General features: G+C 30.9%; 53 protein-coding genes (1 of these 53 running past the window's edge). 17 read left to right on the forward strand and 36 right to left on the reverse strand.

Features of this window, described 5'->3' with window-relative positions; translation table 11 throughout:
- Positions 1-92: 92 nt before the first annotated feature.
- From HXZ74_RS10215 to HXZ74_RS10250, 8 genes are all read right to left on the reverse strand, one after another.
- On the reverse strand, positions 93-2,504 hold the full coding sequence (locus HXZ74_RS10215; RefSeq protein WP_286475196.1) for a DUF5686 family protein: 2,412 nt from the start codon (positions 2,502-2,504) through the stop codon (positions 93-95).
- A gap of 76 nt (positions 2,505-2,580) precedes the next feature.
- A complete protein-coding gene (gene frr, locus HXZ74_RS10220) occupies positions 2,581-3,135 on the reverse strand; it encodes a ribosome recycling factor (RefSeq protein ID WP_115000990.1) in 555 nt (184 codons plus the stop codon).
- Positions 3,136-3,143: 8 nt separating this feature from the next.
- Positions 3,144-3,854 (reverse strand): UMP kinase, encoded by a 711-nt coding sequence (gene pyrH, locus HXZ74_RS10225; protein WP_115000992.1) that lies wholly within the window; start codon positions 3,852-3,854, stop codon positions 3,144-3,146.
- Positions 3,855-3,904: 50 nt separating this feature from the next.
- Positions 3,905-4,672: a TatD family hydrolase gene (locus HXZ74_RS10230; protein ID WP_115000994.1), complete on the reverse strand. Its 768-nt coding sequence runs from the start codon at positions 4,670-4,672 to the stop codon at positions 3,905-3,907.
- Positions 4,662-5,651, reverse strand: a complete 990-nt coding sequence (locus HXZ74_RS10235; RefSeq protein ID WP_115000996.1) for a GSCFA domain-containing protein — start codon at positions 5,649-5,651, stop codon at positions 4,662-4,664. Before HXZ74_RS10235 ends, HXZ74_RS10230 begins: the two co-directional genes overlap by 11 nt.
- 3 nt (positions 5,652-5,654) lie before the next feature.
- On the reverse strand, positions 5,655-6,626 hold the full coding sequence (locus tag HXZ74_RS10240) for a polyprenyl synthetase family protein (RefSeq protein WP_286475198.1): 972 nt from the start codon (positions 6,624-6,626) through the stop codon (positions 5,655-5,657).
- A gap of 39 nt (positions 6,627-6,665) precedes the next feature.
- Positions 6,666-7,163, reverse strand: a complete 498-nt coding sequence (locus tag HXZ74_RS10245) for a hypothetical protein (RefSeq protein ID WP_286475200.1) — start codon at positions 7,161-7,163, stop codon at positions 6,666-6,668.
- A complete protein-coding gene (locus HXZ74_RS10250; protein ID WP_286475202.1) occupies positions 7,164-8,153 on the reverse strand; it encodes an LLM class flavin-dependent oxidoreductase in 990 nt (329 codons plus the stop codon).
- Positions 8,154-8,510: 357 nt separating this feature from the next.
- Here HXZ74_RS10250 and HXZ74_RS10255 point away from each other — a divergent pair, with 357 nt between their 5' ends.
- Entirely contained in the window at positions 8,511-10,235 is a 1,725-nt protein-coding gene (locus HXZ74_RS10255) for a tetratricopeptide repeat protein (RefSeq protein WP_286475205.1), read from the forward strand.
- Positions 10,236-10,242: 7 nt separating this feature from the next.
- Here the strand turns inward: HXZ74_RS10255 and HXZ74_RS10260 are convergent, their stop codons facing one another.
- Positions 10,243-12,051 carry a chloride channel protein gene (locus HXZ74_RS10260; protein ID WP_286475208.1) on the reverse strand — a complete coding sequence of 603 codons (1,809 nt, stop codon included), beginning with the start codon at positions 12,049-12,051 and terminating at the stop codon, positions 10,243-10,245.
- Positions 12,052-12,421: 370 nt separating this feature from the next.
- Here HXZ74_RS10260 and HXZ74_RS10265 point away from each other — a divergent pair, with 370 nt between their 5' ends.
- The 4 genes from HXZ74_RS10265 (at position 12,422) to HXZ74_RS10280 (ending at position 15,401) form a co-directional block, all read left to right on the forward strand.
- Positions 12,422-12,946, forward strand: a complete 525-nt coding sequence (locus tag HXZ74_RS10265; protein ID WP_286475211.1) for a hypothetical protein — start codon at positions 12,422-12,424, stop codon at positions 12,944-12,946.
- A gap of 50 nt (positions 12,947-12,996) precedes the next feature.
- Entirely contained in the window at positions 12,997-13,329 is a 333-nt protein-coding gene (locus tag HXZ74_RS10270; protein WP_280063441.1) for a T9SS type A sorting domain-containing protein, read from the forward strand.
- A gap of 262 nt (positions 13,330-13,591) precedes the next feature.
- Positions 13,592-14,878 (forward strand): T9SS type A sorting domain-containing protein, encoded by a 1,287-nt coding sequence (locus HXZ74_RS10275; RefSeq protein WP_280063440.1) that lies wholly within the window; start codon positions 13,592-13,594, stop codon positions 14,876-14,878.
- A 91-nt stretch (positions 14,879-14,969) separates the two neighbouring features.
- Positions 14,970-15,401, forward strand: a complete 432-nt coding sequence (locus HXZ74_RS10280; protein WP_286475380.1) for an acyltransferase family protein — start codon at positions 14,970-14,972, stop codon at positions 15,399-15,401.
- 249 nt (positions 15,402-15,650) lie between these two features.
- On the opposite strand, the gene HXZ74_RS10285 is transcribed toward HXZ74_RS10280, so the two are convergent.
- Both HXZ74_RS10285 and HXZ74_RS10290 read right to left on the reverse strand, forming a co-directional pair.
- Positions 15,651-16,148 (reverse strand): hypothetical protein, encoded by a 498-nt coding sequence (locus HXZ74_RS10285; RefSeq protein WP_286475213.1) that lies wholly within the window; start codon positions 16,146-16,148, stop codon positions 15,651-15,653.
- 29 nt (positions 16,149-16,177) lie between these two features.
- Positions 16,178-16,705, reverse strand: a complete 528-nt coding sequence (locus tag HXZ74_RS10290) for a hypothetical protein (RefSeq protein WP_280051840.1) — start codon at positions 16,703-16,705, stop codon at positions 16,178-16,180.
- 174 nt (positions 16,706-16,879) lie between these two features.
- On the opposite strand from HXZ74_RS10290, the gene HXZ74_RS10295 reads away from it, so the two are divergent.
- Positions 16,880-17,395 (forward strand): hypothetical protein, encoded by a 516-nt coding sequence (locus HXZ74_RS10295; protein WP_286475216.1) that lies wholly within the window; start codon positions 16,880-16,882, stop codon positions 17,393-17,395.
- Positions 17,383-18,096 (forward strand): helix-turn-helix transcriptional regulator, encoded by a 714-nt coding sequence (locus tag HXZ74_RS10300; protein ID WP_286475218.1) that lies wholly within the window; start codon positions 17,383-17,385, stop codon positions 18,094-18,096. Before HXZ74_RS10295 ends, HXZ74_RS10300 begins: the two co-directional genes overlap by 13 nt.
- 63 nt (positions 18,097-18,159) lie before the next feature.
- Here the strand turns inward: HXZ74_RS10300 and HXZ74_RS10305 are convergent, their stop codons facing one another.
- Positions 18,160-20,664, reverse strand: coding sequence for a pectate lyase family protein (locus tag HXZ74_RS10305; protein ID WP_286475220.1), 2,505 nt, complete (start codon positions 20,662-20,664; stop codon positions 18,160-18,162).
- A gap of 285 nt (positions 20,665-20,949) precedes the next feature.
- Here HXZ74_RS10305 and HXZ74_RS10310 point away from each other — a divergent pair, with 285 nt between their 5' ends.
- Positions 20,950-21,750 (forward strand): T9SS type A sorting domain-containing protein, encoded by an 801-nt coding sequence (locus HXZ74_RS10310; RefSeq protein ID WP_286475222.1) that lies wholly within the window; start codon positions 20,950-20,952, stop codon positions 21,748-21,750.
- A gap of 34 nt (positions 21,751-21,784) precedes the next feature.
- Here HXZ74_RS10310 and HXZ74_RS10315 read toward each other — a convergent pair whose 3' ends face one another.
- A complete protein-coding gene (locus HXZ74_RS10315) occupies positions 21,785-22,255 on the reverse strand; it encodes a DUF1810 family protein (protein ID WP_135835150.1) in 471 nt (156 codons plus the stop codon).
- A 63-nt stretch (positions 22,256-22,318) separates the two neighbouring features.
- Positions 22,319-24,091 carry an arginine--tRNA ligase gene (gene argS / locus HXZ74_RS10320; RefSeq protein WP_286475224.1) on the reverse strand — a complete coding sequence of 591 codons (1,773 nt, stop codon included), beginning with the start codon at positions 24,089-24,091 and terminating at the stop codon, positions 22,319-22,321.
- Positions 24,092-24,201: 110 nt separating this feature from the next.
- Here argS and HXZ74_RS10325 point away from each other — a divergent pair, with 110 nt between their 5' ends.
- Entirely contained in the window at positions 24,202-25,557 is a 1,356-nt protein-coding gene (locus tag HXZ74_RS10325; protein ID WP_286475227.1) for a DEAD/DEAH box helicase, read from the forward strand.
- 28 nt (positions 25,558-25,585) lie between these two features.
- On the opposite strand, the gene msrA is transcribed toward HXZ74_RS10325, so the two are convergent.
- On the reverse strand, positions 25,586-26,119 hold the full coding sequence (gene msrA, locus HXZ74_RS10330; RefSeq protein ID WP_286475230.1) for a peptide-methionine (S)-S-oxide reductase MsrA: 534 nt from the start codon (positions 26,117-26,119) through the stop codon (positions 25,586-25,588).
- A gap of 65 nt (positions 26,120-26,184) precedes the next feature.
- Complete coding sequence (locus tag HXZ74_RS10335) at positions 26,185-26,646, reverse strand: Lrp/AsnC family transcriptional regulator (protein WP_115001022.1); 462 nt, start codon at positions 26,644-26,646, stop codon at positions 26,185-26,187.
- 327 nt (positions 26,647-26,973) lie between these two features.
- Here HXZ74_RS10335 and metK point away from each other — a divergent pair, with 327 nt between their 5' ends.
- A complete protein-coding gene (metK, locus tag HXZ74_RS10340; RefSeq protein ID WP_286475233.1) occupies positions 26,974-28,233 on the forward strand; it encodes a methionine adenosyltransferase in 1,260 nt (419 codons plus the stop codon).
- A gap of 57 nt (positions 28,234-28,290) precedes the next feature.
- On the opposite strand, the gene HXZ74_RS10345 is transcribed toward metK, so the two are convergent.
- Together HXZ74_RS10345 and HXZ74_RS10350 are read right to left on the reverse strand one after the other, a co-directional pair.
- Entirely contained in the window at positions 28,291-28,668 is a 378-nt protein-coding gene (locus tag HXZ74_RS10345) for a hypothetical protein (RefSeq protein ID WP_286475236.1), read from the reverse strand.
- A gap of 97 nt (positions 28,669-28,765) precedes the next feature.
- Positions 28,766-29,149 carry a hypothetical protein gene (locus HXZ74_RS10350; protein WP_115001026.1) on the reverse strand — a complete coding sequence of 128 codons (384 nt, stop codon included), beginning with the start codon at positions 29,147-29,149 and terminating at the stop codon, positions 28,766-28,768.
- A gap of 145 nt (positions 29,150-29,294) precedes the next feature.
- Here HXZ74_RS10350 and fabG point away from each other — a divergent pair, with 145 nt between their 5' ends.
- Both fabG and menD read left to right on the forward strand, forming a co-directional pair.
- The gene (fabG, locus tag HXZ74_RS10355; RefSeq protein WP_038336119.1) at positions 29,295-30,038 is read left to right on the forward strand and encodes a 3-oxoacyl-[acyl-carrier-protein] reductase; all 744 of its coding nucleotides are present in this window, start codon (positions 29,295-29,297) and stop codon (positions 30,036-30,038) included.
- Between the two features lie 82 nt (positions 30,039-30,120).
- Positions 30,121-31,791, forward strand: a complete 1,671-nt coding sequence (gene menD / locus HXZ74_RS10360) for a 2-succinyl-5-enolpyruvyl-6-hydroxy-3-cyclohexene-1-carboxylic-acid synthase (RefSeq protein ID WP_286475239.1) — start codon at positions 30,121-30,123, stop codon at positions 31,789-31,791.
- Between the two features lie 20 nt (positions 31,792-31,811).
- Here menD and HXZ74_RS10365 read toward each other — a convergent pair whose 3' ends face one another.
- The 4 genes from HXZ74_RS10365 to HXZ74_RS10380 are packed head-to-tail and all read right to left on the reverse strand — an operon-like array spanning position 31,812 to position 33,781.
- On the reverse strand, positions 31,812-32,258 hold the full coding sequence (locus tag HXZ74_RS10365) for a hypothetical protein (RefSeq protein ID WP_286475240.1): 447 nt from the start codon (positions 32,256-32,258) through the stop codon (positions 31,812-31,814).
- A 7-nt stretch (positions 32,259-32,265) separates the two neighbouring features.
- Positions 32,266-32,748 (reverse strand): hypothetical protein, encoded by a 483-nt coding sequence (locus tag HXZ74_RS10370; RefSeq protein ID WP_286475242.1) that lies wholly within the window; start codon positions 32,746-32,748, stop codon positions 32,266-32,268.
- 13 nt (positions 32,749-32,761) lie between these two features.
- On the reverse strand, positions 32,762-33,070 hold the full coding sequence (locus HXZ74_RS10375) for a hypothetical protein (protein WP_286475245.1): 309 nt from the start codon (positions 33,068-33,070) through the stop codon (positions 32,762-32,764).
- 54 nt (positions 33,071-33,124) lie between these two features.
- Entirely contained in the window at positions 33,125-33,781 is a 657-nt protein-coding gene (locus HXZ74_RS10380; protein ID WP_286475249.1) for a SanA/YdcF family protein, read from the reverse strand.
- Between the two features lie 157 nt (positions 33,782-33,938).
- On the opposite strand from HXZ74_RS10380, the gene HXZ74_RS10385 reads away from it, so the two are divergent.
- The gene (locus HXZ74_RS10385; RefSeq protein ID WP_286475252.1) at positions 33,939-35,630 is read left to right on the forward strand and encodes a M64 family metallopeptidase; all 1,692 of its coding nucleotides are present in this window, start codon (positions 33,939-33,941) and stop codon (positions 35,628-35,630) included.
- A 50-nt stretch (positions 35,631-35,680) separates the two neighbouring features.
- Here the strand turns inward: HXZ74_RS10385 and efp are convergent, their stop codons facing one another.
- From efp to HXZ74_RS10410, 5 genes are all read right to left on the reverse strand, one after another.
- On the reverse strand, positions 35,681-36,247 hold the full coding sequence (gene efp, locus HXZ74_RS10390; protein ID WP_038336113.1) for an elongation factor P: 567 nt from the start codon (positions 36,245-36,247) through the stop codon (positions 35,681-35,683).
- Positions 36,248-36,266: 19 nt separating this feature from the next.
- The gene (gene lpxA, locus HXZ74_RS10395) at positions 36,267-37,052 is read right to left on the reverse strand and encodes an acyl-ACP--UDP-N-acetylglucosamine O-acyltransferase (protein WP_115002092.1); all 786 of its coding nucleotides are present in this window, start codon (positions 37,050-37,052) and stop codon (positions 36,267-36,269) included.
- 17 nt (positions 37,053-37,069) lie between these two features.
- Complete coding sequence (locus tag HXZ74_RS10400) at positions 37,070-38,458, reverse strand: bifunctional UDP-3-O-[3-hydroxymyristoyl] N-acetylglucosamine deacetylase/3-hydroxyacyl-ACP dehydratase (RefSeq protein WP_135835139.1); 1,389 nt, start codon at positions 38,456-38,458, stop codon at positions 37,070-37,072.
- Positions 38,459-38,464: 6 nt separating this feature from the next.
- Entirely contained in the window at positions 38,465-39,490 is a 1,026-nt protein-coding gene (lpxD, locus tag HXZ74_RS10405; RefSeq protein ID WP_286475254.1) for a UDP-3-O-(3-hydroxymyristoyl)glucosamine N-acyltransferase, read from the reverse strand.
- Positions 39,491-39,577: 87 nt separating this feature from the next.
- Entirely contained in the window at positions 39,578-40,768 is a 1,191-nt protein-coding gene (locus tag HXZ74_RS10410) for an HD domain-containing protein (protein ID WP_244957948.1), read from the reverse strand.
- Between the two features lie 277 nt (positions 40,769-41,045).
- Here HXZ74_RS10410 and porX point away from each other — a divergent pair, with 277 nt between their 5' ends.
- The 4 genes from porX to HXZ74_RS10430 are packed head-to-tail and all read left to right on the forward strand — an operon-like array spanning position 41,046 to position 44,593.
- Positions 41,046-42,599, forward strand: coding sequence for a T9SS response regulator signal transducer PorX (porX, locus tag HXZ74_RS10415; RefSeq protein ID WP_115001042.1), 1,554 nt, complete (start codon positions 41,046-41,048; stop codon positions 42,597-42,599).
- Complete coding sequence (gene tsaE, locus HXZ74_RS10420; protein WP_115001044.1) at positions 42,600-43,004, forward strand: tRNA (adenosine(37)-N6)-threonylcarbamoyltransferase complex ATPase subunit type 1 TsaE; 405 nt, start codon at positions 42,600-42,602, stop codon at positions 43,002-43,004.
- 6 nt (positions 43,005-43,010) lie between these two features.
- Positions 43,011-44,216: an alanine dehydrogenase gene (locus HXZ74_RS10425; RefSeq protein ID WP_286475257.1), complete on the forward strand. Its 1,206-nt coding sequence runs from the start codon at positions 43,011-43,013 to the stop codon at positions 44,214-44,216.
- 17 nt (positions 44,217-44,233) lie between these two features.
- Positions 44,234-44,593 (forward strand): hypothetical protein, encoded by a 360-nt coding sequence (locus tag HXZ74_RS10430; RefSeq protein ID WP_147280013.1) that lies wholly within the window; start codon positions 44,234-44,236, stop codon positions 44,591-44,593.
- 269 nt (positions 44,594-44,862) lie between these two features.
- Here the strand turns inward: HXZ74_RS10430 and HXZ74_RS10435 are convergent, their stop codons facing one another.
- From HXZ74_RS10435 to pglX, 9 genes are all read right to left on the reverse strand, one after another.
- Entirely contained in the window at positions 44,863-46,098 is a 1,236-nt protein-coding gene (locus tag HXZ74_RS10435) for a porin (RefSeq protein WP_280062146.1), read from the reverse strand.
- Between the two features lie 67 nt (positions 46,099-46,165).
- Positions 46,166-46,696: a YqiA/YcfP family alpha/beta fold hydrolase gene (locus HXZ74_RS10440; protein ID WP_219035345.1), complete on the reverse strand. Its 531-nt coding sequence runs from the start codon at positions 46,694-46,696 to the stop codon at positions 46,166-46,168.
- A gap of 558 nt (positions 46,697-47,254) precedes the next feature.
- A complete protein-coding gene (locus tag HXZ74_RS10445) occupies positions 47,255-47,968 on the reverse strand; it encodes a hypothetical protein (protein ID WP_284583774.1) in 714 nt (237 codons plus the stop codon).
- 360 nt (positions 47,969-48,328) lie between these two features.
- Positions 48,329-50,362, reverse strand: coding sequence for a BREX system Lon protease-like protein BrxL (gene brxL, locus HXZ74_RS10450; protein ID WP_286475260.1), 2,034 nt, complete (start codon positions 50,360-50,362; stop codon positions 48,329-48,331).
- Positions 50,362-52,914: a BREX-1 system phosphatase PglZ type A gene (gene pglZ / locus HXZ74_RS10455; protein WP_286475262.1), complete on the reverse strand. Its 2,553-nt coding sequence runs from the start codon at positions 52,912-52,914 to the stop codon at positions 50,362-50,364. Before pglZ ends, brxL begins: the two co-directional genes overlap by 1 nt.
- A complete protein-coding gene (locus HXZ74_RS10460; protein ID WP_286475264.1) occupies positions 52,911-54,197 on the reverse strand; it encodes a type II toxin-antitoxin system HipA family toxin in 1,287 nt (428 codons plus the stop codon). Before HXZ74_RS10460 ends, pglZ begins: the two co-directional genes overlap by 4 nt.
- A complete protein-coding gene (locus tag HXZ74_RS10465) occupies positions 54,191-54,538 on the reverse strand; it encodes a helix-turn-helix transcriptional regulator (protein WP_286475266.1) in 348 nt (115 codons plus the stop codon). The genes HXZ74_RS10460 and HXZ74_RS10465 overlap by 7 nt, the downstream gene beginning before the upstream one ends.
- Positions 54,539-54,677: 139 nt before the next feature.
- Positions 54,678-56,486 (reverse strand): DUF262 domain-containing protein, encoded by a 1,809-nt coding sequence (locus HXZ74_RS10470; protein WP_286475268.1) that lies wholly within the window; start codon positions 56,484-56,486, stop codon positions 54,678-54,680.
- 36 nt (positions 56,487-56,522) lie between these two features.
- On the reverse strand, positions 56,523-57,671 hold the 3' portion of the coding sequence (pglX, locus tag HXZ74_RS10475; protein ID WP_286475271.1) for a BREX-1 system adenine-specific DNA-methyltransferase PglX. It continues 2,511 nt past the right edge of the window; only the last 1,149 of its 3,660 coding nucleotides appear in the window; its start codon lies beyond the right edge, outside the window; its stop codon occupies positions 56,523-56,525.

The raw sequence follows: 57,671 nt of genomic DNA on the forward strand, positions 1-57,671 counted from the left end.
AATTCACAGAATTTATGCACTAATTAAAAATCAAAATATTTATAAAAATAACTTGGTTTTGTCATAGAAATCAGAATGACAGCATCCTTATCCTACAAGAAATTCAAATTAACAGTTAATTTTAAGTAGAAATTATCTTGGAATTTTTCTTCTGAATAAGCGCCTAAACGATAGAATGCTCCCAATCCAAATGTTTTGAAAATTAAATTGTTTACCTCAACACCTGTTTCGTGATAATAATGATTTAAGGTTTTGAACTCTAAATTTTGATGATCAGCTCTATCTTTCATATCACCCAAAACTCCACGGTAAACGAATTGTGGAAAAATAATTTTGTTTCCAACTTTAACACCAGCAAAAATATGTTTCAACTGAAATGACACAAATCGATCCGAATAAAATTCACCTGGACGCATGGTTTCGAAATTCGTTAAACCTCCTACTCCAAAATTCAAAAAGTCATTTCGTTTTGCATTCCCTTGTCCTTCGAACAAATTCATCAACGGCATTTTTCCTTCAACCCAACCCGCATTTACATTGAAATTTGTTTTACCAACTCGCGTATCAAACACATCAAAATAAGATACATTGAAACGAAGTGGATCATAATCAGAATTGAAAATATCCCAATATTTCGTTAGCGTTGCATAGAAAACAGATTTCCCGCTATTCACCGTCACTTTTCCGTAAGGCGTGCGGATAAACTTGTCTTTTGGCGCAAAACGAATCGCTAATTGCGTGTTATACAAATCGTACCAACCAATATTATTCAGGAAAGAATAATCAAATTCTGCTTGTTGTCTTTCGTAATTCGCAGAAATATTAAAGGTTACATTTTTGAAAATATCTTGCTCATATCCAAACGAATAACGTTTATAAGAAAAATATTCGTGGTTATAAATATTACTAAAAGCTCCAGAAATTAGACGTGTATAATTCGATTGTAATAAAATTGGCGTTTTCCCAGAAGCCGAAACATCTTGCGAGTATTTTGCAAAAATTCGACCCGAATAAGGTTTATTTACATAATAATCTCCACCAAATCCAAACTTGAATGTTTCATCTTTGAAACCATAAGCCGAATAAGCATTCAACGAATATTTATCGCTCCAATTTTCGTTTGTATTAAACGCAGCACCAAGTCTAAAACCTTCGTAATCGTTAAACGCTAAGATTTTTGTTAAATCTAAATCAACTTTTCCTAACGATAATTTTCCACCAGAATTGATGATTCGCGTCAATTTCATTTGACGTTCTAACTTATATTTATCGCCAATACTATCGATTGTCGTGTATGTATTTCGCTCTTTGTTCGATAATGACGAATCACGATAATCTTCCATCACATTGTCCCATTTCTTTTCGTTCATATTTTGAAAAGAAATTTCGTCTTCGTAACCTAAAAATTCGTTGCGTTTGAAATGAGCTGGATTCTGAATATCCTTGAAAGTTGTTTCGAGATTAATCCAAATTTTTTCTTTTTTATCAATAAAATCATCATCAGCTAGTTTCTCTGTAATCTTGAAATTACCAGCTTCCATGCGATATTTTTGTTGATTTGGAATCCAAGTTCCATTATTCAATTTCCAATCTGCTTCTAATTCGGCAACATAATTTGAAATCGTATTTTCTGCTTCAATTTTGATTAAAGCATACGTTCTATCATCAATCCAAAGTGTTCCTTTAATTTGTCTTTTATCTGTTTTGATTGATGGAAAAAAGCTAATAACAGCCGTTTTTCGTCCATCAATAAAAATATCTTCTTTGAAACCATAACGGTAATGCGAAAGACCTTCGCGACTTACTGGATTAATAATTCCTTTGAAGAAAAAATTGATTTTATCTTGATCAAAATTGAACGCAATTGGTTGCATCGCCAAATATTCGTACAAAGGCGAACGCATTCCAGAAATACGAGAAGATTGAACGATATTTTTTAGTCCAAAACGCTTCGAAACTTTGTGATCCATTGCACGTTCTCCCAAAAATAAATGACTATTGTCTAACAATTTTTTCCATTGATTATTGACAGAATCTTTGTGATTTTGAGGTTGAATGATAAACGGAATTGAATCGTTATTTACTGTACTCCAGAATTTTGTGTATGATTTTAGGAAAATATTTCCGCCATTTCTGATTGTATTTTTGGACTGATTGCGAATTGCTTTGATAATCAAATTACGACCAACGGAATCATTTGTCGTAAAACTAACCTCATCCAAACTAATGAAAGAAGGTTTCATCATAATTTCGACCAACTTTTTACCGTCAGTCTGAATACTTTCCGAGAAATATCCGTTTTTGATTACATCAATAAAATGAACAGAATCATTGATATCCAATTCTCCTAATTCGTCTGTTTGACCTAGGAATTGTTTGGTATCACTGTAAACATTGGCACCTGTTAAACGAAATTCGTCTTGAGCATCGAATACTCTTACTTTAATTTGAGCAAATGTGGCAATTGAGATACAGAAATTTAGCAGGAATATATAATTCTTCATCGTTTGAAATTGATTATGCAAATAAATAAAAAAAGCAGCGAAACGCTGCCTTAAAATATTTTTTTTTCAAGAAAGATTAAACTTTCATGATTTCAGCTTCTTTTTTCGTTAAAGCTTCTTCTAATTTCTTAGAAAACTTGTCTGTTAATCCTTGTACACGTGTTTCGTAATCTTTCACCATGTCTTCAGAAGCTTCTTTTACAGCTTTCAATGCTTTATTGGCATCTTGGCGTGCATTACGAAGTGAAATTTTTGCAGTTTCCATGTCCGATTTGGCCATTTTCACTAACTCTTTACGACGTTCTTCTGTTACTGGAGGAATACTGATAATGATTGTATCTCCATTGTTAGAAGGTGCAAAACCTAAATTAGCATTAATGATTGCTTTTTCGATTTCGTGAATTAAATTTCTCTCGTATGGTTGAATGCTCAATGTCATTGCATCTGGTGTATTAACATTTGCAATTTGAGTTAACGGAGATAAACTTCCGTAGTAATCAACACGAACTGAACTTAACATTGCAGGAGTAGCTTTACCTGCTCTTAATTTGTCGAATGCAACCTCTAAGTGACTTACAGTTCCCTGCATTTGCTCCTTAGCCGTTTCTAAAATAATATCTAATTCTTCCATTTCGGGATTTATTTATTTGTTACTAGAGTACCTACGTTATCTCCTAAAATTAATTTTTTCAAGTTACCATCTGTATTCATATCAAATACAATAATAGGTAAATTATTTTCTTCACTCAAAGTAAAAGCTGTCATATCCATTACTTTTAAGTTTTTATCATAAACTTCTTGATAAGAAATTGTTTCGAATTTCTCTGCTGTTGGATCTTTTTCTGGATCTGCAGTATAAATTCCATCAACACGAGTTCCTTTCAAAATAACATCAGCTTGCGTTTCAATTGCTCTCAAAACGGCTGCTGTATCTGTTGTAAAATATGGATTTCCTGTTCCTGCACCAAAAATTACGACACGACCTTTTTCTAGATGACGCGTTGCTCTTCTTTTGATAAATGGTTCTGCGATTTGCTCCATACGAATAGCCGTTTGTAAACGCGTATTAACGCCAGCATCTTCCAAAGCTCCTTGCAATGCCATACTGTTAATCACAGTTGCTAACATTCCCATATAATCTCCTTGTACACGATCCATACCAGAAGCAACACCTTGTACACCTCTAAAAATATTACCACCTCCGATTACGATTGCCACTTCGCAACCAAGTTCTGCAACTTCTCTAATTTGTTGCGCATATTGTTTCAGCATATTTGGATCAATACCATATTGTAAATCTCCCATTAATGCTTCACCACTCAATTTAAGTAATATTCTTTTGTATTTCATCTTGTCAAAGGTTTTCTTTTGCAAATATAATTTTTCTATTCTGATTTATCCTAACGTTCGAAAATGTCAAACGCATTTTTTGTTGTAATTGCTGCAATTTCAGCTGGTGTTTGATGATAAATATCGACCAACTTATCGCAAACATGTGTCAAATAACTACTTTCATTTCGTTTTCCACGAAACGGAACTGGAGCTAAATAAGGTGAATCTGTTTCGAGAACGATATGTTTGATATCAAAATCTCCTAAAAATTGATCTATTTTTCCATTTTTGAAGGTTACAACTCCACCAATTCCTAATTTCAAATTAAAATCAATTGCGCGTTGTGCATCTTCTTTTGTTCCAGAAAAACAATGAAAAATTCCAAATAATTTTTCATCTTTCACTTCTTCTAATACTTCAAAAACTTCGTTGAAAGCATCACGGCAATGAATCACAATTGGTAAATTCTTTTCTTTTGCCCATTCAATTTGCGTTTTGAAAGCATCTTGTTGCGTTTGTAAAAAATCTTTTTCCCAATACAAATCAATTCCGATTTCGCCAATCGCTTTAAATGGACGTTTATCAATCCATTCGCGTACATGAGCCAACTCCTCCTCTATTGTATCTGGATGAACCGAACACGGATGCAAACCCATCATTGCAAACATCGAATCTTGATGTTGACTTTCTAATGTCAACATTCTCTCCGTGTAACTTTTATCAATTGCTGGTAAATAAAATCGCTCTACTCCATTTTGCTTTGCTCGCGCAATTACCTCATCTATATCATTCTCAAATTGCTCCGAATATAAATGTGTATGTGTATCAATTAACATGTTTTATTTTTGATTTCAAAAGTTCTTTTTCAGCAGAAAAATCAAGTTGATTTCCTTTTTCTAATTCATTCATCAATGCAATCGTTTTTACTAAAAATTGTTGATGATTGTCTGATTCTTCATTAAAAGGACGATGATTAATCGCTGAAATAACTTTGTTTATTTTTTGAATAATTGTTTGCGTTGATTGTTCGAAATAAGTTTCCGAAAACTTTTCCCAAATATAATCAACGGCTTGTTTTGATGGATGAATCAAATCTTCTTTGAAAAAACGATAATCTCTCAAATCATCTAAAACCAATTCATACGATGGAAAATATTCAACTTGATTATTTTGAAGACTCAATTGATATAAAGCGTCTAACAATCTCGCTTTACTTACATTATTTTCGATCATTCCATCTTTTGTGTGACGAACTGGACTAACTGTTGTAATAATGCGAATAGTTGGATTAATATTCTTCAAATCTGAAACAATTAATTCCAATGATTTTAGATTTTCTTCTGTTGTTAATAATCGTTTTTCAAATTGTTTTGCGTCAACTTTATGACAATTCGCAACAACTTGATTAGATGTTTTCCATTCATAAATCCACGATGTTCCCAATGTAATCATTAACACATCACAAGAAAGAATGTAATCATGAACTTGATCTAAAGTCAAATTTAATTCCTCTAAAACAGCTTCTTTCGTCAACGCATTAAACGAAGAATGTACATCGAAACAGAAAAATTCTTCTCCGTTTTGATGTACATCTGCTGTTGTAAAATATTTTTTTTGAATGCTTCTTTCGATTAAATTTTGAATAGAATGTGAATTAAAAATTACTCCAAAAGGATTAATTAATCCATCAAACTTTAAATCTGTCAAACGTTTTCCAATTTCATCTGAAAAACAAGAGCCTATCGTCAATATTTTATGTTGATGATTGAGCTTAAAATCAGAAGATTGAATTTGAAAAGTCGTTCGAAATTGCATTTTTTATCCTTGTCGATCAATTAAAACCTCGCTTAATTCTCTCAAATAAGATTTACGTTCTTCTGGAACATCAATTTGATCCAAATAGCTGTGCGCTTTATTTGTATATTCTCTAATTAATGTAGAAAGTTTACGGTTAACATTCAGTTTTCTGAATAATTTTTCTACCGCATATACTTTATCGATATTATCTGTATTTGAACTATACCAATATAATAATTCCTCTTTTTCTTCTTCATTTGCCGCTTCTAAAGCAGAAATGTAAAGAATCGTTTTCTTATTCTCGAAAATATCTCCAGCATGTTTTTTACCTAAATGTTCAAGGCTACCAAAAACATCCAAATAATCATCTTTCAATTGATACGCGATTCCTAAATTCAAACCATATTGGTACAATTTATCCGAATCCTCTTCCGAAGCGTTTCCAATCATTGCACCTAATTTCAAAGCACAACCAAGTAAAACACTCGTTTTTAAAGAAATCATATTGATGTAATCATCGTACGAAACATTCAATTTTGTTTCATAATTCACGTCCAATTGTTGTCCTTCACAGACTTCTAAAGCAGTTTTAGAAAATAATTTTGTCGAACTTTTAAATAATTCTGGTTCTAAATCTTCTAAATATTGATACGCTTTTACCAACATTGCATCACCAGAAAGAATCGCTGTATTTAATCCAAATTTTTCGTGAACTGTTGGTTTACTTCTTCTTAATGAAGCATTATCCATAATATCATCGTGCATCAACGAAAAATTATGAAAAAACTCAATCGCTAACGAAGGTTTCAATGCTTTTTCAACTTCACCATCAAACAAATCAGTTCCCAATAAAGTCAAAATTGGACGAATTCTTTTACCACCAATATTCAAAATGTAATCCATCGGTTCGTATAATTCTTCTGGATTTTTAGAAAATGGATTTTTATCAATTGTTTCGGCAATTAATTCGTGTAATTTATCAAATGAGTACATAGTTTGATTTTTGTAAAAATTAAGTTTTGGCAAATATAACTAAGAATGATTGATTTTGGGTTGTTTTCTTTTATTTTTGATTGAACCTAAAAATTCGATTCCGACAATCAAATACAAAAGAATTTGACCAATAATCGCCGCAATAAAATAAGGATGACCTTTTTGTAAAACAATCTCAGCACTTTGCAACGAAGGTATTGTCCAAAAATAAGTAGAAACAATTACTAAAAGCAACGCATTAAGCCTAAAAATCCAAATTTTATTCATTTTATATGTTCCGAAATGGATAAATAAAGCGCCCAAAAAAGTATAAGCCAACACCTCGAAAAATTCGTTCAACACAAATTGTTCTCTAAATAAGCCAAAAATATCTTTGTGACTTACAAACAAAAATTCTTCTGGAACAAGGTAACTCCAATGGTTTGCAATAAAAAATAAAACAAGATTTAGCATCAAAACAATCGTCAATTGATCTTTGAATTGATCAACAAACATTGAATAATACTTGAACTTTGAGATTGATTTCTTTGATTTCATTTAACGAAACAATTCACTTACAATTTGATACGATTTTCGTTTTGCTTTTTGATCAAAAACATTTGTTGAAACCATGATTTCATCAATTTTAGATTCAAAAATAAATTCATCAAAACTCTGCGCCAAAGCACCTTTACTTCCAATAAAAGACAAAGCAGTCATTCCTTTTAGCATATATTTTTGCTCAGGCGAAGCCAATTCTAACTGTGTTTTTTCTGGAGGAACAATTGGCTGACGTTTATCGGTAATAATATTCAAAAAACCTTGGTACATCGACATCGATAAATAATGTGCTTCTTCGTCTGTATTCGCCGCAATTACATTGACACAAGCAATCGTATATGGTTCTTGCAAAAATTCAGAAGGTTGAAATTGAGAGCGATAAATCTCTACCGCATTATAGAATTGTTGTGGCGCAAAATGACCTGCAAACGCATAAGGCAAACCTAATTTAGCCGCCAAAAAAGCCGAATCTGTACTTGATCCTAGAATATAAATCGGCACATTTGCTCCTTCTCCAGGAATTGCACGCACTTTACTTTCTTTATTATCTAAACTAAAATAGTTTTGTAGATTTTTGATTTCAGCTTCAAAATCATAATTCATAAAATTATCGCCTCTACGCAAAATAGACGCCGTTAATTGATCTGTTCCTGGCGCACGACCTAAACCTAAATCGATACGATTTGGATAAAGCGCATCTAATGTTCCAAACTGTTCTGCAACTGATAAAGCAGTATGATTAGGTAACATGATTCCTCCCGAACCAACTTTAATTCTTGAAGTTCCATTTGCTACATAACCTATTAATAAAGAAGTTGCCGCACTCGCAACATTTTGCATATTATGATGTTCGGATAGCCAATAACGACTATACCCTATTTCGTCGACAAATTTTGCGTTATCTAACGTGTTTTTGAACGTTTGATTTAATGTATCCCCTTCTCTCACATAAGCCAAATCTAACACCGAGTAATTTATTTTTCTCATCCGTTCTTCTCTAATTAAAATATGAAACTAAATTACAAAGAAAAAATTTAAAAAAAATTCCTCCATAATATACATTATAGAGGAGATAAATTTGATAATTGGATTTATAAATAGGTTTAAGTAGTTGAGAGCGTTTAGTTTTTAATTAATAGTTTGATGATAGATTAGTAATCTTTCGAAATACATAATTCAAAAATAGATTATAAATCAAAAAAAATTATATTTTCAGGGGGGACAATTGAGGGGACAAATTACATTTAATTCATTTTCAATTATTTATCCTTTACAAAAAAAGGATAAAATATTTTAAGATTATCTAAAATAAACTAAATATTAAAATTATATTTGAAAAAAAATATGCTCAAGTCCTCTATATTTTTTACTTTTTTACTAAACCTAATACTTTTATTCTCATCATTTGAATCATTTCATACTGTATATGATGATCAAATTGCATTAGAAAAAATCATATTTCAAAATAGAGATGTTGAAGATTCGTTACAATTGCAACTTAATTTTAATGAAATTAATCGTCAATCGACTTCTAATTTTAAACAAAAAAATCAAATTATTTATCAAGTATTATTAGCAAATATTTATGCTCAAAACTATGATAAGTTAAATGTAAAAAGCGAATCATTATATAATTCCGCATTAAAAAAGGCTAAAAAATTAGATTCGAACATTCAGATTTGGGTGAATACACAATTCGGATTCTATTTTTATAATTTCAGTCAATATCAAAATGCTTATCCATATTTTATGGAAGCTTCGAAACTTATCGACTTGACAGAAGATGAGAAAATTTTGTCTAAAAGTGATGTTTACAAAAAAAACGCATTTTACTTTATGAACGTTAAAGAGTATGATAAAAGTGAGAAATATCTTTTGTTGGCATTAAAATATACGGAGAAAAATGATAATGAATATGGTACAATTCTGAATGCAGTTGGACATAATTATTTGAATAAAACCAATTTCACCAAAGCAAATTATTATTTTGAGCTGACCAAAAAATATGCTTTACAAAACAAAGACGAAATTCGTTATGCAAAAGCTTTGGGTGATATCGCTTCTATAAACATACACAATAAAGATTATTCACTTGCTATAGATAATCTAAAAAAGGATATCGAAATTTCTAAAAATCTTGTAAATCATCGAAATCTTATGTATGCGAATATTCAGCTAGGAAAATTGTATTTGCAACTTAATCATTTGAAAGAGGCAAAAAATATTTTGATTGAAGCAAAAGAATATGCTGCACAAAAGAAATATTTAAATAGCTATGAATTTGACATTTACACCATTTTATTAGAAATCGCAATACGAGAAAATAACGAAGCTGACGAATTATTTGCAAGAAGAAGGTTGAGTATTTTAGAAAATGAAATTCAAAAATCAGACGGAAAAGATGTTATAAATGAAATAAATTGGAAGATTCAGAAAGAAAATTTCAATTATAAATTTGAGACCGAAAAAGTAAAACAAGAAAAAGCAATTTTATTAAAAAACGCTTTACTTTTGATTACATTATTATTGATTATCATCATTTTATTTGTCATCATTTCCTATCGTAGAAGAATAAAAATTCAAAATTCTAATTATGAAAATAAGGTTTTATCTATTCAAAATGATAAACTAAAATCTGAGAATAAGTTAAATGAAACGACCAAAACACTCGAAGCTTATAAAACTTATTTATCCGAAAAAAATAAACAAATTGTTACGCTGAAAAAAGAAATCAATACAGTTTCGAATTCAAATTTCTCAAATAAAGCACAGCAATATGATGAATTAGTTAATTTATTAGATTCTCATCTTATGACAGCTAAAAACTGGACAAACTTTAAAAGTATTTTCGATCATGAGCAGAAAAATTTTATTGAACATTTAGATCAAAACTTTCCTGGATTAACAGAATCTAATTTGAAAATAATTTACTTGTTAAAATTAGGTTTAACCAATATTGAAATATCTCAACTTTTAGGAATTTCTGCAGATTCAGTCAAAAAATCGAAACAGCGCTTAAAAAAGAAATATGAAAATTTTGAGTTGATTTTTAAAGATAATGATGATTAAGAAACAATTATTCAATTCTCAACTTATTCAAATTACTTCGATAACTTTCTAATAATAAACTTTCCGTTACATAACCTTCAAATTTACCTTTTTTAGTGAGTAAAATATAATCTATTTTTTTTGCTTCCATCATTTTCATCACGTTTGCAGCATTCGTAAAAATAGATGTCGAAGTTGCTTCTGTAATACATTCTAAGTAGCTTTTATCAATATTATCATTAAAAATAAATGATCGAATATTATCTAAAACTATAACTCCATGAATCGATTTATCTTCGTTTAGAACTGGAATAAAGTCTTGTGTTGTAGTAGAAAAAATTTCTTTTATATCTTCAATTGAATTGTAAACTGTCAATGTTTTGATATTCTTGATATAAATCGAAAACAAATCAATTTTATTGAACAAATTTCGGTCTTTATCAGATGTAAAAACAATTCCTTTTTCTGCTATTGCGTATATATCCATCGAATATTTGTCGTATCGTTTTGAAATTGCAAAACTTATCGAAGAAACAATCATCAAAGGAATAATCAATCCATAACCTCCCGTAATTTCGGCTATTAGGAAAATCGCTGTTAATGGGGCGTGAAACAATCCACTTAAAACAGCTGCCATTCCAACAACTGTAAAATTACCAACAGGAACTTCTTTGAAACCGATTAAATTAAAGAATTTTGCAACGACAAAACCAAGATAAGACCCAACAAATAAAGAGGGCGCGAAGTTTCCTCCGTTTCCTCCACTTCCTAAAGTTAGACCTGTTGCAATAGATTTGATTAAAATTGTGACAAAAACAAATCCTAAAACTATCCATTGATTCGTTCTAAAACTCTCTAATAAAGAGTTATTTAAAATAAAACCCGCTTCATCATTTGCTAAATATTTTATACTCTCATAACCTTCACCAAATAAAGTTGGAAAAAAGAAAATCAATATCGCTAAACTTCCCGCTCCAACAATCGCTCGCCAATATACATTATCCGAATAATTTCCTATCAAATGTTCTACTTTACGAAATAATCGAGCATGATAAACAGAAACAAACCCCGCCAAAACACCCAAAATAACATAGAAAATAACATTATGATAATCAAACCCTAACGCATAACGAAAGGATAATAACATATTGCTTTTTAAAGTTAAATTAGCAATTAAAGCCCCTGTTGCAGAAGATAACAATAAAGGAATAAAAGCAGTAACACTCATATCCGCTAATACAATTTCTATCGCAAACAAAACGCCCGCAATTGGTGCATTAAAAGCAGTCGCAATCCCAGCTGCAACACCACAAGCCAATAGTAATGTACGTTCTTTATATTTAAATCTGTAATATTGGGCATAATTAGAACCAAATGCCGCTCCAGTAATTGTAATCGGAGACTCTAAACCTGCCGAACCACCCATACCAACTGTTAAGGAACTCGTTAAAATCTGAGCATACATTTGTTTTTTAGGCATTATTCCAGATTTTTTAGCTACAGCAATCATGATTTGAGAAGTTCCCTTTTCTATCGAACCATCCAAAAATTTCTGCACTACAAAAACCGTCAACAAAATACCTATAATTGGCAATATACTATTGATGTAAGGCAGTTTGACTAAATTATTAATATAAATAGTAAATTGAAAAACATTGTGCGCAAAAGTTTTTAGCACAATCACTGCAAAAGCAGATGAAATAGCTACCAAAATACACGATAAATACAAAAATTGTCGCTCTGATAAAACTAATTTTAACAGGTTCAACAAGTTTTGAAAAAAATTAAATGATTTTTTAATGTATTGAAAAAACTTTTGTTTTGTAGAAAGTCGCATACTCCAAAAATAGTGTACCTTTTGTTTATTGCCTAATTTAACTGCCACGAATTACACAAAAAGTAAACCAATAATACATAAAAGAATAAATTTTTTGAGAAAAAAAATAATTAATCATCTAATAACTATTTAATGCTAACAACTTCAATGATCTATAAACATTCACTTTTATAAATTATTTACTTTTCTATGATTCACTAAATAAAAGAATATTCATTAAAAGCATTTTTACAATTAATAAAATAACTTATTAATAATAAACACTTTAAACTTTATTATTTCAGAATAAACATTTACATACATAACTAAACAGCAATTGATTGAGAATAAAATATATTTTTATAATTCAATGAATTAACACTTTAAAATAATGAAAAAAATTTACTTCAAGCTTATTGGTTTAACCATGGGTGTATTTATGTTAACTAGTAATAAAACTAATGCACAAGTTTATGTTATTGGAAATGGAGAATATGCTACAAGTGTATCAAATGATGGAAATGTTGTTGTTCTTTTTGGATTGGACAATAACTATTATTGGACAAAATACAAAGGTGTTCAACAACTAGGAGAAATAGTACCTGGAAGTTATAATGGTGGTGTTTCTACAGTTACAGCTGACGGAAAAATAATTTCTACTAATGTTGTTGATCCTAAAACAGGTATTAATCAAATTGCTACTTATAATTTAGAAAAAGATGAGTGGAATTACTTAGGTGGTCTTGGTAAAATTGTTGATAGTGAAACAAGTTCTGTATGGGGTATGACAGGAAACGGATCGTCAATAGTTGGAATCGCAAGTACATCCGACGGATATGGTCACGCTGTTAAATGGACAAAAGAAACTGGTTTAGTTGATTTATTTGGACAAAGGAAACAGGAAAAATCAGTTTAGATGAATATGTAAAAAATCTAGGATATGATAATTTAGGAATTACCTTTTCTTTGCCTTATGCAATATCTAAAGACGGAACAAAAATTGTCGGTGTAGGAAGAACAACTGAAGAAGCAGTTTCTTTTATGATTTCTCTTCCTAAATTAGGAACTTCAGAAGTAAATCAAGTTGAATATTCTGTTTTTCCTAATCCTACAAGTGATATAATAAACATTGAAACAAAAGGAAAATTATCTTCATCAATATTATATAATATGACTGGACAAAAAGTTCTTTCTACTAATGAAAAACAACTTAATATTTCGTCCCTACCTAAAGGTACTTACGTTCTAAAAACAATTATTGATGGAAATGAAAACACTAAAAAAATTATTAAAAAGTAAATTTTATTAATCAATATTTAACAAGCCGGAAATTAATTTCTGGCTTGTTTATTTATTACTATAATATTTTCAATAAAAATTATTAAAATTAATTCAAAGAATTTCCTTAAAATCATTTAACTAACAAAACATACAAAATAATATTAATCAACACTTTATTCTTTATAATTTAAGAAAACAATATAACTTTATCCAAAACAAATCATCCTCAGTTAATAAAGTCTAAATTTATCATTCAAATTAATTAACACAGAAATTTATTATGAAAAAAATTTACTCAAAACTTAAAAGTTTAGCTGTATTATCAGCTTTAATTGGGGGAACAAGCTTTGTTAATGCACAAGTTTATGTTGTTGGAGATGGTCAAACTGCATACAGTGTATCAGAAAATGGAAAAGTTGTAGTATTAAACACAGTTGATAATAATTTTTATTGGACACCAGAGAAAGGTATTCATTTATTAGGAGAAATTGCTTCTGACACTTCAAACTCAGGGCATCCATTGGTTACTGCTGATGGTAAAAAAATTGCTGTAATGGTTGCTAAACCTGAAACAGGTGTAAACCAAATGTCTATTTATGATATCGAATCTGACACATGGAAATATCTAGGCGGACTTGGGGGAGTTTCAGATAACGAAACAAGTTCTGTTTGGGGAATGAGTGCTGATGGAAAATATATTTCGGGATTAGGTGCTACTAAAGACGGAAGTTTTCATGGTATTGTGTGGAACGAAGCAACTGGATTTACAGATTTAAAAACTGATGGCGAGTATTATTCTCGAGCGAATGGAATTAGTGATGATGGTAAAATTGTTGTTGGTTGGCACGATACTGACTTTGACCGTTGGGGTGTTTACTGGGAGAATGGTGAAAGACATCAAGTTTTAGATCAAGACGGATATGAAGTTCTTGAATTAGCAGGAGTTTCTGGTAACGGAAAATGGATGATTGGTGCAACGGGAGAAGATGTAGCTATGCGTTACAGTAAAGAAACAGGCGTACAATTGATAGAACATCCTAAACAAGGATTCTATTTTAATGGGGCTGCAACAGCTATAAATACTGACGGTAGCGTTATTGTAGGTTTTTATAGACCTTGGCCTGGACCTGCATTCATGGGAGAAGGATTTATTTGGACTGAAAAAACAGGACGAGTTGAATTAAATGAATATGTAAAATCTCTTGGTTATGATGATTTAGGTATTACATTCGCATTACCTCTAGGAATGTCTAAAGATGGAACTAAAATTGTTGGTTTAGGCAAAACCGATGAAGGTGTTGTTTCTTTCCTTATTTCTTTACCTAAATTAGCTACTACAGAAGTTAATACAGTAAAATTTGATATATATCCAAACCCAAGTTCAGATGTTATCAATATAGAAAGTAAAGGAAATGTAACTGCTTCTGTTTTATACAATATGGCTGGACAAAAAGTTCTTGATTCTGATAAGAAACAAATCAATATTTCTTCTTTACCTACAGGAACTTATATTTTAAAAACTACTATTGATGGTAAAGATGTTACGAAAAAAGTAATGAAAAAATAATTTACCTTTATTCATATCATAAAAAAATCTCGAGCAGATGCTTGAGATTTTTTTATTTAATTAATTTTCTTATTTCGATTTTATTTTAGGAATTATTACCTGTCAAATCTATAAAAAGATAAAAGATACGCCTATCAATTTTTCGAAAGGAACTTTAATAGAAATCATTGCAATTACAGTTTTGGCAATCTTTTTTTACTTCCACAATGATGTTGCGAGAGCTTTTCGTTACGGAATTTACTATTGGATTCCGATGATTGGAATTATTCTAATTTTTGCATTACAAAAAGGTTTCTTTTCGAGAATACTTCAACACAAAATTCTGGTTTATTTAGGTGAAATCAGTTTTGCGTTTTACATGATTCATATGATTGTGATAAAATATGGAAATCAATATTTACCTAAAATCAATGATTTTCAGAAAATTGGAATTTATTTTATAATTGCTTTAATTCTAAGTGCATTAACGTTTGAATATTTTGAGAAACCCGTTGCGAAGTGGATTAAAAATAAAGTGAAGTAGTAGCGAGTATTTCTAAAAATTAATTCAAATAGTTGATTATAATTGAAATTGTAACAATGATAATTGAAACAACAATCAAAATATCTAAGTAATTTATTTTTTTCGAACCAAAATTTGTTGTTCGTTTGCGTTTTCGTGAATACACTATTTCTTTGTTCATTTTTTTAAAAGAAAATAAGCCGCGAGTTATCACGACTTATTTGTCAAATAATTAATAGTACATTATATAGTTAAAAGTTTTTAGTAATCCTATTGGTACTTGTAACAGCTTCCTGTTTTCTTCGCCGATTTACCTGCCATTTTATCAGATAATAATAAAATAAATGGGCATCTAACCTCTGCAGCTTGTTGTTTTAAAACTTTTTCTGCACGTTCATCTTTTCCATTTCCTGATCTGAAATTGATCATACCTGTTTTAGATTTCAAATCATCTCCTTTTTTTAGACCTGCTACTAAAGCCTTATCTTCCAAAATAATCACTTTCCCCCAATCTTTATCATCAGTAATTTCAATTTTATTAGAAACATCCTCAATACGCGTACTTTTCCCGTAAAATACTTTATTAACAGAATATTTACTCAAAGACTGTATAGCATCTTCTCCATCATACGTATACTCTACCGTAAATTCACCTACACGTTTGATTTGACCTTCGATAATTTCTCCAGAATGTTTGTAAATTTTATCTACTTGTCCAAAAGCTACCGAAGCCATAAGACCTAATCCTAAAATAAAAATGTTTTTCATTGTTAATTGTTTTTAATATTGACTTAATTTTAATTGATTTCTAAAATACTTTCAGTTTCGTTGATTGTAATTATGGTTTTTAGAGGACTAGATTCCATTAAACCATAATTTTCTTTTAGATTGGTGGTCGGTTTTTTCAATAAATCAATTAATTGATCAATTGATTCTTGATAGATTTTCTTTTTTGTTGAGTTCTTAACTAAAGAAATATAATACGTCTTATAGTTTTTCTTAATTGGAGCTTCTTTTTCTATTTCTTCTGCAATATTTTTAAAGAAACTAGTTCTATTTTCAGAATTTTTGACCACAATACGTTTTATATTTTTACCTTCAGTTTCTACCTCAATATTCAACGTATATGGTTCTATTTTTACTGAATTGAACATTACTTTTTGATTTCCAAAATTGTCTTCAATAGATGTAGAAGAAACCTTATAAAAATCTTCAAACTCATTTACACGATTTCCAATAAATTGTTTTAAATTTTTATAATCCAAATTTTGAGAAAAACCCAAACTACACAACAGTACTAATAAAGTAGATAAAATAGTCTTCATTTTTAATAAATAATTAGCTATTAACACCAGATTTATGTGTTAAATAAATTCTTTGCAAATTTTAAGATTCAGTACATAAATTCCTATTTTTGCAGGAGTAGTTAAAAGGTAGTTTCATAATTACTACCTACGGGTAGTTGAATTACTTTACTAAATATCAGTTATATAATAAAAATGAACAACAAAATACTTTTTATCTTCTTTACATTATTTTTTACCCAGGTAGGGATAGGAAATACAATAAATTCCGAAATTCTAAAGAAAGAAATCTCATATTATAATGAAATCGGTTCATTTGATAAATCAATTATCAAATTAGATAGTATTATACATTCTAAAAACGTAACGAATTACGATTTATATAATTTGTATTTGTTAAAATATCTTACGTATAAAACATTATTAAATTATCCAGAAGCAGAAGAAAATTTAAACGTTGCTGAAAAATATGGTTTAAAAAGTTCAAAATACAAAGCCGAAGTTGAGACAAGAGTTTTGATTGAACGAATATTTATCCAATTTGATTATTTAAAATATGATAAGGTTGAGGAATTGCTCCAAAAAGTAAATAAATCCAATTTAAAATATTTGGATGCCGAAACGTATGGTTTTTATATTTCTGTTCTAGGCACAATGAATAGTTTAAATAAAAATTATATTCAAGCAGAAAAAGATTATTGGATGGTATAGAAATTTTGAAGCAAAAATCTCCCAAACATTTACCTAATATTTATAGAAAGCTTTTACACTTATATACAGAAACAAAAGATAATAAGAAGGCTTTAGAAGCTTTTAACAAAGGGTTGTATTATGCAAAACATTATGGTATAAAACTTTATATTTTGAATATGTACGAATCTCTTACTTGGCATTATGCTCAGAATGAAGTTTGGGAAAAAGCATATAAAACAAGATTAATTGTGAATGATCTTGCAACTGATTATGATGCAATTAATCAAAGTGGAAAATTACAAAATTTAGAAAGAGAAATCATTAACAAGCGAAATGATTTAGAAGTTCGAAATCAGAAAAATATCCGACTATTTCTGGTTATTATTTCTGCAATTTTGATCATATTATTAATTGTTCTTTATAAATTCTACAAGATAAACATCGAAAAAAGAAAACTTGTTGAAAACGAAAATGAACGGATGAGAAATAAACTTTCTAATTTGATTAATCATTCAAATAATGCAAATCAAGTTGAAAAGAAAATCATTTTAAGTGATTATAATCTTTCGGAAAGGCAATTGGATATCATCGAATTAGTGAAGAAAGGATTTACAAATAAAGAAATTGCAACTGAACTCTATATTTCTGAGAATACAGTGAAATATCATTTGAAGGTTATTTACAATACTTTGGGAATAGAGAGTCGTAATTCGTTGTAAATAGAAAAGTCTACTCACTTTATATGAGTAGACTTTTTGTTAATTAATTATAAAGCTATTTTATTATTTCTTTATAATTTTTTTAGTTTCAATACCATTATCTGTTTCGATTTGAACAATATAAATACCAGATTTCAATCCTTTCATTCCAATTGTTGATTGATTGTTCACTTGTTTTACAATTTGTCCTAAAGTATTTAAAACCGTCACTTTATTAATCTTATTATTCAAATTAGTTCTCACCTCAAATTTATCTTGAACTGGGTTTGGATAAATAGAAATATTCGAATTAGTGATGCTAACTTCTGATGTCATCAGATTTTCTTTTTCAAATTCAGTTTTGATATAATATAAGTTAGCCGTATCGCCTTTTGTAATTTTATTTTCACCAATAGGAACATCATTTATAATTACAATACCATCTTTTGCCACATAGTTTACTCCATTAAGTTTTATCTTACCATTAAAACTTGGATCAAAAACCAATGTTAAAGTTGATTTCTTTTTAGTCGTATAACTAATAACTGTTGCCGATTCTATTTTCAGACGTTTTGTAAAAGTCAACTCATCATAAGTAGCCGTTCCATCTGTTGAATTAATATTAGCCGTTCCAGAAAATGTATAAAACTTACTTGATAGACCGTTTATTGTAAAATTATGCGTTTCTACACTTGCACTTGTTTCATCTGTATCAATTGTAATGGTACCCGTTGCAGAAATTGGCGTTCCTGTACCAATGGTTTTAACCGTAAAACTTGTATCTGAAGTTGGTGTACCAAATATCGATAATGTTTTTGTCGAAATATCTTTCGTAAAATCTATTCCATTTGCAGGAAGTCCAACTATTTCTAAATCGCTTGCTGTTCCTCCCCAAACAAAATTCATTGGTTCTATTGCTGTATTCGGTTTTACTGTCTGATCATTATTAGTTGGAATTGACAAAGTATGCGTACTTACAGGTGTATAATCAATACCTTGAACATAGACTAATGAAGATTTGTAATTTTTCAACAAGCTCATTAATGCCTGATTTACTGCGTACGATTTATCATCAACAGAATTATCAAACGTAAATTTTATATCTCCTCCCTGTACTCGACCTGCGTATTTCATAATTTTATCTTTTGCGATACTTGGTTCATCAACTATCAAATTCTTTACATAAAATGAAGAATTAGTATCAAAATTATTATAAACCGAAGCTCCTTTCAAAGCTTTAATAGAAGAACTTAATACTTCATCTCTTGTTTTTGAAACATAAGCATCAAACTGAATAGGGTTTGAAGATGCATCGTAAGGCAAAAATGAATTAGCTCCTTCTATATAATTATTAAAAGCTTTTATAATTCCGCCATCTTCATTAGAAAAAGTTCCTGTTGAATTAGATGCGATATCACTTCCTTGTTTAGAAATCAACATAGGATATTTTGAATTCCTGAAATAATTACTTTCCGCAAAAATAGAAGCACCCATAGTCGTTCCAATACCATATTTAGAATTGCCATCGTAATAATTATTATAAATATGAGTTGTATAAGTTCTTACACGAGGATGTCTAGAATCTGAATGATCAAACCAATTGTGATGATAAGTTGCATAAGCATTAACTGTATTCGCTTCGCTTAAACCAAGCAAACTTGATTTACCATTATCCCAAAAATGATTGTACGAAAAAGTGATATAGCCAGATTTTTTTGCATCTAAAGCACCATCTCCTTTTTCTTGGTCTGCATCTTTTCCAGGAAAACCGTAAAATAGATCATTATTATGTACCCAGATATAATCGTTGGACTGTTGCAAGCTTATATTATCCCCTTCAGCTGCATCAGTCAACATAAAACCTAAATTACGAATTTCTACATTTGAAGCATTTTTAATTCGTACTCCCCATCCATTTGCTACAGCATCTATTCCAACACCTTCAACTGTGATATAACTTCCACTATTATTATTATTTTCTATAACAATATCTTCATTCAACATATATGAGAAATCAGTTACATTTCCTAAAAGACGTACAACAAGAGGTCTAGTATCCTTTCCTTTCTTAAAACCATCTAAGATATTTTGCAAACCAATACAAGGATTACTATTTGCCCCAGTAACATTAAGACTTATTGAATTTTTATTATCCTCTGACACATACAAAACAACCGCATCATTTTTTAATGTTCCATCAAAATTATACGCTCCTGGAGCTCTATTGTTACTATGTGCAAAACCATTACGGTCATAAGGTAATACAGTTACATTACTTGTGACAACATTCTCTTTTTCAACACCATTTACAACTGATACAACTTTAAAAGAATATTCTCCAGAGGTCAACCCTAAAATATCAGCCCTAAAAAAAGATCCATAATTCCTTATTAATTGAGTATCTATTTTTTTATTAGTGATTCCGTTACCCGAATAATATACATTGTAACTATCAACAGTTTCTGATGGAGGATTCCATTTAACATAAGCAGATTCTAACCACCCTGCTGATTCAGTAACATTAACTTTTTGAGCGGATAAATTAATTATACCTAAAACTCCAAAAGCATTTAATAAAATTTTTTTCATAAATAGTGTTTTAATTGTAATCGATTACATAATTATCTAAATTTTTACTTTAACACAAAATCACATCGTGTATTTCATACAATATTAATAATTATTTTAAATTATTAATAAAAAACAGTTGAAAATAATTATTCTATTAATCAATAACTTATATAATTATTCACACATTTATTTTAAAGCGTCATATTTACACTAATTAGATGAATTTTATTGGAAAATTAAATAATATATTTAACTTTATGCAAACGATTACATTAATATAAATCACAAAAAAAAATTGAAATTATGAAGAAATCTTTAATCTTTTCGGCATTATCTTTAACGATAATGTCACTTAGTGTTAATGCTCAAACATTAACTAAATCATGGGACTTTAGTACATGGAATAATGAATCAACTGGTTATTCTGAAACTAAAATTATTGATAACCTAGGCTTATTTGCTGGCGCAAATGTTACCAATATGGGAGTTGTTGAAAGCAATAATGCTACATTTCCAGACACATGGAAAGGAACAAAGCGATTAAAATTAAACGGAGGAAGTTACGAAACTACTGAAACTTCTTTTATCTCTCCATCGAAAAGATATTTATTCTTTTCTGTCACAGAACCAGTTAAAATAAAAGTTTGGTTTAAATCAGGAAGCTCTTCTGGAACGAGAACATTATACATAACTGATGGAAAAGAAGTTATTAGTAAAGTTGATGTAAATGGTAATGATAATATTGCAACCGATTACATTGAATATAAAGTAGGTGCAGGAACTATTTATTTAGGAGGTGATCAAGCTTTAAACATTTATAAAATAGAAGTTTATGACGGGAAACTAGGAACAACCTCTACTCTATCTACAAAAAACGTATCAACAAAAAATTCTGTAAAAGTTATAAGTTCTAATGGAAAGATTTTTATTTCCAACTTAAAAAACACGAATACTAAAATTAATGTCTATACTTATTCAGGAAATTTAATTAAATCTTTAAATGCTACTCAAGATATTAATTTTGATTTAAATAATGGAAATTATATAGTTAATATTCAATCTGATGATGAAGTTACCTCAACAAAAGTTATTGTAAAAAAATAATCTCACAAAAAAATCTCGCAATTGCGAGATTTTTTTATTTATTCATTTGTTTCAATATACTTAATGTTTTTTTATCGACTTGATCTGCATAAAAAAACTTCAAAACGTCTTTGATAATTTTTTCTTTCGGAACTATAAAGTTGAATAAAGTCAAACTTGATTTCAGTTTCATTGCATCATTTTTTCCGAAAATTAATTGCGGAATTACGCCTTTATGTTGCATTAATAATACAGATAAAACTTCTAAATAATTTCCCCAAAGTTCTTCATCTTTCACAAAAGCTCTCGCCTCTTCTTTTGAAGAAATCGAAAATTCTAATGACGAATCACTCGAACCTAATCCAACTAATTGAGGAAACATAAAAACAATCCAATTCGTTTGTTTTTTTCCTGCATGAACTTCCATTAAGATTTCATCATACACAAAACTTTGCGCATCGTGAAATCGTTTCAAATTAAATTTATCGTGAGGATCTTTTTGTTTCAGTAAATCTCCTATTTTCATATTGTAAAGTTAAAAAAATACCTCACCAAATTGATGAGGCATTTTATTTATTTTATAAGTCGATTACATTCTTTCCGGAACACCAATTCCTAATAAACGTAACGAATTCTGAATTGTATTTGCAACCCATTGAGAAAGATATAAACGGAAGTTTTTCACGTTTTCATCTTCATTTTTTAAGATTGGATTATTTTGGTAGAATGAATTAAATAATTTTACCAACTCATACACATAATTCGCAATCAAAGCAGGGCTCATTTCTGTTGCTGCTTTTTCTATCGTATCTTCGAAATCGTATAATGCACGAATAATTTCTTTTTCTGCATCATTCAACTCTATTGCATTTGCATCAAATTCTTTTGGTGATTCTTTTCTCAATAATGACTGAATACGCGCAAAAGTATATTGAATAAATGGTCCTGTATTTCCATTAAAATCGACAGATTCTTTCGGATCGAATAAAATACGTTTCTTAGGATCTACTTTCAAAATGTAATATTTCAAAGCACCCATCGCAATTGTTTCATACAACTCAGCTTTTTCATCATCAGACATTCCGTCTAATTTTCCTAATTCTTCAGAAATCTCTTTTGCTGTATTGTAAACTTCTTGCATCAAATCATCTGCATCTACAACTGTTCCTTCACGAGATTTCATTTTTCCGTTTGGTAAATCAACCATTCCGTAAGACAAGTGATGTAAAGCATCAGCCCAAGAATAACCTAATTTTTTCAAGATTAAGAATAAAACTTTGAAGTGATAATCTTGCTCATTTCCTACAACATACGTTAATTCTTCTAATGTTGGATTATTTTTGAAACGCTCTACAGCAGTTCCCAAATCTTGCGTAATATAAACTGAAGTTCCGTCCGAACGTAAAACTAATTTTTCATCCAAACCTTCTGCAGTCAAATCAATCCAAACAGAACCATCTTCTCTTTTGTAGAAAACACCTTTATTTAAACCATCTTCAACAATATCTTTTCCTAAAATATAGGTATTTGATTCGTATAAATATTCGTCAAAAGCAACACCAAGACGTTTGTACGTTTTTGCGAAACCATCATACACCCAACCGTTCATTTTTTGCCAAAGCTCAATAACTTTTGGTTCATGTGCTTCCCATTGACGCAACATTTCTTGTGCTTCTAAGAAAATTGGAGCTTCTTTTTTCGCTTCGTCTTCCGTTTTTCCTTGCGCTTCTAATTCTTTGATTTCTTGACGATAATGTTTGTCAAATTCCACATAATATTTTCCAACCAAATGGTCGCCTTTCATATTTGCAGATTCTGGCGTTTCACCATTTCCAAATTTTTCCCAAGCAATCATCGATTTACAAATGTGAATCCCACGATCGTTGATAATTTGTGTTTTAATCACATTATTTCCTGCTGCTTCAATGATTTGAGAAACCGAAAATCCTAACAAATTATTACGAACATGTCCTAAATGCAAAGGTTTGTTTGTATTTGGCGATGAATATTCTACCATTACCGTTCTCGAATTTTCATCAACTTTTGTAATTCCAAAAGTTGAATTTTGAGCATTTTGAGTAAAATTTTCTAAAAATTCTACTGAACTTAAACTCATATTCAAGAAACCTTTTACAACATTAAACGCTGTAATTTTATTATTTTCAACCAAATTTTCACCGATTTTAGCACCGATTTCTTCTGGTTTACCTTTCAAAGTTCTGATTAATGGGAAAACAACCAATGTATAATCACCTTCAAACTCTTTCCTTGTAAACTGAATTTCAACAGATTCAGGGTTAATTTGATAAACGTTTTGAATCGCTTCTAAAACATTCTGCGTGATGTATTGTTTTAAACTCATTTTTATTCCTTTTTACATAATCGAAATGCAAAAGTACGAAGTTTCAACGAATTTGAACGGATTGCACATTGAGTTTTTAAGAAGTCATCAAGAAAACTTATCTTTGCAAAATGAAAGCTACATTCGCGGATTTCGAATTAACAAAACAATTGAGTTCGGCTTTAGAAAAGTTGAATATCACAACCCCTACTCCAATTCAAGAAAAATCATTCAAACCGATTCTTTCTGGACGAGATATAATGGGAATTGCCCAAACAGGTACAGGTAAAACATTGGCTTACTTATTACCTTTATTGAATACATATCAATACTCTAAAACGAATCAACCAAAGATTGTTATTTTGGTTCCGACACGCGAATTAGTTGTTCAGGTTACCGATATTTTAGAGCAATTAACAGAATTTATCAATGTTCGTGTTTTAGGAATTTATGGTGGTGTAAACATCAATACACAAAAATTATTGGTGTATGAAGGCGTTGATATTTTGGTTGGAACGCCAGGTCGCGTCTTAGATTTGGCGATTGACAATGTGTTATCATTCAAAGAAATGAAAAAATTAGTAGTTGACGAATTTGACGAAATGTTGAGTTTAGGTTTTCGTCCGCAACTGATTCATTTATTTACAATGATGAGCGATAAACGTCAAAACATTTTATTTTCTGCAACGATGACAGATCAGGTTGATGATATGTTGCACGAATATTTCAAAAATCCTATTGAAATTTCGTTGGCTCGTTCGGGAACTCCTTTAGAAAAAATTTCTCAATCGGCTATTCCAGTTGAGAATTTCAATACAAAATTGAATTTAATTGTTCATCAATTAGATGATAAAGCGAAATTTGAGAAAGTTTTAATTTTCGCCAACAATAAAAAACATGCTGATTTAATCTTCAATCATTTAGATGAAATTTATCCAGATGAATTTGGTGTAATTCATTCTAATAAATCTCAAAATTATCGTTTGAGAACAATGGAAGCCTTTACCAGAGATGAATACCGAGGAATTATTACAACTGATATTATGGCTCGTGGTTTAGATATTCCAGATGTTACACATGTAATCAATTTCGAGATTCCAGATGTTCCAGAACAATATATTCACCGAATTGGACGTACAGGACGTGCGGATAAAAAAGGTGAAGCAATTTCTTATTTTTCTGAAAAGGAAATTGAGCATTTAGATGATATCGAAGCCTTGATGGATAAAGAGATTGAAGAGATTCCTTTCCCTGAAGATGAAGTAAAAATCAATCCTGTAAAACGTGAGTTCGAGAAAGATGTTGTAAAAATGAAACAGCTTACAACTGTAAAAATTGAAGAACGCGGTGCAGCATTTCACGAGAAAAAAGATAAAAATAAAAAGGTGAATTTAGGAGGTCCTACGAAACGTAAACCACCTAAATCTAAACCTAAAAACCGTGGTCAGCAAAAACAAAAAGCGAAAGCACGCAAAAAAGGAAAATAAAATGAAAGCGACCTATTGGTCGCTTTTCTTATTTTAAAATCTGTTTGAATTTAGATTTGAATTTTGCAATTTTTGGTCCAACAACTGCCGAACAATATGGCTGATCCGGATTTTCATTGTAATAACCTTGATGATAATCTTCGGCTGGCCAAAATTTATCTAAAGGCTCTATTGTTGTAACGAATTTATCTTCATACAAAGTTCCGTTATCAAATTCTTTTAAAGATTCTTCTGCTTGCTTTTTTTGTTCTTCTGATGTGTAAAAAATACTCGAACGATATTGTGTACCAACATCGTTTCCTTGTCTATTTAACTGTGTTGGATTATGAATATTCCAAAAAATTTCTAATAATTCTTTGTACGAAATCACTTCATTGTCAAAAGTAACTTCAACAACTTCCGCGTGATTTGTATCTGTATCACAAACTTGACGATAAGTAGGATTTTCTACATTACCTCCAGCAAATCCAGAGATAGCTTGTTCTACTCCATTTATCGAATTAAAAATTCCTTCCACACACCAAAAACAACCAGCTCCTAAAACTGCTATTTCCTTGCTCATGTCTTCTCTATTTTTACTTATTCAATCAAAAAAAATTCTAATTTATCAGAACCATTCTTATATTTTTATACCAATTGGAAAGCGGTATCATCTTTTACATCACCAATCACAAAAGTACTGTGAGTACTACCAATTACCTTTATTGTTGTTAGTTTATTTACCATAAAATCTCTGTATTCGTCCATATTTTCGAAAGACATTTTGATAATGTAATCGTAATCACCACTTACATGATAACTCGCCTGAACTTCTTTTAAATTCACAATTTCGTTTTCGAAAATCTTGATGTTATCAGCAGAATGTTGTTGTAACTTAATATGACTAAATACCAAAAGTTCTCTGTTAATTAATCTTCTGTTTACAAGCGCAACATATTTAGAAATAATTCCAGATTTTTCTAATTTCTTGATTCTTTCGTGAATTGCGGTTGACGATAAATTTAACTTATCAGATAATTCTTTGTAGGTAATTTTACTGTTTTCTTGTAGGTACATTAGTAGTTGTTGATCGAGAGTGTCAAATTTCATTTCAATTAATTTTTTTCTAAAGTAACAACATTATTTTGAATAATTATCTATACAGAGTAAAAAAATTAACCAATCAAAGAAAATATATTTGTAATTTATTTAAATACACCATTTTTATTCTATTTCTAGAATTCACAAAATGTTAAACTCTATAATTTTTATATACTAATAAATGTTAAATATCTTTCATTATTCATATTATTCATTGTATATTTGAGCTCGAAAAAAATCGAGAGGAATGATTTGACTGATTGCAACCTCATAAAACAATTGCTAAAACAGGACTTCAGTTTTCTCCTTCCCTCTATCATTAAAAAAAGTATAGAAATGTCATATTTATTTACGTCAGAATCAGTTTCTGAGGGGCATCCTGATAAAATTGCCGATCAAATTTCTGATTCAATTCTTGACCACTTTTTAGCATTTGACGCAAAAAGTAAAGTAGCTTGTGAAACTTTAGTAACAACTGGACAAGTTGTTTTAGCAGGTGAAGTAAAATCTAATTCTTACATTGATTTACAACGTGTAGCAAGAGAAACAATTGCTGAAATTGGTTACACGAAAAGTGAATATATGTTTGATGCAAATTCTTGTGGAATTTTATCTGCAATTCACGAGCAATCTCCAGATATTAACCAAGGTGTAGACAGACAATCTGACGAAGAGCAAGGTGCTGGTGACCAAGGAATGATGTTTGGTTATGCTACAAGCGAAACTGAAAACTATATGCCTTTGGCGTTAGATTTATCGCACAGATTATTGAAAGAATTAGCACATATCCGTAAATACGAGAAAGATTTATTGCCATATTTACGTCCTGATGCTAAATCTCAGGTAACAATTGAATATGATAATGACAACAAACCTGTTCGTATCGATACAATTGTAATTTCTACTCAACATGATGACTTCGCAAACGAAGAAGCTATGAGAGATAAAATTACAAATGACTTAGTAAGTATTTTAATTCCTCGTGTTAAAGCGCAATTACCTGTTCATTTACGCGATTTATTTACAGATAGTATTACTTACCATATCAATCCTACAGGAAAATTCGTAATTGGAGGACCTCACGGAGATACAGGTTTAACTGGTCGTAAAATTATTGTAGATACTTACGGTGGTAAAGGTGCACACGGTGGTGGTGCTTTCTCAGGAAAAGATCCATCAAAAGTTGACCGTTCTGCTGCTTATGCTGCACGTCATATTGCGAAAAACTTAGTTGCAGCTGGTGTTGCTGACGAAGTTTTAGTACAAGTTTCTTATGCTATCGGTGTTGCTGCTCCAGTTTCTTTATTAGTAAATACATTCGGAACTCAAAAAGTTGAGTTAACAGAAGGAGAAATTTCTACAAAAGTTTCTGAAATCTTTGATATGAAGCCTTTCGCTATCGAGCAAAGATTAAAATTAAGAAACCCTATTTACAAAGAAACTGCATCTTATGGACACTTAGGTAGAGAGCCAAAAATGGTTTCGAAACGTTTTGAATCTGCTAATGGACAAGATGTTGTTGAAGTTGAAGTTGAATTATTCACTTGGGAAAAATTAGACTTCGTAGATCAAATTAAAACAGCTTTCGGATTATAATCTGAAAGTTTTAAATCATAAAAAAATCCACTCAATATTGAGTGGATTTTTTTATGATTAATTTTTACTAATCGAATTGACTAACCAATATCGTTTTCCTTCTTTGTAAGAAATATTGATACTATCTCTAGAAAGCATAATCAGTTTTGTTGGTGTCCAACCCACATTTCTTAACGAATTGCTTCCTGTCATTTCCATTTGAATATTTTCTATCGGATCAATTTTTTGAGATGTGATAAAATCAAATTTATATAAATTCTTAGATTGAGAAACTTGCACTACTCCACTATCTTGTACAATTCCTCCTAAAGAATCTTGAAAAATAATAAATCGTCTTTCATATTTTTCTTTATAAATAGTATTCCGGCTATCATCCTCATTATTACAAGAAAATATCATCATTAATACTGAAGCAAAACATACAATCGTTCTCATAAAACATCATTTTATATTTAACTATTTTCAGCTCAAAATATTGTACAAAAAAAAGACGCTCACTACTGAACGTCTTTTCTATTATTATTCCTAAAAATTATCTTGTTGCATTTGCAGTCCAGGTTTTACCGTCTTTTGTGTAAAGAATTGTCAATTTAGCATTATCAATTCTAATATAAGATAATTCATCTGCTCCAACACTCACTAAAGTATTGTCACCTTTCTTCTCAAACTCAACACCGTTTAAATCTGGAATTTTATCAGAAAAAGCAAAATTATACTTTGTTCCGCTTGCAATTTTTGTTACAAACACACTACCACTTTGAGTTGATAATGAATTATTCGCGTCTTTATAACTTATACTTCCTTTGTAAGTTCCTGCAAAAAAATCGTTGTTAGCTGGATCGTCATCATCATTACAAGCTGTGAATACAAATAAGGCGAAAAATGTTACCGCCAAAAATTTCAATAGATTCTTCATGTTTTTATTTTTTTATTGGTTATAACAATCAATATTTTCAATTATAATACCATAAAATGTTAAATAAAATTGATAAAGTATTTTTTAACATTTTTAACTCTCACAAAAAATCGTATTTTTGAAGCAATATATAATACCTATAAACATGAATTTATTGCAAGGTAAAACAGCAATCGTTACAGGCGCAACTCGCGGTATTGGAAAAAGTATTGCTGAAGTTTTTGTGAAAAATGGCGCTAACGTTGCCTTTACTTATGCTTCTTCTGTAGAAAAAGCAAAAGCTTTGGAAGAAGAATTGGGACAATTCGGTAAAGTAAAAGGATATCAATCTGATGCTTCTGATTACGAAGCTGCTCAAAAATTAGTGGAAGATGTAATTGCTGAGTTTGGTCAAGTTGATATTGTAATTAATAATGCTGGAATTACGAAAGATAATTTGTTGATGAGAATGTCTGCAGAGGATTTCGAAAAAGTAATTCAAACAAATTTAAATTCGGCTTTCAACTTAACAAAAGCAGTGATCAAACCAATGATGAAACAACGTTCTGGATCTATAGTGAACATGTCTTCTATCGTTGGAATCAAAGGAAATGCTGGACAAGCAAATTATGCTGCATCTAAAGCTGGTTTAATTGGTTTCTCTAAATCTGTTGCGTTAGAACTAGGTTCTCGTAACATTCGTTGTAATGCAATTGCACCAGGTTTTATCGAAACTGAAATGACAGAAGTTTTAGATCAAAAAGTGGTTGAAGAATGGCGCAATGGAATTCCATTAAAACGTGGAGGACAGCCAGAAGACGTTGCAAATGCATGTTTATTCTTAGCTTCAGATTTATCAAGTTATGTAACAGGACAAGTTTTGAGTGTAGACGGAGGTTTACATACTTAATTCTTAAAAATATCATACTTTTTGAAAGGTTTTGTTTAGTAAATTTGCTAATCAAAACCTTTTATAATTTAAGACAACTACGTTGAGAAAAATATCAAATAAATTAAATGTTCAATTGATTGCTGAAACTTTTTTGGCTTTCGGAATTGATCATATCGTATTATCGCCAGGATCTCGAAACGGAGCATTAACCATGCAATTTGCGAATGACAAACGTTTCAAAACTTATAGTGTAATCGACGAGCGTTCGGCTGGATTTGTCGCTTTGGGAATGGCTCAGCAAATTCAAAAACCTGTTGTGGTTTGTTGTACTTCTGGTTCGGCAACGGCAAATTATTATCCAGCAATTACGGAAGCTTTTTTTCAAAATGTTCCTGTAATTGTGCTTTCTGCCGATCGTCCCGAACATTTAGTTGATAATTTTGATGGACAAACCATTCGTCAAAATAATTTATTCGAGCAACATTCTGTTCATAATGTTCAGCTTTCCGAAAGTGAAGAAACAGATGATTTAACTCGAAATATGTTGTTGACGAAATATGCATTGATTGATTGTATGCACAAATCTGCGCCAATTCATATCAATATGCCTTTTTCTGAACCTTTGTACGAATCTGTAACAACGCCAGATATTGAAATTGATACGATAACAATTCCTGCAAAAGATTATCCAGAAATTGATGTGATTGATTTGATGAAACGTTGGAATGCTTCGACGCGTAAAATGATTTTGGTCGGATTACATCATCCTGATGCCGAATTTGATCATTTTGTGAAACAATTGGCGCAAGATGATTCGGTTGTTGTGTTGACAGAAGTAACGTCAAATATTCATGATGAACGATTTTTCAATAAAATAGATCAAGTTATTTTCCCTTATTCAGAAGAAGAATTAGAAGCGTTGAAACCTGATATATTATTGACAATTGGGCAAAATGTCGTTTCGAAAAAAATTAAAAAATTCTTACGTGATCAAAAACCAACGCAACATTGGCATTTAGACGAATATTGGCAACCAGACACTTTCCAAGCGTTAACAGATAAAATTGAGACGAAACCTGAATTGTTTTTAGAGCAATTTGTTCCGTTTGTCAACCCAAAAGAATCTGAATATTACACTACATGGAATTCGATACGAGAAGCGAATAATATCAAACACAAAAATTACATCAATATGATTCCGTTTTGTGATTTGAAAGCATTTGATTCTATTATCAGAAACTATCCTAAAAATTGGCAAATTCAGTACGGAAATTCGACAGTTATTCGTTACGGATTATTGTTCGATCATAACAATTCGAATCCTGTTTTCTGTAATCGCGGAACAAGTGGAATTGATGGTTCTACGTCGACAGCAATTGGCGCTTGCATCGCTTCTGGTCAAAATACGGTGATGATTACGGGCGATATTTCATTTTTCTATGATTCGAATGCGTTGTGGAATGTCAATATGCCAAATAATTTCAGAATTATTTTGATTAATAATGGAGGCGGAAATATTTTCAAATTTATTCCTGGTCCTTCTGAAACCGATGTTGTTGAAGATTATTTTGAAACAAAACACCATTTCACTGCCGAACATTTGGCTAAAATGTATGATTTTGAATACAATGTTGTTTCGAATTTAACTGATTTAGAAAATTCGTTCAACGATTTTTATGCAGAAAGTAATCGTCCTAAAATCCTAGAAATCGATACACGAAATTCAGCTAACGATGCTATTTTAAGAGGATATTTTAGTAGTTTGAAGTAAAAAATATTAGAGAGAAATCATTAGTTTGATTTCTCTTCGACTTTAAAAGATATTTTATCTTCATTTTCTTCTTTCAAAACTATCTCATACTTATTTGTATTAAAATAATTTTTCTTTAAATATTTCTTGACTTCAATAGCTCTATTTTCTGATAAACCTTTTTTACTATTTTTCCTTTGAGTACTAATAATAACTAATTTATCAATTTTATTCGTTTTACTCAATTTTATTATTTCATCTAACATCTTTAAATGATGACTTTCTAAATGTATTTGTTCAAAATTGAAGATTAATGATAAAGGAAATTTACAAATGATTTCTTGCCACTGACATCCATTATTTTCTTTTGGACCTTTTACAGTTGGGCAATGATCTTCAATATCAGGAATTCCATCTCCATCAGTATCTATCAACTCTTGAGCAAATAAACTAGAACTAAAAAATAGGTAAATTAAAAATTTTCTCATAAGATTTTTAAATATATGGTATATTATTTTTCCTCGGTTTATTTTTTAATTCCTTCTTTGATTTTAAAAGTTTTTGTATGTAAGTATCAAATTCCATGAAATTTTTATTTTCCTTATCGACATTGTTTCCTCCAACATCAAAAAGTGTTATGATCTTAGAATTTCTATTTTTTAAATTGAAATGGTATTTTGTTTCGTATGCTAAAGTTTCGAAAGAATTATTTTTTAAATAAATTTCTGTGTTATTTGGATAAGAAATTACATATTTTGTATACAAAATCTGAATTGTATCAAATTGTTGTCTAGACAAGTTAAATATAATCGTATCATCTTTTTTATCATAAAAGTGAGTGATATATTGAGATTTTGGGTATTTAAGAATTATATCATTATTTAAAGATTTTTTTATATAAATAGACTCTACTGTTTCTTTATTTATATTACACGCAATAAATAAAGAGATAGATAATAACAAAGTTAATATTTTCATGTCTACGAAATATTTAAAAACTAGGCATATTAGACTCAGGTTTATTTTTTAATTCTTTCTTAAAGTCAAGAAGATTTTTTATATAAGCATCAAATACCATAAAATTTTTAAATTCCTTATCAACATTATCTCCACCTGTATCTATTAGTGTTATAATTTTATTATTCTTATCATTTAAAGAAAAATTATATTTTTTAATACTTCCTCCAGTAAGAACTAAAGATTTATCTTTTAAATAAATTTCTGTATCTGTTGGATAAGATTTTACATATTCAGTATATAAAGTTTGAATTGTATCAAATTCCTCTCTTATTTCCTCCACATGAAGTAAATAAAAACACAAACAATAATATCGGAAAATTCTTTAGAAATTTTCTCATATTATCTCTATTTTTTCTCCTAAAAACTTTGGTTGAATACCAAAAAAACTATCAATCAAAACTTTCGTTCGAGCAAAATATTCACGGATATTTGTTTTTAATCCAGCATGTTTGTTGACATCTTTTGCATTGTAACCATATGCATTAATTCCGTTTTGACGTGCAATGTAAACCGCTCGTTGATTGTGGAATTCTTGCGAAACTACAATAAATTCTTTCTGACCAAAAATTTCTTTTGCACGTATCATCGAATCTAAAGTTCTAAAACCTGCATAATCCAAATAAATCACATTTTCTGGAATTCCATTTTTTATCAACGCTTGTTTCATCGCTTCAGGTTCATTGTAATTTTTCCGACCATGATCTCCACTCAAAATAAAATGCGTCACTTTTCCTGATTGATACAATTTTGTCGCTGCTTCTATACGATATGTAAAATAATAATTTTGATAACCACTCACCAAATTTGGCGCAGTTCCCAATACAACCGCAACTTTAGTTTTAGGTAAAATTTCTAATTTATCTGAGACAAATTCTTCCGTAGAATTTTCTATTTTATAATTCGCAAAAGCAGTGAACAAAAGACTTAAAACTCCTAAAATAAGTAAAGTATAAAAAGATTTTTTCAGAAACTTTTTGGTTTTGATTTTCATAGTTGATTCAAGATTATTTCTTGTCTTAAAAATACAATATATTCTTCAGTTTTATAATGATTTAAGAACTTCGATCCTATAATAAATATTTAAAAGCAAAATTTCATTAAAAAAATCCATCTTACTATATTGCGTATTATTTTTTCAAAACACAACTATGAGAGTAAAATTATTCGTTCTAGCCACCACTTTATTTACAGCTTCATTTCTATCTGCACAAAAATTTGACATTGACACCTTGCAATATCAAGGAAGTGATAAAAACATTATCAACCTTGTTGTTTTGGCTGATGGTTATACAAAAGATGAGTTAAAATATTACAAAGAAGATGCGAAAAGGTTTACAGATTATTTTTTCAAAACGGAGCCATTAAGTCAATATACCAATTACTTTAATGTGTTTGTTGTAAATAGTATTTCTGAGGAATCTGGTGCAATTCATCCGTATTCTACCAAAGAATGTCCTACAGAAAAAGTGGATTGGGATCAATTACCTGAACGCTATAATAAATTTGTAAAGAAATATGAAGTTCCGAAAACTAATCCAAATACAATTTTCGGAAGTAGTTTTGATATTTCGGGAATTCATCGTTTAGTTGTGCCAACGAAAAATGAAAAAGTATTACAAGTTCTGAAAGATAACATCCCTAATTATAGTCAAGTTGTAATTCTTGTTAATTCTCCTTTTTATGGTGGTTCTGGAGGAGAATTTGCGACGACAACAGTTAATTTTAAAAGTAATGATATTGCTGTTCACGAAATTGGACATTCGTTTGCTAAGTTGTCTGACGAATATTGGTCTGGTCCGTTGTATACGGTTCCTGGTCCAAATAAAACACAGAATGTGCAAGATGTTCCTTGGAAAAATTGGATTGGAATTTATGCGTATGGTGAAAAAGATGCAAGAGCGCAATGGTTTCGTCCGCACGAATTCTGTAAAATGCAGTATTTAATTGCGCCTTTTTGTAATGTTTGTCAAGAAGAATTTATTGAAGTAATTCATCAAAAAACAAATCCAATTATTTCTACAAAACCCGCTATTGATACTCTTGTTAACACAGAAAATATGAATGCTTTTACCCTTAATTTAGTTAAACCTATTCCAAATACATTGAAAGTAAAATGGATTTTAAATAATAAATTGATTGCAGAAAATTTGGATTCAATTCATCTAAATAGAGGTCAATTCAACTTAGAAAGAAATATTTTGAGAGCAGAAGTGACGGATACAACGCAATTGGTGAGAAAAGAAAATCATGCAAATCATATCTACACAACCCAATGGGAAATTACAAAACCTAATAACGAAAGCTTAACTCCACCAATTTTGACATGGGGTGAAAAACAAGAAAGTTGTTACAATGGACATCAGGCTTTAACGGTAAAAAATCCAGAAGCAGAAGTTGAATATTTTTGGTATGATAATCTAAATTCTACTCAACCATTTGCAAAAGGAAGTAATATTATTAGTCCAACTATTACTGAGAATAAGGCTTATTATGTTGAAAGTAATTGGAACAACAAAAAATCTGAACGAAAAGCGATTCAAATTACTGTTTTAGAAAAAATTAATCTTTCTGAGAAAGTTAATATCAAACAAAATAAAAAAGATGGAACGATTATCCTTTCTTTAAAAAATACTGACGATAAAAAATATAAATTCGAATGGTTGGATGAAAATAGAAATAGACTCTACAATTTTGATACAAAAGAGAATAAAACGATTTATAAAGGTAGTGATTTATCAACCATCACAATCAAAAATGAATCATTAGGTTCTACAATTTATCTCAAGAAAATAGACAAAGAAACGACATGCTCTAGCGGAAAAGTTACAATAAAATTATAAATAAGAAAAGCGACCAAAAGGTCGCTTTCTTTATTTATATTTCAGAATAATTATTCTTTAATTCTTTCTACGTAAGAACCATCTTCTGTGTTGATTTTTACTTTATCACCTTCGTTGATGAATAAAGGAACACGAATTTCAGCACCAGTTTCTGTCGTTGCAGGTTTTGTAGCATTTGTAGCTGTGTCACCTTTAAGACCTGGCTCTGTGTATGTAATTTCCATTACAACTGTAGTTGGTAACTCAGCTGCTAAAGCTGTTTCATCAGAAGCACGGAACAAGATTTTTACTTCGTCACCAGCTTTCATAAATTGTGAATTATCAATCAAATCTTTGTTTAAATAAACTTGAGAGAAATCATCATTATTCATGAAGTGGAAACCATTATCATCTTCATATAAATATTGGTAGTTACGTGTTTCTACACGAACTTCTTCAATTTTATGACCAGCAGAAAATGTATTGTCTAATACTTTTCCATTAGTTAATGATTTTAATTTTGTACGAACGAAAGCAGGTCCTTTACCTGGTTTTACGTGTAAAAATTCGATAATTTTATACGTATCATTATTAAAAATAATACATAAACCTTTTCTGATATCAGAAGTTGTTGCCATTTATTCTATTGTTATTTTATTAAACTCCCGAGCTATATCCTTTCATAATTCCACGATCACTTGTATTGATAAAATCAAGGATTACTTCACGATAATGTGAATCTGGGAATTTTTCTAAGATTTGTTCTACAGCCTGAGATACGTTATTTTTTTGTTGATATAAGATTCTATAAATACCTTGAATTTCGAAGATTTCTTCAGATGTGAAACCTTTTCTTCTCAATCCAATTGCATTAACTCCCGCATAAGCAACAGGATTTTTTGCTGCTTTAACGTACGGAGGAACATCTTTACGAATTTGTGTCGCACCAGCTACAAAAGCATGTTCTCCAATTTTTGTAAATTGATGAACCGCACTATAACCACCAATAAAAGCGAAATCTCCAACTTCTATATGTCCTGCTAAACCAACCGCATTTACGATTACGACATTATTTCCTACAACACAATCGTGCGCGATATGCGCAGTTGCCATAATCAAACAATTGTCACCAATCTTAGTATAACCTAATGCATTAGTTCCTTTGTTTACAGTAACACATTCACGAATCGTTGTATTGTCACCAATATATGTTAAAGTTTTTTCACCTTCGTACTTCAAATCTTGAGGCTCACCAGAAATTACTGTACCTGGATAAATTTTACAATTTTTTCCAATACGCGCTCCTGACATAATTGTTACATTAGGACCAATCCATGTTCCATCACCAATTTCTACATCTTCGTAAACAGAAGAGAAAGGGCTGATTGTAACATTTTCACCTATTATTGCAGTTGGATGAACATATGCCATCGGATGATTCATAACTTCCATTTCTTTAATTATTCTTTTGTAATAACTGCCATCATTTCTGCTTCCACAGCAATTTGATTGTTCACATATCCAATTCCTTGCATATGAACAATTCCTCTTCTAATTGGTTCAACCAACTCTAATTTAAACACCAATGTATCACCTGGAATAATTTTGCGTTTAAATTTAGCACTTTCAATTTTCATGAAATAAGTTGAATAATCTTGAGGATTTTCTAATTCTCCTAAAATTAATAAACCTCCTAATTGCGCCATTGCTTCGATTTGCAATACACCTGGCATAACAGGTTCTTTAGGAAAATGTCCAACAAAGAAAGGCTCGTTCATCGTTACATTTTTCACGCCGATTAAACCTGTCGCACTTTTAGAAATTACCTTGTCAATCAATAAAAATGGTGGACGATGTGGTAATAACTTCATGATATCATTAATATCATAAACTGGTTCTGCTGTCAAATCAAATTCTGGCACTTTGTTACGTTGCGCTAATTTAATTTGTTTGCTTAATTTCTTAGCAAAATTTGTATTGGTATGATGTCCAGGCTTTGTTGCAATAATTTTAGCCTTCAATTTTTTACCTACTAAAGCCAAATCTCCCACAACATCTAATAATTTGTGACGAGCAGCTTCGTTAGGATAATGTAAAGTCAAGTGATCTAAAATTCCATTCGGACGAATAGAAACATCATCTCTATTGAATGCTTTACATAATTTTTCTTTTGTTTCTGGCGTAATTTCTTTGTCAACATAAACAATTGCATTGTCTAAATCTCCACCTTTTACTAAACCAGCTTCCAACAATTGCTCTAACTCGTGTAGGAAACAAAATGTTCTTGCTTGAGAGATATCTTGTTTGAAATTTTTGATAGATGTTAAAGTTGCATTCTGAGTTCCCAAAACTTTCGTTCCGAAATCTACCATTGCTGTAACTTGGTATTCATCTGCAGGAATCGCTGTGATTTCTGATCCTGTTTCTGGATCTACATACGTTACAATTTCTTTAATTCTATAATATTCTCTGTCTTTATCTTGCTCTACAATTCCAGCAGATTCTATTGCTTCGACGAAAAAACGAGAAGAACCGTCCATAATTGGTGGTTCCGCATTGTCAATTTCAATGTAACAATTATCAATATCCATACCTACCAAAGCCGCCAAAACGTGCTCTGTTGTATGTACTTTAACTCCTTTCTTCTCTAAAGTTGTTCCTCGAGCTGTGCTCACAACATATTGTGCATCAGCTTCTACTTGAGGTTGACCTTCTAAATCTGTTCTAACAAATACAAATCCTGTATCTGGTTCGGCTGGTTTAAATGTTAAGGTAACAAATTTACCTGTATGTAAGCCAACACCTTTTAGAACGGCTTCATTCGCTAAAGTTTTTTGTTTATCAGACATTAACTTTTACTTTTGTTTGTTCTCTTTTTCTAATTTATCGATTCGTTTCACAATTTCTGGAAACTTTCTAAAATGTACATATGATTTTCTAAAGCTTGACGCTTCCATCGCTGGCGAACCATACAATTGCGTTTTGCTTTCTACATCTCCATTAATACCACTCTGAGCTTGTACTTGTACAAAATCTCCGATTGTCAAATGACCTGCGATACCAACTTGACCTCCAATCATACAATTGCGTCCAATTTTTGTAGATCCTGCTACTCCACTTTGCGAAGCAATAACAGTATTCTCACCAATTTGAACGTTGTGAGCAATTTGAATTTGGTTATCTAATTTTACTCCTTTACGGATAATTGTAGATCCCATTGTTGCTCTATCTATTGTTGATCCTGCTCCAATTTCAACATTATCTTCGATCAAAACATTTCCTATTTGAGGAATTTTTTCGAAAGAACCATCTGGATTTGGCGCAAAACCGAAACCATCAGCACCAATCACAACATTAGAATGAATGATACAATTTTGACCAATTTCACACTCTTCATACACTTGTACGCCCGAATGTAAAACGGTATTATCACCAATCTTAGCATGATCGCCAATCGTTACATTTGGATATATTTTTACATTATTCCCAATCGAAACATTAGCTCCAATATAAGAAAAACTTCCAATATATACATTATCTCCTAGTTGCGCAGTAGAATTTACTTTCGTATATTCTTCTATTCCAACTTTATTATTTTTTATCGTATTGTAATACTGCAACAGCTGTGTAAAGGCTTGATAAGCATCTTCAACCACAATCAATGTAGACGAAATAGAATCTGTTGCCACAAAATCTTTACTCACAATAACAATAGAAGCGTTTGTTGTATAGATAAAATGCTCGTATTTCGGGTTAGCCAAAAACGAAATCGAACCTTCTTTTCCTTCCTCTATCTTCGATAATGTGGAAACCTCTACATTTGCATCACCTTTTACGGTTCCTTGCAATAATTGCGCAATCTCTGCAGCTTTAAATTTCATAGTCTGCAAAACTAATAATTATTCTTAAATTTATAAAATGATTATTTAAGTTATTTAACTTTTTTGTCAAATTCTTCAAATCACTATTTAAACGCTGTGGTAATGATATTTTGTAATTTCTTGTTGCAAAAATTGCGTTAACAAACTTTTTTCTGAACTCGAAATTTCTTTTACCTCACCATTTTTATATAAAACCTTTATCGGACTTTTTGATTTTTCGTACGGAACAATTTTTATCGTTGTTTGCTCTACAAAATAACTTGCATCATCAATTCCTAAAGCTTTTTCTACTCTATTTTTTTCAACCAAAATTTCTTCTTCAGATAATTTTGTATCCATCAAATATGATTTTGGTAATGTACGCTGAATAATATTTTTGGATAATTTACTCAAAATTAAATCATCATGAAACTGCCATTCTTTTATCGCTGATAAAACATCCGAATCGTCTAAACGCGTAAAAATTTCTAAACCTTCTTTCGATAAACTTCCTACTTCATTTTCTTCTAAAAAGTATTTAAAAGCAAACGTAGCAAAAAGATTTTCTCCCGCTTTTGTCAATTCTTTTGCTCTTCTCAAAACGCTAATCAAAAAATTCTCTGCAGTAAACGATTTCTTGTGCATATACACTTGCATGTACATAAACATACGCGCCATCAAAAATTTTTCGACCGACGAAATTCCCTTGGCTTCTATCACCAACTCATCATTCGAGACATTCATCATCGAGATAATTCGTTCTGGATTGATATTTCCTTCTACCACTCCTGTATAAAAACTATCGCGCTTCAAATAATCCATGCGATCGCAATCCAACTGACTAGAAACCAATTGAGACAAGAATTTTTTCGGATAATTTCCTTTAAAAATCTGAATCGCTAAAGCTAATCGATTATCAAAAATTTGATTCAATTCTTCCATCAAACGAAGCGAAATTTCTTCGTGATGCGAACCATTAATTATAGAATGTTCAAGAGAATGAGAAAAAGGACCATGTCCCAAATCGTGTAATAAAATTGCAATTAAAGCTCCATTTTCTTCTTCTGGAGTGATATCTACGTTTTTTCTTTTGAGAATATTTAAGGCTTTTTGCATCAAATGCATACAACCTAAAGCGTGATGAAAACGAGAATGTCTCGCTCCTGGATAAACTAATTCTGTTAAACCCGTTTGCGAAATCCTACGAAGTCGTTGAAAATATGGATGTTGAATAATCTGATAAATAAGCTCGTTTGGAATCGTAATAAATCCATGAACTGGATCATTTACTATCTTCAACTTATTATTGTTTAATGGATTCAAACGTACTATTTTATCGGCAAAGATAAGAATTTTTACTCATTCTGAACGTTACTTTTTTGATTAAGAATGGTTTTTATAAAATATTTTAGATAAAAATCATTTTTGGAATTATTTATGCTAAATAATCATCGCAAACTTTGGGAAAACTCCAATTTTGTTTAACATACAATTTTGATTTTAACATTTCCGTTATCGCTATATTTGGAATAATTCTAAAATGTAGAAATCAATATAAAAAATAAAAATATAACAAATGGCTATAAAAATTTTATGGATTGATGATGAAATCGATTTATTGAAACCACACCAACTTTTTTTAGAGAAAAAAGGATACGATACAACAATGATAAATAATGCGACTGATGCATTAGAAGAAATAGAAAAAGAGAACTTTGCAGCTGTTTTAATCGACGAAAACATGCCAGGTTTGAGTGGATTGGAAGCCTTACCAAAAATTAAGGAATTGCGTCCAAACCTTCCTGTTATTATGGTCACAAAAAGTGAAGAAGAGCATATCATGGAAGATGCAATTGGTTCACATATAGCAGATTATTTGATTAAACCAGTTAATCCAAATCAAATTTTATTGAGTTTGAAAAAGATTTTGGATGCATCTAAAATTATTTCAGAAAAAACAGTTATCAATTATCAACAGGAATTCAGAAATATCACAATGGATATGATGAATGCGCGCGATTATGAGGATTGGCAAGAAATTTATAAAAAATTAGTTTTTTGGGAACTTGAACTTGAAAATATCGAAGATACAGCACTTTCTCAAATCATCGAAAATCAAAAAAGTGAAGCAAATGCAGCTTTCTTCAAATTTATAGAACGTAATTACGAAGATTGGTTGCATAATGATGAAGATCGTCCCGTTTTATCGCACACAATTTTCAATCAATTAGTTCGACCTCATCTTGGAAAAGATAAAAATGTTTTATTGATTATGGTTGATAATTTACGCTACGATCAATGGAAAGTTATTGAGCCAATTTTCAATCGTTATTATAATTCGGAAGCCGAAAATTTATATTACAGTATTTTACCTTCGGCAACTCAATATGCGAGAAATGCGTTCTTTTCGGGTTTAATGCCTTTGGAAATTGAGAAAAAATATCCTGAATATTGGTTGAATGATACCGACGAAGGAAATAAAAATATGTACGAAAGAGAATTGTTAGGAGAACAATTAAAACGTCTTGGAATGGGTGATTTATCGTATAATTATTTTAAAATTTTAAATTCTGATTTCGAGAAAAAAATTGCAGATGATTTTAATAATTACAAAAAGAATAACTTGAATGTAATTGTCTACAACTTTATCGATATTCTTTCGCATGCAAAAACGGACAACAGAATTGTTGGCGAAATTATTCGTGATGATAAAACGTATCGTTCGATCACAAAACATTGGTTTGAGAATTCATATTTAATGGAAATTGTGAAAAAAGCGGCGCAAGAAAAAATGAAAATTATTGTAACAACCGATCACGGAACAATTTACGTAAAGGAACCTACAAAAGTAATTGGTGACAAAGAAGCAAGTACAAATTTGCGTTATAAATTGGGGAAACAATTGCAATATGATCCGAAAGATGTTTTGGCGGTTGAGCAACCAGAAAAATTCCTTTTACCTAAGGTTAATGTTACGTCAAAGTATATCTTTGCAAAAGAAAATTTATTTTTAACGTATCCAAAAAATTACAATCATTTCGTTAATTATTACAAAAACACTTACCAACATGGTGGAATTTCGTTGGAGGAAATAATTATCCCAATGGTTGTTTTAACACCAAAAAATTAAATGGAATTTATCATCAATAATTTAGACGAATTACCAGAAGTTGCTCAAAAAATAATCGATCAACTTCAGTATAAATTAATCACTTTCGAAGGAGAAATGGGAGCTGGAAAAACAACTTTTATCAAAGAGTTTGTAAAAGCTTTGGGAACAAATGATGAAGTTTCGAGTCCTACTTTTTCGATTGTTAATGAATATGAAACAGATAAAGGAAAAGTTTATCATTTCGATTTTTATCGTCTAAATCACGAAGATGAAGCCTTAGATTTTGGGATTGAAGAATATTTATATTCTAATCAATATTGTTTAATGGAATGGCCAAATAAAATTGCTAACTTTATACCAGATGAACATCACACGATTACATTGGAAAATGTAGATGGCGTTCGTCATTTAAATTTTAGCTAATAGTATATGGACGGAAAAAATATTTTTACGCCTTTTTCTCAGGAAGATCTTATTCCTCAACCCGAGCGTTTAGAGATTCCTCATAAGAAAGAACGCTTTGATATTGGAATTCCAAAAGAAACAAATAATCAAGAAAAAAGAATTTGTCTTTCTCCTGATGCAGTCGAAATTTTGGTCAATAATGGACACCAAGTTACGATAGAAACTGGAGCAGGAGAAGGTGCAAATTATTCGGATAAAGAATATTCGGAAGCTGGTGCGCAAATTTCTTACAATACGCAAGCTGTTTTCGAGAAACCTATTATTCTAAAAGTTGGTCCACTTACTTTAGATGAAATTGATTGGATAAAACCAAATGCGTTAATTATTTCATCTGTTCCGGCGAATACTTTAAGACGCGAATATTTTCAGAAATTAATTACAAAGCGTGTAAACGCAGTTGGATTTGAATTTATTCGTGATGAACAAAATCATTTACCAGTCGTTCGTTTATTAAGTGAAATTGCAGGAACAACGGCAATTTTGGTTGCAAGTGAATTGATGTCTTCTACAAACGGAGGAAACGGAATTTTGATGGGTGGTGTAACAGGTGTTCGGCCAACAGAAGTTGTGATTCTTGGAGCTGGAACGGTTGCAGCGAATGCGACAAGAACAGCTTTAGGTTTAGGTGCTTCGGTGCGTGTTTTTGATAATTCATTAACAAGATTAAGACGATTACAACAAAATATAGGACAACGAGTTTCTACTTCTACATTAGATCCAAAAGAATTAGGAAAAGCTTTACGACGTTGCGATTTAGCAATCGGTGCTCTTCGCGGAGAAACACGTACACCTTGTGTTGTAACTGAGATGATGGTGCAAAATATGAAAGCTGGAGCTGTGATTATTGATGTAAGTATTGATCAAGGAGGATGCTTCGAAACATCTGAATTAACAACTCATGATCACCCTATCATTATTAAGAATGATATAATTCATTATGCGGTTTCTAACATCACTTCTCGCGTCGCACGCACCTCTACCAAAGCGTTGAGCAATTATTTCTTGTCGTATTTATTCCAAATTTCAGAAGAATCTGGTTTTGCGAATGTGGTACAATCGGATAAAACTATAAGAAATGGCGTATATTTGTACAAAGGAAGAATTGTAAAAAAGAACTTATGTGATTGGTTTGATTTACCATTTCACGACATTAATTTATTGATTATATGACGTTTACGCAAAGATTTATGAAGTATTTGATGGGAGTTGGAATTGGGTTAGTTTTCGTCGCTATGGCGTTTGGACCTCGTGCTTTCTCATGTAATTACTTTCCAAATGCAAGAGTTTTGGATGAAGCTTTTTCAAAAAGATTAGCTATTTCACCAGAAGCTCAAGCATTTTTAAAAGCAGAAAATTTAGATTCTACATTCTTGAAAAAAGAATTATTCAAAAGAAGTAAAGTTGATTTTGATCACTCGAAAAAAGATCAAGTTCCTTGTAGAGAATATTTGGCAAACTATAAAAGCAAAGACAATACGAAAGATTATGATTTTGTATTAGAAATTTGCAAAGAAGATTCGAAATTAGTTTCCATCAAAAAGAAATAAAACAAAAAAACCACTTCGTTTGAAGTGTTTTTTTTATATGATTAATTTATAAATTTCAAAATTGTTAAGGCAATTACAAAGATTAGTATTGCGACAATAATTACATCTTTAAACTGTACTTTTTTTGTTCCGAACTCTACGTTTCGGTTTAAACTTTTTCTTTTTTTATTGGCTTGCATGGGTTGATATTTGTACTGCAAATTTATAAAATATTATCAAATATCAAACCTTTATTTTATTCTAAGATATTTAATTTACAATAAGATATCTTAAATTCCAATTTCTATCTGAAAACGCGCGTACCAGTTGTTTTTCTTTTCCAAATTATAGAATTTTTGTTGTTCGTACGTGAACTCTGCTTGTAATTTGAACGCATGTTCCCAAATATATTTTGTCAAACCTAATGTGAATTGGTTTGTATTTGGCGTAAACTCAAAAATATCTTTATCTACTGTTTGAGTTGAATAACGTCCTATCACCTCCCAATGTTTCGGAAATGTGTACGAACCTTGAAAATCCATCCCTTCTCCATTATAAATATAATTAAAATCAGAAATATCAGCAGGGTTATAAAATAATACATTATCCGAATTACGATTCATATAAGAATACATCAAATTCCAACCACGATATTTTAACATCGCATCCAAAAACAATGATTTTATATTAGCTGTTCCTCCACCTACAATATCATCTCCTAACATTCCTGCCGTTCTATGCGCTCTATCATTATAACTATAAGCTCCCGAAAGCATCAATTTTGGTGTTTGTTCATGAACTAAATCACCTTCATAATTGCTCCCTCCTTTTGTAAATTCTCCAAGTGGAAACAACTCAACTTTTCCTGTATAAGCTAAACCAGTATCTTTAAAATTTGTCCAATTTCGTCCTTCACCAGTAGAAATAGCTCCTCTCAAAATATATGAGAATTTTTCTTGATTTCTTTTATTGTATAAAACCTGAAATCCAAAATCGCGATCGATATTAAAATCTGCATTATTGATAGATCGATCCGTTAATTGTAATGCTCCAGAAGAATTAACACGTTGTCTATTTCCCGGAAGTTTTGTTTGACCAAATCCTAAACTCCAATGTTTATTTGGGTAATAGAAAATCATCGCATCACGAATAATATTCGTATTCTTCCCCTCTTCTGCTTTTCCAACATCTCCTGCAGCGAAAGATAATTGCATCGAATAACCAAATTTTGGATCTCCGATATATCCATCAAAACGCAATCTTAAACGACGAATTTGACCATCAATATTATCTTCTTCTCCATCATTATGATTATAACTAATGCGATTTTGCATGCGAAATCTAATGTTGACCTGATAAAGACTATCTGGAGAAGTAATTCCCAATCCGTTACCATAGCTATAATAGGGCGACATCATATTCTTAAAATCCTGTACAGTTTTCTTTTTAGATTCTGTAGAATCTTTTACTTGCGCATACGAACTGATTGAAAATACAATAAGTATTAATGTTAAAACTTGCCTCATGTTTATTTGTTTCTTGATTCGTGTGCAAAAATGCAGTTAATAAAATTAAATAATTGTAAAGCGTAAATTAAATTAACGTTAACAATGACTCGAAGTTACGTATTCGATGATTGTCATCAATTTCTATGATTTCGATTTGTTGAGGAAAAATATTTTGTTGAATTTCGAAGAAAGTTTTTAGTTTCTCAAAATCCAAAACTTCGTCATGTACAGAAAGAAAAACCGTTGTATTTTCGAAACGATTCATATCGACTAAATATTGCGAAAGATTTTCAGGAAAATTATTTTCGACTTTCATCGACACATCAACCAAAGGATTTAACAAAATCAATTCGCTCGATTTTCCATTTTCCTTTAATTTTTGTTGCAATTGCCAACCAAAATTCCCTCCAGTAGAACTTCCTATAATCGCCAAATCATTTACCAAACCTTTTAAATGTTCGTAAGCTTCAAATAAAATAGTCGCAATATTATCCTCCGTTTTCCATTCAATACAAATCGCTGAAGGATAATTTTTTAGAATAGTTTTGAATTTAGTTGAATTTGCCGAACTATTTAGTCCATGGATATAAACAATTTGTCGATTATTTGTATTCATATTCAGTGCAATTAAACCTTTAAATTAAACTTTTTCAATAAGTTAATCAAAATGAATTGTAAATTTAACAATATAATTGTGTTGTAAGAAATTCTTTTCATAAAAAAAGCGACCAGATTGGTCGCTTTTAAATATTTACTATAATTATTTCTCAAGATCAAAGCCCCAATCAATTCCTTTCTTAACTAATTAAACCGCTGAAATTAAATGATTTAAAAAATGTGTTTTTGTCGAGGGTGAGATTTAGGGGGATTTTTGGAGTTTTTTACTGGTTATTTAAAAACCTCTATTTCCTCCAATAAAGATAAGAATAATTTTCAACTACAAAATATAAATTTTATTAACTCCAGAGCTTAATTTTTTTTCATTACGTAATATGATGTTACAATTTAACTGTTTAATTCAACCATATTTCACTATTCTTGAAGATATAAAAACCTTTTAAATACTAAAATATTTTATATTTAAAAACATATAACTCTCAATATCATTAAAATAACCGCTATAAATATTTTTATTTATAAAAAATATTAAAATTCACTTAAACAAGCTATTTTTTTAGCGGGTAAAAAAAATAGGTAAATCACCACCTAGTCCATCATTTCCTTTTGAAATATAATTAATATATAAATCTTGATCCACCATTTCTTGTATCTTAATTGCATATTGTTTTTCACCATCTAAGGAATGATTAGATTCATTATCAAAAAAACCGAAATTATCAAATACAGTTTCAAATATAGTACTCTTCACAATATTTATTTCTCCTTCAATACCCATATGAAGATGATAATTACAGCTCTCATCAAGTTCTATTTTATAAAAAAAATTATTAAACTTTCCTTTAAATATTTTCACCATAAGTTCATACACATCTTTATTATAAGTATTATTTACATTTTTGCCATTACTCCTAAATAATTTTAGGTTGATGGTAACTTCAACATTATATATATTATTACATTTTTTCTTTCCGAATAAATTAGCTCCTTTATTATAAAAATCATTTTTATAATCACTTTTAAGACTAATATAATTTGGTCTCGAAATAACACCAACTTTAAAACAGAACCTTTTATTTTTTCTTTGAATTAAATGACCGCAATTGTTCTCATCTATCTCATACTGATTTCTGTTTCTACTATTTTTTATTAACCTTACCGCACAATCATTATTTGACATTGCTACAATTACATTTCTTTTTAATTGTTTTTGACTTAATGTAGTTAAATTATTATCCACATAGTATTTTATTGTTCTAAATTTTCTCATATATTTTTAGGGTTATGAATTGGACGCTTTGCGCCCAAAAGGATATACATCCTATAATATATGTAGTAACAAAAATCAAAAAGTCAAGTTTTCGAATAAACAAAAAAACATAAAACACTGTTTATCAATGAAATATTTTTTAAAAAAAATTCTCTAAAAAATAATCAATCGTTTCATTAATTACTTATAACAAAAAAATGTCCGATTAAATTCAATCTAAAAATTTCCAAAAATTTTTTGAAGCAACCTGCTCACCTTATTACCAATAAAGGCAGGGAGGGGTAATTTAACGGGATACGTAGGGAGGGGTACCTACGAAAGGGCTTCAAAAAAAGCAAGCTATAAAGCCTGCTTTGTATTTTAATTATCAATAACGACAACATCAAATTCTTTACACTTTCTTTTCTCTTGAAGGATTTCAGCGAGATCATAACGATTTGTCTTTTGCCAAATGTCTAATCCACGACCAAGTATAATTTTCCAACCATTGTTGCAAACAATACTACGATCATGTGCTGTTTCACTCATTTCAAATGTAAACTCCACGCCCATTTCTTCTAAGGACATCTGCATTTCTCTAAATGAAGCGATAGCATTCTCCATATACTCTGGTGTATTAGATGTAATCAAATAAATCTTGATTAAATCTTGGGATTCATTTTTCTTCAAAATCAACGCACATAATTCCATAAAATTACGGAACTGATGCGGCATACGAATAAAAGGATCTTGGATCTTAAATTCAGTTGCACCTTCTAAATAATGACCAAATAATCGATCATAAGTAATGTTTGTTTGATTATCTCGTATAGATTTATTAAAACCTGTTAAGGGAGGATTGGTTTTAATTGACGATGTAGGCAATTCAGAAGTTTGCTTACCAATGAGAACATCAGCTACACTTTCTTGTTCGCTATTTACTGAATTATAATCATCTAGCTCTAATTCTTCCAATGTATCAACCTGGTAAATTTTTCCTGATTCGATATGGGTATACTCAAAGTTGACAATTTCATCATTGAAAGTTTCATCCATTTTAATCAATTGATCCTTCACACGCTTGCGGCATTCGATCGCAAAATCAAGAATCAGTTGGATATCTTCTTTGCTCACATTCAAATCTGGATGAAGGATTTTTATTAATCCTGAAAACGTTTTTTCGATCCCTACTTTATCACGTGTAGTTATGGAATTAGAAAGGGTAAAATACTGTTGGTATAATTTACTACAATCCTCTTTTCTTAGTGCTTTAAGTACTTCTGCGATATAATCTACGATAAATCCGAAATCTGACGTAAACAGTTCATTTCTTAACTTCGAAACCTCCCAACCTGGTATGTAGGCATGAATACGATCTAAGAATGCCGTATCTTGATAATCCTTTGGTAAGGCATCGAATAGGTGACTATGCTTCATCATATAACTTACCGAATGGTCTGTATTCCCTACGAAAACCATGGAAGCCTCTGCTTGATATACATCGGTACCCCTAGAAAATGATTTATTGGCCATGTAGTTTTTCATGATATCGACTAAGCCACGATCTACTTTTTTCGATTTCCCTGCAAATTCATCATAAGCAATGACGTCCCAATAACCCACTAAACCAATATTACCATTGGAGTTATTGACAAATAACTTTGCTTTTGATACTTCACCACCCGAAATTAAAATACCATGAGGTGAAAGTTCAGAATAGATATGTGACTTTCCTGTCCCTTTTGGCCCTAATTCAATTAAATTATAATTATTTTCGGTAAAAGGAATTAAACGTGCTAACTGAATAAGTTTAGATCTTGTAGAAAATTCCTCTGGATTAAGACCTATAGATTGCATCAATAAATCCATCCATTCAGTTGTAGAAAATTGACTACGTACCTCTTTATAATCTTGAATATCTACATTGGAAATTTGAATAGGCTTTACACTCTCAATAATCCAAGGTGGCGTATTTCTTTCTTCAACAGCTAAATACGCTACATTGATTAAAGACCAAACTCCTTCGGTTAAGATTTTAGGATTGTCTTTAACAATTTGATCTGCAATAGGAATATTATTTAGCCCTAAATTACTAAAACGAGCTTCGTAGCGATCTGCCTTATCATTTAGTTTAACCGAAATTTTATCGATGATTCTATGATTCCCTTTTTCACGAATTACTGATTTTATTACTTCCGCTTCATCACGATGAACAAAGTGATTAGAAATGATGGACTTTACTTTTTCAATCCCGTGTTTAATGATTTCTTCATCGTTAGTAGAACAATGTTGTCCTAAAAGATATTCTAATACATAAGACGGAACTACGGCATTACCTTTCAGTAATTTCGTTAAATCTTTTCGAACGACTTTACCTTCGAAATGTTCGATTGTTTTTTTATCAAGTTCTTTCATTAGAATTCATCTATTTCGGTTAATGTATTGATTTTAATTAAATCGTTAATGATAGGATTTAAACGGTCTAAATCTTTCGTGTTATACGCTTTTAAATAAGCAGTTTTTGTACTAGAACCCAAGGCGTTTAAATCCAGTTTAAACTCAAACATGCGTTCAGATGGTTGTTCACTTACTGCTTCTAACTTTATCTCCACTTCATTTGAGATCAAATGATTGTCCAGGTCATATAAAGCAAAGAGTACACTAGAGCCTTTGTACTTATCACCCAGCGCTTGATCTTGTAATATTTTGAATTTTGCTGAACTTGTTGCCATAGATCTTACTTGATCCAAACGAGTAAAAGTAACTTCTTCGAATTTTGTATTTCTTTGTCTAGATAATTGAATCACTGGAACAATCAACTCTTGTAAGGAAGCACCTCCATGCACAAATTGCACTCCAAAACCACCTAGTTTACGGAAGCGATTGATACCTTTTGGTAAAAGTACTGCTGCTTCTTTTTGTATATTGGTTGTGTTTTCTAAAGCTACTGTGAATAGATCTTTCGACTTTAGTTTATCTAAGGTTATGCAAAAGCGTGTATGTTCTTTTAAACAATTTTCAACCGTTGGAAATACTTGTCTCGAATTTTCTTTTATCTCATTGTAATTGAACAAGAAACCATGATCTGCCGTCACATAAATATTGTACATATTTAAGCTACTGTAAAGTTTCTTTATCAATACTTTTAATTGATCAATGCATTGTTCAACTGCTTCGAAAGTATAATACTCAGAACTACGCTTGTCTCCAATATTATCCATCCAATTGTGATAAATATAGACTAAACGCGCTGGTTTTAAGACCTCTCTTTGTTCAGCAATGCCTAAGCGCATAAAACTAGCATAATCTAAAACCAACGCATCTGGTTCCACTTGTTGCAATATCTTTTCTCTATTTGTACTGTTTGTTTTAATTCCATTAATTGCATAATCAATGGAATTCGCACCAATTATAGCCTCAATATCATTGTTCGGTAATAGATTGGACATTCCTAAATTGGTGTACGAAGGAATGGAAGCAACTATTGCCTCAAGATCAATCGCATTTGTAGCATCTACTTTTAATTCGTTGATCAAATCTTTTGCTAGCTCAAATCTAAATCCATCGGAGATGATGACCACTTTTTTATTTGGATTTATAGCAACGAAATCCTTATAGAAATTGTACTGCTTTTTAATTTTTGTCGCATTTAAATTAAAATCTTTTTCTGCTAAAATTTTCATCCAAGCTTGGTTGATTTCAATTAAAAACTGATCGTAATTTTTATTTAACTCTTGGAAAACTTCCGTAAAATCTTTAGCCTCTTTTTCCTTTTCTATGTGTTGATATGCAGTATACGCATTTCTGTAGTAGCCATCTAGTTTATAAAGCTCTTGTTGGTATTTTTGAATGTAATCTTCAATAAAATTAAAGTCGAAATCGCTGTAATTCCTACGTAAGCGATAATACAGCGCCGTGTATTTTATAAATTCAATTTCTTGGATAAAGTCATCGCTTACTTCATTGTTCAGCTGCCAATCTTTTAGTGTTTCCACTACTTGATTAGGATTGTCTTTGATGTCAGCCAACAATTTTTTGATTTCATGCTGCATAATTTGCTGGGTTTTGATACCAAAAGTTAGTGAACCATCATAGACTTCTACAATTTTAGTTTCATCAATACCTTTACCTAGGTTTAACATTACCTCTTCTAATTGAGCTCCTTTCGTTTTATCGTCGCTCCATTCCTTAAAGAAAACATCAATTTTAGATAAGGTTACATCATCTGAAATCTTCAATTGCTTGTATGGATCTTTTGAGCTGGCTTCTTTACTGTTTTTGGTAATGATATTGTACTTCAATTTTAAGAATAGCGATTGTAGTGCATTTGCACTCACTTCTTCTAGCTGTATATGTGTACAATTGTAAACGATTTCTTTAATTACATCGGTTAACTTTTCCTTTGTTAGTACTTTCAGTTGTTTATCGAATTGCTCTTCCGATTGATTAAGAAGCTCAAATAAAGCAATCAGGTTAAAGGTGTCATTTGCTACTTTCTTTTCATTTAGAATTAAAGAAAGAATAGCATTTTTGAATTTATATTCATTAAATGGTTTTGCTGTTAAAATCGGCAATAGCTTGGTTTGATATTTGGCTGCTTTTACAAATCGTTTGTATTGTAAAATAAGCGGAGCATATGTATAATGAATGGCATACTTTGATAGAATATCCGCAGATTCATCTACAATTAATTCTTGATTGGCATATAATAAATCCGCCAAAGGATATTCCTTTATTGTGTATTTCGATGGTCTAGCAAACGGATGATACAATAGGAATTTAGATGTTGGATGAAGTATTTCTATTTCATATTTTATTTTAAAATAGTTATTATTGACTTCCAACACTTTAAAATCAGTTTCATCTATAGCCAAAACTTCCTCTCTATATTCTTGTTCTGGATCAAAGAACAATACTATAGGTGTGGTAATTTCTTTAAACTTATTGCGTATTTTATCTATTATCATTTCATTTCTTTTATTAATTCACCTGCAATTTGTTGTGCCAATGTTGGGTCTACTTGGTACATCTCTGCATATTGCTTCCAGTTTTTTACTAAATCGAGTGCTTGATCGATGATTTTTTCTGGATTGCGAATGGAATTTTGTTCGGCAATGCTTATGAAATCTTTGCGTTCAAAATCTTTGCGTTTACCGTTGATACTCAAGTTGTGCTGACTCACCCACACACTATCGGGACGATATGCAAAACAAATATCATAGGCAGGCGCTAATTTCCATTTTCCTTGCGTATCCATTAAGAATGCAAAGTTTTTGGTATGATCGTCACAATTGCGTGCTACGACATTAAACACCATTCGTTTATACATTTGTTCGGCCTCTGCATAGGTTAAGCGTAATAAACGCATAGTTTGAAAGACTTGTTCGTAGCTGTACGACGTGATATTAGCAAAATCATAATGCTGCAAGGCACATAAGGTTTGGGTATGTACTTTTTGATTTCCACCCACACGATCAAAACGTTTGGTCATAAAATGTACCCGATGGTTTTCTTCAATCAATCGTGATTCCATCATGTCAATACCAAAATCTGTTGCCATTTTGTAATACGCCATTTCTACACGACCATAGCCTTTTGAAACTCCAAATTGCACATCGCTGATTTCATCAAATTTGATTAACCAATGCTCGAAACCTTCTTCGGCCAGTGTTTGCCCCGATTTTATTTTTCCGGTTTCTTCATTGTAAGCAATGATTGCTTTTGGACGAGCTCCACCAGCAGAAGTCCCCATCTTGAGTACATCCAACATGACATCTTCCATGTTGTGTTGGGTACTAATGTATAGTTCTTCTTTTTTTTCTAATAAGGCTTTGGTCGTTTCGATTAAATCCGATAATTCCAAATCGTAAGATGCAGATTCTTTACTAATAACAGGCTCAAATTCTAAGGCGCCCATTCCTCTTTTTCCGATGAAGCATAATAACTCTACCGGATTTAAACTATTGTCTGGACGACCTTGACGCGCTAACCAAGCATTGATTAATTCTTTACCGTAGCGATCGGGTAATGCATCGGCTAATAAACCTGGCATACCTTTGAAGGTATCGCTATCTCTAAATTCGGGAAAACTATAAATGCGGTTTTTGTTGGGCATTTTAATAGGTGCAATCGGCAGCTCCTCTAATTTGAATTGAGGATCGTACTCAAAGCTTGCCAATCCTCTATTGGAATCCCAAGCTACGGCACCCACACGTTTGCCGTATATATTCACAAATGCAGTTGTTACCATCCTAAATCTGAATTATCTTGTTGTTGGTTCGGTGTTTTTGATGCTCTTTGTCGTTTTTGTTTTTCGCCTTTGGCTAATTCTATTGGGCTCAATTCTTCTAGCACATCAAAGTTATTTAGCACATATAAAGCATTTAAAATACGTAATATTTTGATGAGATTGATCAACGAAATATTTTCACCACGCTCTAGCAAGCTTAAAGTCGTGCGACTGATAGCGGCCTGTTGTGCTAACTCACCTTGCGTTAGATTTTCCTTAATACGTGTTTGCTGGATAAAAAATCCTATTTTTTGCAAAATAGCTTTATCTGATAAAGCAGCAATGTCTATTATATTGTTCATAAAGCATAAATAAAGCTATTAATGAGTTATATTCTGTACAATAAAAAAATTAATTTTTACTCTATAGCTAATGTACAAAAAAAAACGCATAAACCAAATAAAATTCAGTTTATGCGTTATATATTGTGCAATAATAATTTTAAAGAAGTATTTGCTCTAATCTAGTTATTAGCAAATCTTTTCTTTTATTATAGAAATTAATAAAATCTTTAAAATCGAACCCTATACTTTGATCAATGTAATTATCTTGACAATATTTTACAAGATCAGAGACATTTTTTGCGCCTTTTACATTACACCCATTTACCCAATCTATTAAAGATGTATCGTTTTTTGACGTATTACGACTTCCTTCTAACAATTGTAAATTAGGTATTGTATCTTTCAAAGCTAACCATTCCTCTTGTTCTGTCGGAGTTAGTGCTAATTTCCCAAAATTTTGCTGATTAAAACCTGCATTTGGATGTAAGTGATCTTGATGGAAATACACCTCTGCAAAACGAATATTTGGATAAAGTAATGATAAGATGTAAAATGAAGAATGTCCTAATTTATAATTCATAAAATCCTCAATATCCTCTTTATCTATTTTTAAAGATTTATTCGCCGCTAATTTGGTTGTCAACATGATATCTAAAGGGAATATATTATCTGTCAATGCATAAGTATCATTTGATGTTTTTTTCCTTAATACATTACGCAATGCTGTAATAATTTGATCCCCTTGACCACCGTACACATTCTTTAGATGTGCGTATATAAGATATTTACGAATATTCTCTTTACTTATTGCATTTTTTATATTTCCACCTTTTAGAATAAAATAGGCTACAACTATAATTGCATTATGTGAAGCTAGGGTTTCTTTCGTAAATCCGAAATCTATTAATAAATCAATGGTTTTATTTAAGGCGCTTTCTATCGCTGACCAATTATCTTTGATCAGTTGAACGTTTTCTGATTTAAACGAATTAACTTTAAATAAAACGGGCAAGTCACACAATACCAAACAAGCACGCATCAAGAAATCATTGTTGAATGTATAACCGTCGCCTTTTTGATTTAGATGCTGTTGAAATTTCTCAATAACATCTCGACCATCTTCCCAAGTTGCTACAATGGTAGAAAATAGTAAATCGGTCTTAGATAGAATCATTCCTCCACTGTTCACACGGATAAAGATTTCTAAAATATCCTCTAAATCATCATTTTTAATGTTGAAATAATTAATCAGCGGGTCATTCAGTCGTTTATGCAAATCGCGTAACCCTTTTTTAATGACACGTTTTTGCGCTTGGAAAGCATCAATCTGCGATTGCTCACTTAACTTTTGTATTAATTTATCGTATTGATCGTCTATATCTGGATCATCAGACCATCTTACAATATCACCTACTAAAAACCAAAAAACAGGCTCACCATCAGAATTTAAGGTTTGCTTAGCCTCTGATTCTGTCAAAAATCGGAACTCAAAATTAAATTCTCTATTGAATACTAACTCTCCGCTTGCATCCTCCATATATGGTAGATGTAATAAGTTTAAATACAGTTTGGTTTCTGGATAAGCATGGTCACTTTTACGTTTATAATTTTTTAGTTTAACCGCGTGTGTACCTTGTAATCCTAAATAAATTGAACTTAAACGTTGTTGCCCATCCAATACACCTATAATCTCTTCGTATAAAAAAGAACCATTTTTTCGTTTATTGAACGGATGACGTTCGTCGTAATTTTTTAGAAATTCATAAAATACGTAATCGTTCGCTTTTTCCTTTTTTAATGTCCAGAACAGAAATGATCCAATAGGATAATTACGCATGATGGAATCGAATAATTTCTCAATCTTCCATCGAGGCCATACAAACCTGCGCTGAATCGCAGGTAAGTACGCCTTATTGTGTTCTATATCGGTAACAATTTGTTTTATAGAAGTATTTTGATAACTCATATTTATAATTGATTAATGCTTTATATCAATAAACCTTTACTTAATCACCGCAACTACGCCTTCAAACTTTGCATAGTTGACCGAAACGCCATCGTCTAAATCGAATTTGATTTGCTGGTTGGTAACTTCTTTTAGCTTTTGTTCGTATTCTTTTAGCTCTGAAATTTGCTTGGCTAAATTTTCATACAACTTCAATTCTTGTTTGGTTAAGTTCGCTTCATTCGCATGCATTTCCTCGTACTTTCCTTTTACGTACTCGATGTGCGGATGCAAGTAGTTGCGTAAAATTTTCTGAACCGTGTAGGCATCCATACGGTGCATGTAGACTAACACACGGAAAGCCGATTTTTGTGGCGATTTTGGATTAGAACAGAACAACCAATAAATTGGTTTTTTCTTGTACATGGTACCCGAAATGTGGTACGCCCAAAACTGCTCTGTCATCCATTTTTCAACCTCCATGCCTAAACATTGGTTGATGAAGTTTAGGTTTTCGGTATGTGATGCATCGCCCCAAATGCGGTGGATGATATCATCTACACGTTTTACGGCATCGTCTGGGAAGGCACAAGCAGCACCCATGATCGGAATAATCGCATCTTCATCGATTTCCATTTGGAAAGGTAAAGCGATATTGTCTACTTGGTACGGTGCCAATTCTTCATCCGTTGGATTAGGGTGTGCAATATGCAAGCCTTTTTGCCCTAAACGGTAACGACCTAATAAAGTACCTATTAAATAGGAAATAAACTGCTGCATGACCACATTAGCCTGAATAGGTAATGCTACAGTTTCTCCCGCTCTGAAGGCAGGCTCTAAAGCTTCTAAATCGTCGGCTTTGAGCTCGTCTTGTAAGATGGTAATGTCTTTTAGCGCTACTTCTGGCGTTAGCTCGTCTTGTAAACCATAAATGTCTATAAAAATACGGTTGAGTTCTTCTTCGTTGGCATGCAATTGGAAGAAATCTTGGCTCACTGCTGCTACCCAAGCTTCATAGGCTTCTCCTAAATTGGTTTTGTTTTGACTAATTAATGGATTACCCTCAAAATCCCAAGAAGTTTCGCGAGAATCCCAGTCTTTTTTGGAGATGTAAATATTATTTTTTGAATAATCTTCTACATTAAGATCAGAAACTTCTAATATAGGTAACCTTATAATATCCCCAATATTTTTATTTAATGTAGG

It is taken from the genome of Empedobacter sp. R750 (genome assembly GCF_030324345.1).
GTDB classification, from domain to species: domain Bacteria; phylum Bacteroidota; class Bacteroidia; order Flavobacteriales; family Weeksellaceae; genus Empedobacter; species Empedobacter falsenii_C.

Excerpts from the sequence above, each read along its gene's own strand:
- HXZ74_RS10460 (WP_286475264.1), bottom strand. The coding sequence starts at position 54,197 with ATGGTAACAACTGCATTTGTGAATATATACGGCAAACGTGTGGGTGCC.
- HXZ74_RS10260 (WP_286475208.1), bottom strand. The coding sequence starts at position 12,051 with ATGCGACTTTCTACAAAACAAAAGTTTTTTCAATACATTAAAAAATCA.
- argS (WP_286475224.1), bottom strand. The coding sequence starts at position 24,091 with ATGAGTTTAAAACAATACATCACGCAGAATGTTTTAGAAGCGATTCAA.
- HXZ74_RS10235 (WP_115000996.1), bottom strand. The coding sequence starts at position 5,651 with ATGCAATTTCGAACGACTTTTCAAATTCAATCTTCTGATTTTAAGCTC.
- fabG (WP_038336119.1), top strand. The coding sequence starts at position 29,295 with ATGAATTTATTGCAAGGTAAAACAGCAATCGTTACAGGCGCAACTCGC.
- HXZ74_RS10470 (WP_286475268.1), bottom strand. The coding sequence starts at position 56,486 with ATGAGTTATCAAAATACTTCTATAAAACAAATTGTTACCGATATAGAA.
- HXZ74_RS10430 (WP_147280013.1), top strand. The coding sequence starts at position 44,234 with ATGAAGTATTTGATGGGAGTTGGAATTGGGTTAGTTTTCGTCGCTATG.
- HXZ74_RS10440 (WP_219035345.1), bottom strand. The coding sequence starts at position 46,696 with ATGAATACAAATAATCGACAAATTGTTTATATCCATGGACTAAATAGT.
- HXZ74_RS10345 (WP_286475236.1), bottom strand. The coding sequence starts at position 28,668 with ATGAGAACGATTGTATGTTTTGCTTCAGTATTAATGATGATATTTTCT.
- HXZ74_RS10435 (WP_280062146.1), bottom strand. The coding sequence starts at position 46,098 with ATGAGGCAAGTTTTAACATTAATACTTATTGTATTTTCAATCAGTTCG.
- pglZ (WP_286475262.1), bottom strand. The coding sequence starts at position 52,914 with ATGATAATAGATAAAATACGCAATAAGTTTAAAGAAATTACCACACCT.
- HXZ74_RS10265 (WP_286475211.1), top strand. The coding sequence starts at position 12,422 with ATGAAAAAAATTTACTTCAAGCTTATTGGTTTAACCATGGGTGTATTT.
- HXZ74_RS10255 (WP_286475205.1), top strand. The coding sequence starts at position 8,511 with ATGCTCAAGTCCTCTATATTTTTTACTTTTTTACTAAACCTAATACTT.
- HXZ74_RS10305 (WP_286475220.1), bottom strand. The coding sequence starts at position 20,664 with ATGAAAAAAATTTTATTAAATGCTTTTGGAGTTTTAGGTATAATTAAT.
- msrA (WP_286475230.1), bottom strand. The coding sequence starts at position 26,119 with ATGAGCAAGGAAATAGCAGTTTTAGGAGCTGGTTGTTTTTGGTGTGTG.
- HXZ74_RS10400 (WP_135835139.1), bottom strand. The coding sequence starts at position 38,458 with ATGTCTGATAAACAAAAAACTTTAGCGAATGAAGCCGTTCTAAAAGGT.
- HXZ74_RS10445 (WP_284583774.1), bottom strand. The coding sequence starts at position 47,968 with ATGAGAAAATTTAGAACAATAAAATACTATGTGGATAATAATTTAACT.
- HXZ74_RS10315 (WP_135835150.1), bottom strand. The coding sequence starts at position 22,255 with ATGAAAATAGGAGATTTACTGAAACAAAAAGATCCTCACGATAAATTT.
- HXZ74_RS10350 (WP_115001026.1), bottom strand. The coding sequence starts at position 29,149 with ATGAAGAATCTATTGAAATTTTTGGCGGTAACATTTTTCGCCTTATTT.
- HXZ74_RS10285 (WP_286475213.1), bottom strand. The coding sequence starts at position 16,148 with ATGAAAAACATTTTTATTTTAGGATTAGGTCTTATGGCTTCGGTAGCT.
- lpxA (WP_115002092.1), bottom strand. The coding sequence starts at position 37,052 with ATGAATCATCCGATGGCATATGTTCATCCAACTGCAATAATAGGTGAA.
- frr (WP_115000990.1), bottom strand. The coding sequence starts at position 3,135 with ATGGAAGAATTAGATATTATTTTAGAAACGGCTAAGGAGCAAATGCAG.
- HXZ74_RS10380 (WP_286475249.1), bottom strand. The coding sequence starts at position 33,781 with ATGAAAATCAAAACCAAAAAGTTTCTGAAAAAATCTTTTTATACTTTA.
- HXZ74_RS10295 (WP_286475216.1), top strand. The coding sequence starts at position 16,880 with ATGAACAACAAAATACTTTTTATCTTCTTTACATTATTTTTTACCCAG.
- porX (WP_115001042.1), top strand. The coding sequence starts at position 41,046 with ATGGCTATAAAAATTTTATGGATTGATGATGAAATCGATTTATTGAAA.
- HXZ74_RS10245 (WP_286475200.1), bottom strand. The coding sequence starts at position 7,163 with ATGAAATCAAAGAAATCAATCTCAAAGTTCAAGTATTATTCAATGTTT.
- tsaE (WP_115001044.1), top strand. The coding sequence starts at position 42,600 with ATGGAATTTATCATCAATAATTTAGACGAATTACCAGAAGTTGCTCAA.
- HXZ74_RS10215 (WP_286475196.1), bottom strand. The coding sequence starts at position 2,504 with ATGAAGAATTATATATTCCTGCTAAATTTCTGTATCTCAATTGCCACA.
- HXZ74_RS10425 (WP_286475257.1), top strand. The coding sequence starts at position 43,011 with ATGGACGGAAAAAATATTTTTACGCCTTTTTCTCAGGAAGATCTTATT.
- HXZ74_RS10275 (WP_280063440.1), top strand. The coding sequence starts at position 13,592 with ATGAAAAAAATTTACTCAAAACTTAAAAGTTTAGCTGTATTATCAGCT.
- HXZ74_RS10250 (WP_286475202.1), bottom strand. The coding sequence starts at position 8,153 with ATGAGAAAAATAAATTACTCGGTGTTAGATTTGGCTTATGTGAGAGAA.
- HXZ74_RS10310 (WP_286475222.1), top strand. The coding sequence starts at position 20,950 with ATGAAGAAATCTTTAATCTTTTCGGCATTATCTTTAACGATAATGTCA.
- HXZ74_RS10240 (WP_286475198.1), bottom strand. The coding sequence starts at position 6,626 with ATGTACTCATTTGATAAATTACACGAATTAATTGCCGAAACAATTGAT.
- metK (WP_286475233.1), top strand. The coding sequence starts at position 26,974 with ATGTCATATTTATTTACGTCAGAATCAGTTTCTGAGGGGCATCCTGAT.
- lpxD (WP_286475254.1), bottom strand. The coding sequence starts at position 39,490 with ATGAAATTTAAAGCTGCAGAGATTGCGCAATTATTGCAAGGAACCGTA.
- HXZ74_RS10230 (WP_115000994.1), bottom strand. The coding sequence starts at position 4,672 with ATGTTAATTGATACACATACACATTTATATTCGGAGCAATTTGAGAAT.
- pyrH (WP_115000992.1), bottom strand. The coding sequence starts at position 3,854 with ATGAAATACAAAAGAATATTACTTAAATTGAGTGGTGAAGCATTAATG.
- HXZ74_RS10290 (WP_280051840.1), bottom strand. The coding sequence starts at position 16,705 with ATGAAGACTATTTTATCTACTTTATTAGTACTGTTGTGTAGTTTGGGT.
- brxL (WP_286475260.1), bottom strand. The coding sequence starts at position 50,362 with ATGAAAGAACTTGATAAAAAAACAATCGAACATTTCGAAGGTAAAGTC.
- efp (WP_038336113.1), bottom strand. The coding sequence starts at position 36,247 with ATGGCAACAACTTCTGATATCAGAAAAGGTTTATGTATTATTTTTAAT.
- HXZ74_RS10325 (WP_286475227.1), top strand. The coding sequence starts at position 24,202 with ATGAAAGCTACATTCGCGGATTTCGAATTAACAAAACAATTGAGTTCG.
- HXZ74_RS10365 (WP_286475240.1), bottom strand. The coding sequence starts at position 32,258 with ATGAGAAAATTTTTAATTTACCTATTTTTTAGTTCTAGTTTATTTGCT.
- HXZ74_RS10335 (WP_115001022.1), bottom strand. The coding sequence starts at position 26,646 with ATGAAATTTGACACTCTCGATCAACAACTACTAATGTACCTACAAGAA.
- HXZ74_RS10385 (WP_286475252.1), top strand. The coding sequence starts at position 33,939 with ATGAGAGTAAAATTATTCGTTCTAGCCACCACTTTATTTACAGCTTCA.
- HXZ74_RS10465 (WP_286475266.1), bottom strand. The coding sequence starts at position 54,538 with ATGAACAATATAATAGACATTGCTGCTTTATCAGATAAAGCTATTTTG.
- HXZ74_RS10370 (WP_286475242.1), bottom strand. The coding sequence starts at position 32,748 with ATGAAAATATTAACTTTGTTATTATCTATCTCTTTATTTATTGCGTGT.